We start from the raw sequence: 57671 nt of genomic DNA, 5'->3' as shown, positions 1-57671 counted from the left end.
ATTTCAGAAAGTATTTTAACTGATAAAAGAGCTACTAATAGACTAATGAACGCATTATGTGGAATGGGATTGCTTAGAAAAGTAAAAGGTAAATTTTATAATTCAGAAGTAGCTTCTAAATACTTGGTAGAGAGCAAACCTGAGTTTATGGCTGGGCTATTTCATACTAACCATTTATGGGATAATTGGAGTTATCTAACGGAATCTGTAAAAAAGGGAAATTCGGCAGTGAGTGATCAGAGTAGTAATAATAAAGGCAAAGATTGGACTGAATCTTTTATTGCAGCGATGCACTACAGGGCTGTGAAACAATCTAAACTCTTGGCCATGATGATAAATCTTAAAAATGTTAATAAAGTCTTAGATGTTGGGGGAGGATCCGGTGCGTTTTCAATGGGATTAATAAACAGTAAACCAGAAATACATGCAACCATCTTCGATTTACCAAATGTTATTCGCTTAACAAAAAAATATGTAGAACAAGCTGATTTGTCAGATAAATTTAGTTTTGTAGAAGGCAACTACTTGATTGATGAATTTAACGGTAAATACGACTTAATTTTACTTTCTGCAGTTATACACATAAATAGTTACACTGAAAATAAAAATCTTATTAACAAATGTGCTGAGGCTCTTAATCCAAATGGAATGATAGTTATTAATGATTTTATTATGAATGAAGACAGAACTAAACCATATCACAGTGCGGTGTTTGCGTTAAATATGCTTGTAAGTACAAAACATGGCGATACTTACACCGAAACAGAAATTCGAGAATGGTTTACTGCTGCAAAAATAGAAAAAGTAGAACTGAAGCCAACAAGTTTTGGTACCAGCTTGATGATTGGTTATAAAAAATAATTTTACGATTTAATTTGATTAACTTCAGCATTATTATAGTAATGAAATATAAATCAACTAAAACGAATATAGTAATTATAAGTCTGCTACTTCTTTTTTTTATTGCTTCATGCGCCAAACATACAACAGAGGAAGTAAAAAAAGACTATATAATAAAAATAGTTGCTCGGGATGATCATCCATTGAGTATCGACCTATCACAAAATCCTTACAAAGAATTAATTCTACTTCTTAACAGTGAAGCCCAGCCAAATGAAATAAAAAAATATTTACATCTGAATGATTCTCAGTATGATTTGCTTTTGAATGATCTTTATTCTCAAGGTTTAGTTAAAAGGAACAATGAAGGTAAATTTTTTCCTTCGTTTATGGTAATAAATGATGAAAATGCTGAGAAGCTTTCTAAGATGTCAGAAGAGATTGGCTTTTTTGTGGCAGAAATTATTAAGTCAAAAATTGCTCAAATAAAAAACGAGTATGAAAAAATAGAATCTCTGCGGTATGTTCCTTTTGATTCACTCTCTTTCTTTATTTTAAGTGATGTAGCATTAAACAAATGGCAAATAACAAATATAGAAGTTGAATTTTTCAAATCGCCGCCACCTAAAAGAGGTAATGAATTCTACTATTTGTCAATGCAAAGGTCCAATAATAATTCTGAAATAGAACCTTTTGGAAATTATTATGATTATGCTAAAAGTCTGCCTTTGTTTACTTTGCATGTTTATACAAACAAAAGAAGATTGAGGAACAGTATTTTTTATAATTCAACTAAAGATTTGGAAAATATAACTTATAGTCTGAAATTTTCTGACTATAAGTTAAATGACTTATACATACCTGTTATAAATCAAGATGATTTAACGAAACTCAAGAATATAGCCGATATTGTTTCTAAAGACTTGTTAGCCTTGCTTGAAAATAATAGAAATTTATTACTCGAAAATTATTTAAATTCTACTTATAAAAACTGCTGCTCATTTAGGGAATATATATTGTGGCTTTATCAGTTTATAATTAGAGATGCCACAAATAAGCTTATAGCTGAAAATATAATTCTTTTACCAAAAAATGATTTTCAACAATACATTATAATGAACAAACCAATTGATTAACGAGTGAACTTTTATTTAAAATATTTTTAAATCTTTGTTAAAGCTAATCGAAGAGTTTATTTGAAGAAAACTTTTTTATACATTTAGTCCTAAAATTCGTCCTTATTTTATTTTTGCAACTACTCCGCAGAATAGCGGTTAATATAAATTATTTTTTTTAGGGTATGCTAACAACCAACATTTATAAATAAAATGAGGATGAATTATGCAAACCAATGGAGTTCTTAACCATCGTGAGCTTTATAGGCTGCCTTGGACATTACCCGATAACGCAATTTCTTGGCTTGAGCCGACCGCAATGTGTAACCTTGCATGTGATGGATGCTACCGTAATAATGAAAAAAATTCACACAAGTCCTTAGAGGAAGTAAAACATGAACTGGATGTATTTCAACGGAATAGAAATTCTGATTGTATTTCTATTGCAGGTGGTGACCCATTATTGTATCCCAATATAGTTGAACTGGTAGCAGAAATTAAAAGGCGGGGACTTAAACCAATAATAAATACTAATGGCAAGGCATTAAATAGAGAATTTCTTAAAGAATTAAAAAAAGCCGGTGTTTATGGATTTACATTTCATATAGATAGCAAACAAGGCAGAGGCGGTGAATGGAGAAACAAAAACGAATTGGAACTAAACGACCTGCGTTATTATTATGCGCGGATGCTTGCCGATGAAGGAAATATTGCTTGTTCATTTAATTCTACAGTTTATGAAGATACCTTACAATACGTACCTGGAATGGTAGAATGGGCACAAAACAATATAGATATTGTTCACACAATGGTCTTTATTGCATTTAGACATGTGGTACCTGATATGCCATTTGATTGGTTTGCGGGCGGTAAAAAAATTGATTGGCAATCAATTATGTATCATTCAGATGAAAAACGCAGAATAGATATTCTTTCAACGGATTTGGTAAGTAAAATTAGAGAAAAATTTCCCGATTTCTCACCTGCTGCTTATCTAAATGGGACCGAAAAAGTCGATTCGTTCAAATGGTTGTTAACTGAACGAGTAGGTGTGCCAGGTAAAATATATGGTTATTTGGGTCCAAAGTTTTTGGAACTGGTAATGGCATGGCATCATTTTTTTAAAGGAACTTATTTATCATACGCATCTCCTAAAACTGCTGGTATGGGTCGATCGGCTATGCTGTTTTTATGGCCGTTTGATAAGGGACTGAGAAAAGCTGCAAAGAATATGCTGAAGAACCCATTTAGAATCTTTAAAAGAGCTTACATGCAGTCCATTATGATGATTCAGCCAGTTGATTTTATGCCGGATGGCAGACAGAGCATGTGCGACGGATGCCCCGATATTACTGTCTGGAACGATGAATTGGTTTGGTCATGTCGACTTGAGGAACAAAAGCAATTTGGTACCTTTTTGAGGTCTGTTAAGAAAAACTAATGATTAGTAAAAGTCGGTAATAAAAAACTTAACTTTGATTTCAATTGCACGTTCTGTGAAAATTTAGTATTGGCAGTGCGTGTTGCATTTTTGGTGCTACTAAGCAAATTATAGAAATTACTTTCATTGCGACCCTGCCAACAGCGGGGCCGTAATGACAATAGAAAGAGGTTGTTTCTGCTGACAATGTACGTCAGGATTGGTAATAATTGCTAAAATGATTTTCGCTGTATTAATTATAATAATTCGACCCACGAATGGGTGAATGTCCATAACAAATAAAACGAAGCTTTTTTGATGGTCAGCGATGGCTATTTTAAAGCTGTAAAAAGACTTTTTACTAAAGAAAGATGTTCTTTTTCTTAAGTTTAAGCTAAAATTTATCCACCAATTACAACTGTCCATTCTCTTACTTTCCATTCAGCTATTATGCCATTTAATACATAAGGATCATTTTTAGCAAATTCTTCTGCTACTTGAGGACTGTCAGCTTTAAAAACAAGTACGGCGCTATCAGATGGATTAGCTAATGCACCTGCTAAAAGCAGCTCACCGCGCTTATAATATGAGTTTGCATAAGCTAAATGCTCTTCTCTAAACTGTTTTCGTTTCTCTAAGTAATTTTCAACTGTTTTGTAAAAAAGTATATAGTACATTTTGTTTAAAATGTTTTTTGATTAAAACAAAAATAAAAACTTACGTATACTATTTCTTATTATAGAACAACAATTTCTATTTTTTCTACATTCTTATCTTTATCAACAATGAAACAATTAATTTTATCATCAACAACAGAATAAATTAAGTATTTCATTGAAGTATCGTTTGCTAAACGAATATCTTCATTAGACATTCTAGCAGGTGAGTTGGGATGTGAGTGGTAAACTGCTAAAAGTTTTTCACCCTTTTCACGCGCATACTTTAAAGCTTTAAACTGCTCTTTAGGATCAAATGTAAAATGTTCGTTAGATTTGTCGATATTGGTCATGTAAATAATATCTGTAACTGTATCACCATTTCCTATAAGATATCCGCAAGCCTCTATAGGAAAATCTTTTTTACCGTGTTCGACAATCTTATTTATTATTTTTTTAGGAATTTTGATCGTCATTATTTTTACCCTTTTTCGATAACAACTAAGTGAATATCATCGTGTAAATTTTTTATCTCGATTACTTTATTACCTTGTTCAGTAACAGTCTTAGGAACATTTTCGAGTGGTTCACCTTCCTTTAAAATTACTTCAAGAATATCGCCCTTACTAAGTTTTTCCAGTTCGAGTTTAGTTTTAACAAAAGTCATTGGGCAATGTTCTTTTGTTATATCAAGCTTTACAGTTTTCATATAAATAACACCTCCCCATTTTCTGCAAGATTTAAAAATTTTGCAACGCCAAGTATTTCTTTTACTTGAGGTATAAAATCATCTTTTTTAAGACCAAGTATGTTGATTGACATTTCGCAGGCGTAAAAATTTACATTAAGAAGAATAGATGCGTCAATTAATTCTTTCAAAGTTGCTACGTTTCTTTTCTTCATAAGATTTGTCATAAGTTTTGGACTAGCACCAGCGAAGTTCAAGCGACTTAATGGCAGATTCTTTAAGCCGCCCATCAAGAAATTAAAAACTTTAGCAAGAAATCCTTCACCGATTGCATTTCTAGTTTTGTATTTTTTTATGACGTTTAATCCCCAGAAAGTAAAGAACAAATTAACCTCATAATTAACAGCAGCTGCACCCGAAGCTATAGTAAAGGCTGCTATAGCTTTATCAAAATCACCGCTAAATAAAACTATTGATATCTTCTTTTTATTTTCCATTGCAATTACTCCTTTATTGTATTTAAGTTTTTAGGTCACAAACAGGCTGTTCATGATCTTGTAATTCTTTTATAGATGGATTATTCCCGCACACGGCACAGTTAGGATTCTTTCTCAATTTAATTTCCCTAAATTTTGTTGAGAGTGCATTGAAGGTTAACAGTCTATTTGTTAACAGTTCTCCTTTGTTAAGAATGAATTTTAATGCTTCTACTGCCTGAATTGAGCCTATGACACCAGCAACAGCGCCTAAAATACCAGCTTCGCTGCATGTTGGAACAGCACCTTTCGGTGGGGGCTCCTTAAAAATGCATCTGTAGCACATGTTGCCAGGTGTGTAAGTAAAAGTTTGTCCATCGAATCTTAGGATTCCAGCGTGAGAGTATGGTTTTCTTAGCATTACGCAAGCATCGTTAATTAGAAACTTAGTAGGAAAATTGTCGGTGCCGTCGATTATAAAATCGTATTGATTAATAATCTCTGCAATGTTGTTAGATGTTAATCTTGTATTGTATGCGACAACTTTTACATCCGGGTTTATTTGTTCTATTTTGTTTTTAGCCGACTCAACTTTTGGTAGGTCAAGGTCAGGTGTAAAGTGAATTATTTGTCGTTGTAAATTACTTAAATCTACTACGTCACTATCTACAACGCCTAAAGTTCCAATACCCGCAGCAGCAAGGTAAGCTAAAACAGGAGAGCCTAAACCGCCTGCACCAATAACAAGAATTTTTGATTCTAATAATTTTTTTTGTCCCTCCCCACCGACTTCTTTTAATATAATATGTCTGCTGTACCTATAAATTTGTTCTTCTGAAAAATTCATGTTGTTTCTCCTCATTAAATTTTTTCCAAGGATTGACTAAAATCTTCAATTATATCATTGATGCTTTCAAGTCCAACCGAAACTCTAATCATGTTATCACTAACTCCTGCTGATTTTTTTTCTTCTTGTGTGCAATTAATATAAATAGTTGAGTCCGGATGAATAACAAGTGTACGTGTATCGCCAAGATTTGCTAAATTTTTTACTAATTTTAAGTTGTTAATAAAGTTAAAGCATGCTTGTTTAGACTCGAGAGAAAAAGTTAACAAGCCGCTGAATTTATTATTAAACTGTTCTTTTCCCACAAGATGAAATTTGTTGCCTTTAAGTCCAGGATAATTAACATCCACAACTTTTTTATGATTCTTAAGATATTCTGATAATGCGAGAGCATTGCTGCAATGTTTTTCCATTCTTAAGTGTAATGTTTCAAGTCCAAGTAAATGCAGAAAAACATTAAAAGGCGAAGGCGAAAATCCAATGTTTTGATATATTTTTGACCGAACGACAGATAAGAAAGCAAGATTTCCCGTTTTTTTGCTCTGCTCTTTAATTTTGTTTACGGAAGAATCTTTCCAGTTGTAATTGCCCGTATCTATTAATACTCCGCCAATTGCAGTACCATTACCGGTTATGTATTTGGTTGCTGAATGAACAATAATATCAGCACCGAAATATTTCGAACACCACAGGTATGGTGTTGTTAAGGTATTATCAACAACAACAGGAATGTTGTGTTCTTTTGCAACATTTGAAATCAGTTTCAGGTTGGGGATTTCTAATTTTGGATTGCTAATCGATTCAAGAAAAATTAATCTAGTTTTGTTGTTTATCAACTTTTTAAGTGAATCGATGTTGTTAAGATCAACATAATTAATCTTAACTCCGTATTTACTTACCACCTCGTTAAAGAATAAATAAGTGCCACCAAAGAGAGATTCAGAAGAAATTATTTCGTCTCCTTGTTCTGTTAAAGCGAAAATAACCGACGCAATGGCTGCCATTCCAGAAGCAGTAGCAATTGCACCAATTCCCTCTTCGAGAGAATTTATTCTCAGTTCAAAAGCTGTTATAGTAGGATTCGAAATTCTCGTGTATACATAGCCAAATCGTTTGCCTTCGAACACCTCTTGAAGTTCTTCTGCTGTATTAAAAGAGAATGCAGCAGTTTGATAAAGAGGAACAGATGTGGCAGAGCCAAATTTATTTTCTTGATTTAAGCCGATGTGTATTGCTTTTGTTTCAAAGTCCAATTTTCCCTCCACCCATGAAATACAAAAATTCAATTACATCTGAATCTTTCACTTCAATTTTTTCATAAGAGCTGCTGTCAATTATTTCGCCGTTTAATTCCACCGATACCATTTCCGGCATAGCAACATTTTTTAATTTCAGCAGTTCTGATACCGTTATTTTTTCTTTGTTAATTGTTTCAGTGTTTCCGTTAATTGTTAGTTTCATTTTACCTTTCTCCTTATCTATTTTTCTTTTCTAACGAGTATTTTCCAATTATTGGTGTTAATTTTTTCTTCAAGCAAAATTGAATGCCCGTCTTGTTTAAGTGAACGCGGCACATTTCTAATAGGAGCACCATCATCAAGTATTACTTCTAAAATCTTGCCTGTCTGCATTGTCTCCAATTTAAGTTTTGCTTTAACGTAATTAAACGGGCATGAAACACCTTTCAAATCTAATATCTCATCAGAAATAAGAATGTTTTCAGAACTCATTTTTCTCTCCGTTATTTTTTATACATTCCATTATTTTTAAGCTTGGCTGCAGTCTTAAATATGATTTATCGCAATCGTATACAAATTCTTTTGTGTAATTATACAACTGCAAAATTGTTTCCTGTTCTTCTTTATTGTATTTCCACTTCAAAAAATTTTCTTTGATATTCGACCAATCATTGCACAGCCATCTTTTAGGATTTATTCTTTTTACAAATTCATTAAGTATTTCACTTTCTTCTTGTGGTTCTACGCCTTCAAGGTAAACGAACATTTTAGCACATTTTAATATCGAATCCAGGCATTTTTCTTTCACAAGGTTCCAATTTTCAGATTTCAAGTCATCTTCGGCTTCATAAATATTCCGTATTGAATCGAACAGATTAATTGCCATAAGATCCAATAAACTTCCAGCACACTCGCCTCTGCTTTCGGCTTCCATTTTGAATTCTTCATCTAAGCCCGGTTCTTTATAAAATTGCGGGTCTTCAACTTCTATCTTCGAATATTTAGCAAGTATTCTTCTAAATGGGTCGATTCCGACTCTATCAACAAATTCAAAAAACTGTTCGTTGTCGTTTTTATTTTTCACCCAATATTCTTTTACTTCTCTTATGAATAAATGGGCATTAGCTGCTGGAATTTTTCCGATTACACGACCAATTCTATCCTTTTGATAAAAAACATTTCCGCCTATCAATACAACGTAATGAGGAGATAATTTGCCATCGACTTTAAGTGAAGCGCCGAACAAACCAATATCACCAATATGATGTTGACCGCAAGAATTTGGGCAGCCGGAAATATGCAGTCGAATGCCAGAAAGATCGTCAATATTTTTTCCGATATATTCTGCTAAATTATATGGATGAGTAACTGCCAAACGGCATGAATATGCACCTGGACAGGAAACTATATCCCGTGTAGATTCATTTGATCTGCTATAAAAATCATTTTGTACAAGAAAATTGTAAGCGTCGTAAATAAATTTATTTTCTATCCAAGGAACAAGTATATTTTGAGTTGGAGTTATAATTGCGTAACCAGCCCCATATTTATCTGAAAATTCAGCAACTGCTCTTAATTTTTCCGGTTCTAAATTCCCAAGTATTGGTTTAATCATTATTGCTAGATAGCCCGACTGTTTTTGTTCTATTATGTCTTGCTTGAATAAATTCCAGAGTTCTTTTTTAAGTTCTGATAATGAGTAATAAACTGGTTGTTTTAATTTTTTAGAATTTGCCGGTCCATCTGTTCTTCCATTTTTTGTTGGAGCGGGCAGTGGAAATTCTTGAATGTATTTTTCAAGCTCATCTTTGATTTTTCTGTGCTGTTTCAAAAAATTAAATTCATTGAAGACGAGTTCCTTAAATTTATTAAATCCAATCCTTGCGATTAAAAATTTCATTCTTGCTTTGTTTCTATTTTTTCTTTCTTCTGTTCCATATTTATGAAATATTCGTAGAGCGGCTTCAACAAATAAATAGAATTCTTCAACCGGTATAAAGTCTGTAATTAATTTTGAAGTAATAGGCACTGCGCCTAATCCGCCGCCTGCATAAACTTTAAAGCCACGAATTTCTTTTCCGTTAAAATGAACTTGGGGTATGCAGCCAATATCATGAATTCTCGAATAAGCATTATCAGCTTCACTTTCGGAGAAAGAGATTTTAAATTTTCTCGGTAATGTAGATGAAAGAGGATGCCTTAAAAAATATCTTGTACAAAAAATTGCATAGGGTAAGACGTCAAATTTTTCGTCTTTACTTATACCCGAAAGGTAAGATGCAGTAATATTTCTAACGCTGTTGCCGCATGCTTCTTTTGTAGTAATACCGACATCGGCCAGCATTCTTAAAACAGTAGGAATGTTTTCCAGGTCAATATAATGCAGCTGAATATCTTGTCGAGTAGTAAGATGAGCATGACCCGAAGCGGCGTATAACTCTGTGATAGTTGCAATTTTTCTTAATTGTTCTGAAAGAATAAATCCACCTGGTATTTTAATTCTTTGCATGTGTGTTCCTTCGGTATGATGACGGACGCCGTAAGTACCGAAAGTTAAACGATAGCTTTTGAATCTTTCGGGATGAATTTCGCCAGTTTTCAGTTTATTGATAATTTCCTCATATTCATCAATTTCGCGGTAAACGTTGTAACTTTTGTTAATGTCTATCTGCTGCCATATTTTTAATTGTTCCATCGCTTGTCCCTTTATTTTGTTTCTTAGCTATTTAATTCTTCAAAAATTTTATAATATCGGAAATGAGGAAGTATATTTGAAAAATTAACGACATTGCCAAATACAAGAACTGCAGGTGGTTCTGCATTATTTGACAGCTCAACCAAATTTTTAAGCGAGCCAGTAAGTACTTTTTGATTATTTCTTCCCGCGTTCGAAATAACTGCTGTTGGCAAATACTCATCTACACCATTTTTATTTGCATGATTGATGATATTTTCAGCTTGAGTTAATCCCATTAAAACAATTGTAGTATGATTTTTTCTTTTTAATAAATCAATCCATGAAGAATCAAAAACGCCACCTTTCAAATGAGCAGTAACAATTGAAACCGATGAGGAAATTTCTCGTGCAGTAATAGGAATACCTGCACTTAAAGGTGCGGCAGTAACGGAAGGAACACCGGGAATTATTTCCACTTCAATATTATGATTTATTAAAAAGACAGCCTCTTCTGAGCCACGCCCAAACAAAAAAGGATCGCCGTTTTTAAGTCTGCCCACTCTCATTCCCCTTTGTGCATAATTTAAAAGCAATTTATTTATTTCATCCTGCGTCATTGCATATCTACCTTTGCATTTGCCGACATATATTTTTTCTACATGCTTTGGGATTATGCCCAAAATATCTTCTGTGATAAGATGATCGTACAAAACCAAATCCAAATCATTTTGAAGAAGATTGTAAGCTCTTAGAGTTAACATATCTATCCCGCCTATTCCACAGCCAATTAGATATACTTTACCGAATAATTTTAAAGTCTCTTTTTTTGTTTCATCAGGATTAATAATGCCAGCAGTTCGCTCTAAAAATTTTTTTTCTGCTAATTCACCTAATTGAGTCGGCAGATAATTTTTAATTTTATCGCGAACTATTTGAGTAATTGTTGGGCTGGCGCCATTACTCGATACAGCAACTTTAAGATTTTTATAAATTAGTAAGGAAGAAAAATAAAAATCACATTCTTCGGGAACGTCAACAGTGTTAACTAGAATAAATCTTTCTCTTTTAATTTCTTTAATAATAGCCTTTACTTCATTATTACCTGAAGCGTTAATGATAATGTTATAATTTTCAGCATCTTTTTTCTCAAACTTTTTAATAGAGTAATTGAAGTGATAATTAATAAGCTCAGCACAAATTTTTTCTGTAATTACAAAAAACTCTATATCGTTTTCCAACAACACTTTAATTTTTTGTAGAGCTACTTTACCCCCTCCTATCAATAGTATCTTAGGATTTTTCAGAAGCACTGGTAGTGAATTTATTTTATGCATATTGTTTCTTTCAAATATTGCTTATAAATATTAAGTCATATTCCTCGAATTGGTTTTAATTCCCAATGAGGAAAATGTTTTTTAATTAGATTATATAACTCATTTTCAAAATCAGAAAAGTTAGGCACATACCCTTCTGTTTTTTGCTGCAGGGACTCGGTAATAATTCCACCCCCAGCAATATCATAATCATCCACAATTACAAAACGGCTTGTATCTTTTATTTGATTAATTAAATCAAAACTAATGGGATTCCTAGTTTCGATTATCAACTGAGCTACTTCGTGCTTGTGTACTTCGGTTCTGCCGTTTATTATTTGTAATGATGAGGCATCAAGTACAGTTTCCAATTTCTCTATTCTCATTTCTACTTTATTTGTACCTATTTTTAGTTTGTATATTTTATTAGTGGTCAAATTTTTTTTGCCCATCCAGAACACATTGGCTTTAAATCTGTTTGAGGTATAAGGAAGTGTTTCTTCTGCCTTACAAATTAATTCAGACGGCTTAACATAGATTTGTGTATTTAGAGTTAGACCAATTGCTTGACCAGCTGTAGCTTTGGAGATAGAGTGTTTTCCGAACATCTCAATAGTTTTAACAGTAGATTTTTTTCCACTTGGAAGAAAGATTATTTCATCTCCAATTTCTATAGTTCCCGAGTTAATTGTACCGGCAATAATTCTTCTGTTGTCGTTATTAGCAGTAAATTTATAAACGCCTTGAACAAACATTCTAAAGTTGTTTTCGCTTTCTTCCTTTTCTTTTTCGAAATTATCTATGAGTTCTATTACCGTTGGTCCGTCGTACCAATTTGTTAAATAAGAATGTTCGATTAGATTAATACCTTCTCTTGCTGAGATTGGCACATAAGCCAATGGTGAAATGCAAATACTTTCGAGAAATTCTGAGTATTCGTAAGTAAGCTGGTCAAATTTTGATTTGCTGTAATTGACGAGGTCCATCTTATTAATTGCCACAACGACTTGACGAATTCCAAGAAGAGAAAGCATGAAGGCGTGCCTCTTTGTGTTTTCTGCAATACCTTCGTTTGCATCGATTAAAAGAATTGCTGCCTCAGCACGTGCAGCACCAGAGACCATGTTTTTTAAAAATTCAATATGGCCTGGTGCATCAATAATTATATACTCCCTTTTTTTTGTCTTAAAAAATACTCTGGCTGTATCTATAGTTATACCTTGCGCTTGTTCATCCACTAAAGCGTCAAGTAAAAATGCATATTCGAATGGTTTAGAGTTTAATTCACACTTTCTTTTTGTTTGTTCAAGCTTACCGTTGGGTAAAGAATTGGTATCGGCAAGTAATCTGCCAATTAGAGTACTTTTACCGTGGTCTACGTGACCGACAATAACAATGTTCATCCTTTCTGTCATGAATAACCCCTTTTAATTTTTTACTTGCTTATACTCTTGCTCTTTAAAATTTGAGAGCAAGAGTAAGAGTGTATTACATATATCCTTCTTTTCTTAGTTCTTCAAGAGTTCCTCCGCCGTCTTTATCTTGCTCGCGTCCCGACCTTTCAGCTACATTCGCAAATTTTCCAGTTCTTAGCTCTTCAATAATTTCTTTTACATTTTTGGCATCTGAATCAACTGGTTTAGTACATGGATAGCAGCCTAAGGATCTGTACCTTTTACCAGAACCATTGTTAAAGTAGAGAGAGACGACAGGAATATTTTCTCTATCGATATATTCCCAAATATTTAGTTCTGTCCAATCTAGAAGAGGATGAATTCTAACATGAGTGTTTGGTGCAAATTCAGTTTTAAATTGATTCCAAAATTCTGGCGGCTGGTCGCTTATATCCCAATCGCTGTTTTTATCGCGCGGTGAAAAATATCTTTCTTTAGACCTGCTGCCCTCTTCATCTGCTCTTACACCAACAATTACGCCTGTATAAGCCTCTTTATTATCATCTTCAATAAAAGAAGCAGTATCGTGATTTAACTTCAGTCTTTGCCAGTTTCCAGACAAAGTATTTTTTAATGCTTCCGATTTAAGCAATTTACAGCATGTTAATCTGTCAACTGTTCCATGCGGAAATGTTTTTTTGTTTTTTAATGCTTCAGTGTTTTGACCTACAATTAAATTTAACTTTAGCTGAAGAGCTAATTGGTTTCTGTATTCTATCATTTCAGGGATTTTAAATGAAGTATCAATATGGATTAAAGGAAAAGGAACATGACCAAAAAAAGCTTTACGTGCAAGATGCAGCAAAACAGTGCTATCCTTCCCGATAGACCATAACATTGCCAAGCTTTTGAACTCCCTGTAAGCTTCGCGTAGAATATATATGCTTTGTGCTTCTAATTTTTCTAAGTAATCCATTTATTTTCTCTTTTATTTAGTAAAGTGTAATCCACATTCTTTGGTTTCTGGGTTTTCCCACCACCACCTGCCAGCTCTAACGTCTTCCCCAGGTTTTGTTGGTCTTGTGCATGGTTCACATCCAATACTTGTGTAATTTTTTTTGTAAAGAGTGTTATATGGCACATTGTTTTTCTTGATGTAATCCCATACTTCCTGTTCAGTCCATTTAAATAACGGATTAACTTTAATTATTTGATTCGCTTCGTCATATTCAACTACGTTAATGTTTTGTCTTGTTATCGATTGCTCTCTTCTTAAACCTGTAATCCATACCTCAGAGCCGACGAGAGCTCTTTTTAATGGTTCTAATTTTCTTACATAACAACACCTTTTTCTGTCCTCAATGCTGTTGTAAAAAAGATTTACTCCTTTTTGTTTAACCATCTCTTCTATCAGACAGTGGTTAGGGAAAAAAACTTCTATATCGATGCCGTAATGTTCCATAGTTTTTTCAATAATTTTATAAGTTTCTTCTGGAAGTCTTCCTGTATCGAGTGTAAATATTTTGGGTATTTGTGGAAGTTTAGAAAGCAAATCAGTAATCACTTGATCTTCAATACTAAAGCTTGTTGAGAATACAGTTTTTCCCTTATACTTTTCGACAAAATAATTCAGCACAAACTCTGGTTCTTTATTTTCAAGCAAAAGGTTAAGCTCGTTGATTATATTCGTACTCATATTCTTCCTCGTTTAAGAAAGGCTTTTCTTTAATAACATTTTTTCTTCCTAGGTTAATTTTATTCCATGCTCTTTCGTGAAGGAAATAAAGAAACATTTTAGTAAAGACTTCAACAAAGCCAATTGACAGAGATATCTTAAGACTTCCTGTTACGAAATAGGAAATTATCATTGTATCAAGTGTACCGGTAATTCTCCACGATATTGATTTTAATAAGCTTCTATATGTTTTTTCATACATATATTTCTCACGGTTTTTCAGATTGATTGTTAATTTTTCCCTTTAGGGGATTAACTTAAGTTAGTGTTTATGTTAGAATCTAATAAAAGAAGGTTAACAACAACACATACAGTTGTTGCACATACAGGTATGCATTTGAGAATTGAGCGGTTGAGCGTAAAAGCTAAAGTGGGTCACTTGCACCACATTTCTTTTTTGTAACTTTTTTTTGTGATTTATTTTATTGTAAAACATCTGTATTTCCTTTCTTATTTCCTAAAATAAAAAAGCCCTTCAGTAACGAAGGGCTTTTCAAGTTAATTTATAAAATTTATGTAACTCACCCTTCGCCACTCAAGGCTGTTTTCATCATACACATACAGGTGATATTTGTTTTTTGATTTTTCATTTGTAGTAAAAATTTATGTGCGAATCTAAATTATTTGCGATATCATGTCAAGTTATTTTTTGTGTCTTAATGCTGAAAAAATAAATTTTGTTAAAAAATTTTTCATTTAGGTTGACCTTTTTCATCAAAATTGTATAGATATGCAGTAAATCGATTGTTGTAAAAAAAATACGGTCGTTTTTATACAATGAATGTAAAATGCTTCTGGGGAGCTTAAAGTCTTAACGTCATTTAGAAATTAAGTTTCAGTTTGTTTGTATAAATTTATTCATAGATATTGTTTTTGTCACAATTTGAAAACTCAATTAAAAATTCGGAGATAAGGTTTGTTAAGTCTTCAAGATATTTTTTTCCTTTTTCAGCAGCAGCGTTTTTAGGGTTGCCTACACCCGTATCTTCACTAATTAAACTCCACTTGCGTTCAGTCCAAGCCCAGCCATCACGCATACCTTTTATTTTAAATTTTCTTTCTTTACCATCGCCCCAATATTCGAAAGGCGCAACTAACTCGGGTGCTATTGCTAACATATTGCTTGTTTCCATTTCGTCCGCATGGTCTCCTGGCACTGAGAAATATTTTTTATCATCTAATACTCTAAACCAATTAAGTTCTGTAATTAGCATTTGAGGATATTGCAGCTGAAGTTCACGGATAAATTGCCTGAAGTTGTTTCCACCGTGCCCATTAAGAACTACAAGTTTGAAAATTTCCTGTCTGTTTAGCGAGTCAATAACGTCTCTTAATACAGCATACTGAGTATTTGGGTTCATGTTAATACAAAGCTTTATATCAATTTGTCCAGTGTTAACTCCAAATGGGATACCGGGTAAAACAACAACCTTTGCGCCCTTTTCCCAAGCTTTACGTGCAGATTCAATAGAAATGTATTGTGCTTCAATATTGTCAGTTGAGTAAGGTAAATGATAATTATGTGCCTCTGTTGCACCCCAAGGTAATATAGCTAATGTATAATTTGTTTCTTTTACTGTCTTCCAATTTGTTTCTGCAAGTACATATGGCCTAGTTGACATGTCAAAACCTCTATAATGTGATTTTTTTACCAAACAAATTTAACCCAAATTTATTATTCTAAAAACAACTAATAATAAATTTTGGGAATTGTTGAAGCATGACGGTAAGTACATTAAGCTTATCATTCTTCTCATTTATGTTTTAAAGAGTCTATAGATGGTATATTAAATTGCTCTGAAAGTTTCCCCACAGTTGTAAGGTCAATTTTACCCACTATATTAACAAAAGAAACTTTATTGTTGTCTATTGAAGTTATTACTAAGCCTGAGTACCCTTTGTTTGCATCAGGTTTTACGTAAATATTTACAATGTTTTTTCCGGATTTTGTTTTAACTATCCGCTCCCAATTTTTATTTAACAGTTCTTTATCAATTGTGTTTATTTTGTTTGATAGAGCTTCTTTGCTCAAAGATTTCAGCTCATACTCGCTAACTCTAATTAATTTTATAGAACCGATTAGTTCAGAGAAGTTTGAATCTTTATTATTAACCATATTCGACATCATTTTTAAGAGTGGCTCTTCAATGTTGATTTCAGTTATTGGCTCAATTTTTTCTCCGAATGGCAAATTACCAAATTCAAAATAGCCAGGCTCTTTGGTGTAATCTGTCTTTTGGGCAAAGGTTAACGTTACAAATGATAAGATGATTAAAATAAGTTTACTTTTCATGTTGACCTCTTTTATTTTTTTCTTGTTTGGGTACAATTTCGTAAACTGTTTCCATGCTTTGATGCATAGGCTTGGTAATCTTATTTTTTAAAATGTTTTCATTTATTGTCATTTGTGTTTTCTGGAGAATGTCGCTTATCAAAGAAAATGCATATTTAATTTGCTTATCAGCGAGTTCTATTTGCTGCTTAGAGAAAGATTGGGTTGTAACCGACTTATTAGTAATGATTGTATAAAAAATCGAAGCAATTATTACAACTACAAATAAGAGCGACAATACTGGTTGTTTGAAGATTATGTAAAGGAAATCGTAAGAAAGTATTTTTACTTTTTTTGAGTGGTTAACTTTACTCAAAGTGCTTAGCAGTAGTATCTCCGGAATTTCATCTTGCTTAATGGATTTCACTTTTTTTGCGGTTAGTCTATATTCACAATATATTTTTTTGACATGGTTATTAGTCAACGATAAAAAAAGAACTTTCATTAGAATAAATATTGAAACATCTCGATATGCTGTTCCAATAATTTCGTCAATTAGCTTTTCGTCAAGTATGTTGTTAGTCTTTAGGTTCATAGCACTTCAGTTCCTCTTGTAATTTTCTACGTGCCCTAAGAAGATATACCCTCACACTATTTATTGGGATATCTAAGATTTTTGAAATCTCTTTGTATTTTAATCCATTTATCTCATAAAGAACAAATATACTTTTAAGCTGTTCCGGCAGTCTTATAATTGCCTCCTTAATTTTTTCTTTTGCTAACTTATAATGCGCAGCCGTTAAAGGATTATCTTCAGTTTTATTGCTTGATATTAATTGCTCGCTCAATTGTTCAACGTCCCAGTTTCTTTTAGTTTCGACGTTGCGCTTTCGTAAGTAATCAATACAAAGATTATGAGTTGTTTTCATTATCCACGATGCCGCTGCAGTCATATTAAATTTACCTAAGTTAAGCCACATTTTAATTAATACTTCTTGAGTAACATCTTCAGCGTCCATTTTGTCTTTTAACATGTACAATGAGTAAGAATAAATTCTATTCTTATATTGCTGAAGTAGTAATTGATATCTTATTGACTTAAGTATCATTTTTTATACATTAAAGACGAAACAATAGATTAAAAAGTTACATTAAAAGCTAACTTAAATTTGGCCCTCAAATCCGTTTTAGAGATTTTCATAATATTTAGTAGGAAAAAAATATTTTGTCACTTTTGTACTTTTCAAATGGTTTTGGTTCATCATTATCTATAAAGATTTCGAAATCCCGTATGGATTTAATAACTATATAGAGCAAATTCAAACCCTTTAAAGAGAATAACAATTAGTTTTTTCCTTTGAGAATTTTTTCACCCGATTGGTGAAAATTTGCTCCTCAATAAATAACCTGTTTTAGCACTTTAACTAATGCTTTTTTATTTTTTATGTCGTATTTAAGATTGAACAGTATTTCATTAAATGAAAAGTATAGAGTTATTGTAATGATTGTTATATCGATTTGTACTGATTATATTTGAACGATATTAAAAAGAAATCTTAATGAGACAGTTAGATTTTAATCCGACTAAAACTTCAGAGGAGTTTCATAGAAATTACAGACTGCATGATTTGGCAGAAGAAGTAGGACTTAATTTACTAGTACAATGGGGATTTGAGTTTTCTGAATTTGGTAAGGATAAAAGGTACGAAAAGCTTTGGGAAAAAGGAGAAGATAAGCCGGATATGATAGTTAGTTATAATGGGAAATCAGTTTTGTTAGATTGGAAAGGTAAACAGTCTAGAAAATGGCAAATTAACGAGCGCGCGGTAAAATCCTATGAAAATTGGAAAAAAAAATTAAAAATGGAAATGATTATATGTTTTTTTGTCTTTGACCAAAATAAAGTTTTGATGGACAGGAAGTTTGCTGTATTAGGAGTTAATAATTATACTAAAGTTGCTAAGATGCAATGGGATAAAAATAAAACAGTAGAATTTGAAAACAATCTCTTAGAGTTTAACAGAGAAAATTTTGCAAGAATCTTTGAGTAAATATTTTTGTTTATGCCTAAAGCAGACCTGAATAAACAAATAGAAGAAAAGTTCAGAAGTTTAACATCCTCAGGTGAGTTGTTCGACACGTTCCAAGATGCATTGAAGAATAACATTACCGATCCAGACATTTATAAAATACTGCTTGCCAATCCAAATTTGACCAGTGAAGAAATTATGATGTATACTGAGAAACTTGCCAAAGAATTTAGACATTTTGAGTACGATTATTACATGTGGACAGCACAGGTTTTTGAAAATAATTTGTTTGATTTGAACTCTATAGAAAATTCATTTAATTATTACGTGAAAGCAAATAGCTGCAAGCCTACAGAATCCGAACCTTTGCTTAGAATTTTAGGGCTATACAATTATGACCTGTATTTACCTCTAAATGAAAAGATTGTAAGTACAGTTGAGACTTTGCTTTCTAAGGTAAATCTGAAAAGCCGAGTTTATTTTGCTTTAGCAGAGCATTTTAAAAGACTTGGTAATTTTGAATTGGAGAAGAAATATTTGAGACTTGCAGAGAAATCCCTTAAAAAAGAATAATTTTTTTCTTGATAATTTTTGAAAGAAGTTTTTAACACTATCTTTTCTAGTAAAAGATTTTTCCTTTTGAAACATCGTCTTATCGAAAAGACTGGTCGGTTATCAAAAAATCATTACTAATCTATTAGGCTTAATAATAAAAGCCAATTGTAAAGTAAAAGAAAGTCGGTCCCCACACAATTGTATTTTTAGGCAAAGTATTAACAAAGTAAAAACTTTTTCCTATTGAAAAGTCAGCTGGTCCAATTGGTGTATCTAAGGAAAGGGTGGCACCAATTCCATGTCGAAGGTCTTTTAATCTAATTTGAGAACGCTCATCCCAAATTGAACCCAAATCGTAACGAGCTTTAAGATAGCTGTCGAAAAATATTTTAACAGGAAGTTTTAGCCTATAACCAACAGATGAAACAAAAATTTGTCTTCCTCGATATTCGTTATCTCGTAAGCCAAAAAATAAATTTTGTCCGCCTAATGAAAATTGTTCACTCAGTGGCAGAGTATTATCTGCGAAACCTCCTACAAGTCGAATGTTAAAAACATGGTTCTCGTTAACTCCAAAATAACTTTTATAATTGAAGTATGCTTTTGTGTAGCCTAAGTCACCACCAAGTGCTGTTTGTGCTGTTTCGTAATAAGTGTTCAATAAAGAACCTTTTGTTGGGTAAGGGTATTGGTCTTGCGTATCGATTGTAAGTGTTGCTCTTAAGCTTGCAATATCAACCTTGTAAGTTGGTCCGAGAAAGTTGTACTTGCTTTTTATTTGGTCTCTTTGGTATTTGGCTTCGATTATAAGATTCCCGAGCTTTTTTACTTGTGTTCCTATACCAAAGGATCCGCCGTAGTAAATTTGTCTATATTCTCCTGTTTTAGATCTTGAAAATCTATTTGGTACTCCTGTTGAATCATCTTTATAAACGTTGACATCATTAAATTCGTAAAAGGCTCTTAATTTGTAGGTAAAATAGGAATCAAATATACGAGTTGCTTTATGTTCAAGAATGTAAGAGCGATTTCTCAAACCACCAGATAAAACAGCTCCCAATTCTGTACCTGTGCCGAAAAGGTTTTCATCTCTTACGTCTATAAATAATTGTGTTTGATTTTCGTTATCAATACGCATTCCTAATCTAAGCACGCTCGAAGGTTTTTCATCTATATGAAGTATTAAAGTATTCTTGTTGTTCTTTACGTTTACGAAGAGTTCTATATTGTCAAATAAATTAGTACTTGTTAGATTTACTAATCCCTGTTCAGCCGCAGAGTATTTGAAAAAATCGCCCTCTCGCAATGAAAAATCCCGTGTAATAATTTGTTGCTTAGTCTTTTGTAATCCATCTATTATAATTTTAGAGATTATACCCTCCGTTAAACTTACGTTAAGTGAATTAGATGTGGTATCAAAATTAATTTTAGAAATTCTTGCCAGCGAGTAGCCGGCTTTTTTATAATGTCTTAATATGTTTAGTGCAGCTTCAATTACTTCTTTAGGATTGTATGGTTTGTTAAGTAATGGATGCATATAATTTTCAATAACGTTATAAGGGAAAAGAGAGACGCCGCGTAAGTTTATTTTTTTTATAACAGGATTCTTTTTTTCATTGAGCTTTAAGATTGAATGCCCACTTTTTTCATTTATCTCAATGGAGAGTGATTCGTAAATGCCAGTATTAAATAAATTGTTTAAATCAAATAAGAGTTGATAATTACTAACGGAATCTAATCTAATATATTTTTGAAAAAAAACTATTTCATCTTCTGTTGGGTTTTCTGAAAGTGTAGGGTTGAGAATGAAGAATTCTTTTTCATCTATGTTTTTTTCAAATTTTTCTTTCAGCTTATCTTTAATTAAGTTGATAATTGATTCTGTTTTTAAGTATCCTTCGTTTATTAAATCGTTAATCTTACTAAAGTCGGTGTTTTTTCTATCTGAAAGAGGGGGAGTAATTACAACATCAGCCAATTTAAGTTGTTGTTCGTTAAGTACTTTCATTGGAATGCTGACGAGCTGGTCTGCTATTGTCCAGGGATATTTTAATTCTGAGCGTGAGTAGAGTGGACTTGGAGTGTTAGATGCAATTATAAAATTGCAGCCGTTTTCTTTTAGTGGTTCAACTGGGATGTTAGCTATTAGTCCACCATCAACAAGCAGGAGGGAATCTTTTTTTACAGGCGGCAGTAAAAAAGTTACGCTTGAACTTGCACGCATAGCTAAACTTAACGAGCCGTTGTCAAGTATAACCTCCTTGCCAGAAATTAAATCTGTGCTTATCGCTTTAAAATCGTATACCAAACCATTGAAAGATGAATCTGCAATTAGTGGGGCATTAAGAGCAGCTAATGTTAAAAAATTGGCAACTCGTTGACCGGCAGTTAATGATTTTGGAATTAGAAGATTGAAGCCGTCTAATCTTAATGTGATAAGAGCTTTGTCTTCAGTAACTTTTTGGTCAATAAATAATTGATTACGGTCAGTTTGTTGTGTAGAAAAAAACTCATTCCAGTCAGTTGCATTTACAATAGAGTCAATATCATCTATTGAGTAGCCAGAAGAAAATAATCCGCCAACAATACTGCCCATGCTTGTGCCTGTAATTTCGTCGATAGGGATTTTATTTTCGACAAGTGCTTTTAAAATACCAATCTGCGAAAGAGACCTTGCGCCTCCCCCGCTTAAAGCAATACCTACTTTTGGTTGGAATTGAGATACTTTTTCAGTAAGACCAAAAGGGAGCTGCTTTGTACGCAGTTTTAAAGAGAGTACCTTTGTTTGCGCTGAACACAAAGATTGAATAACAAAAGCAAATAATAAGCAATTGTAAATAATTTTATACATGAGCAAATTCAGCAGGCTTAATTATATTGCCAGCGAAAATTAAAATTATTTTTTTCTATAAGTGGACTTTTTTTGAGCTTGAGCTTGCTTTTCGGCAGCTTCCATCATTCTTGCCATAAAACCCGATTTTTTCTTGTGTGGATCTTTTACTGGGACTAATTCACCATCTTTTTTAGAATGATTAATAAAGTATTGTTGAATAATAGATAATAAGTTAAACATTAAGTAATATATATTTAAGCCCGAGGGGAAACCCATAAATAAAGCGGTGAACATTATAGGCATAACGTAGACTAAAGCTTTTTGCGATGGGTCTTTTGTGCTCATTTTTTGTTGAATGAACATTGTAACGCCCAATAAAAGTGCAGTACCGCTAATTATATCTACTCCAAAAATTGGAATTTTGAACGGCATTCTGTAAATTACATCTGGCGAAGCTAAGTCTTTAATCCATAAAAAGAAGGGTTTCTGACGTATTTCAATTGTTACCTTAAACAAACTCCACAGGGCAATTAAAATTGGCATTTGCAGTAGCATAGGTAAACAGCCGCCCATTGGATTTATTCCATAAGTTGAGTATAATTTCATCGTTTCTTTCTGAATTCGCTGCTGGTCATCTTTGTATTTTTCTTTAATTTCTGCAATCTTAGGCTGAAGAAGCTGCATCTTCTTCATTGACTTGTAGCTTTGTCTTGTAAGAGGATGTAATGCGAGTTTGATTAAAATAGAAAATATGACTATTACTAAACCATAATTTGGAATAAAACTGTGCAAAAACTTAAATAACGGAAGAAAGAGATATTCAGATATCGGTCTAATTAAAAAAGTCAAACCAAGGAAACTTCCAAAATCAAAAATAGACTGAAAGTTTTTGTTGTACGATTTGAGAATATCGTAATCAATTGGTCCAAGGTAAAGCAAGAAAGAATCTTTTTGAAATTGGGTATTTTTAAAAGGGATTTTTAAGCTTGTGCTGTATTGTTCTCTAACACCTTCTCCTAAAGTAAGATGTTTACCCTCAATATATGCACCGCCCTCATCGCTTGGATTTTTAGGTGCTAGAATCATTGCGAAGTATTTACTTTTTATTGCAACCCAGTCAATCTTGCCGTTCAAATCTTTTGTAATCGGTTCGTTAGGGGATTTAGCATCTATAGTAAGTAATTCGCCTCCAGAAAAAACGCTCGCATCAGAATAGGTTGCTTCGTCAACTGAATTTTTTTCTGTAAAATTTACTCCATTTGCCCACACTACGTCATATCTAAAGCTGCTGATTATATCTTGCATGTTCTTCATTTCAATATCAACTTTAGATGCATAATTGTCTGCGTAGAATGTAAAGTGTTTTACTATTGCTCTGTTATTTTGTGAAGTATATGTAAAATTGATACTTAATGAATCGTTATTTGCGATTTTATAGTAGTAATTATTTTTATCTGATTGAAAGTTAAGGTCTGCTGTATTTACAAGTTTACCGTCTTTTGTAACAAAAATAATATTGAAATCGCCACCGTTAATTGGGTTAATCAGTTGTACATGTCTGTTGTAAAAGTCGGTTGTATCAAACTCATTGAAATACCATGTATTATATTTTTTTAAATAGTATTTTCTTATTCGTGCACCTTTTGAAGTAAGCTCCATTTTAACCAAGTCGGTTTCAATTGTTATTATGTTTTCTTTAGCAGTAGCGGGTGCAAATTCTGATGTGTCTTTTGTTTGAGGCAGAGTCTTTTTGATTTGCTCATTTACTTTTGTATTAACGCTATCTTTTATCTTAGAAGTATCAGCGGCAACAAGAGTAGAATCTGTTTTTGACGGTATTTGTTGAGGAGGTTGTGGTGAGTTCAAATACAGCCAAATTATTAAGATAATTCCAATAAGTGTAAAAGCAATTACTGTTTGTTTATCCATTTATGTATCCAGTCTTATTCAAGTGGGTCGTAACCACCTTTGTTAAAAGGGTTGCATCTTAAAATTCTCCACCCGGCTTTTAACCCCCCTTTAATCACACCATACTTTTGAAAAGCTTGAACTGCATATTCAGAACAAGTTGGGTAAAAACGGCATGAGGGGGGAAATAATGGAGATATTAATTTTTGATAAAGCCTTACCAACCAAATAAAAATATATTTCATGTTACAAACTATTTCTTATCTTGTTCATAAGTTCAATCATATTAGGCATAATTTCATCGAGAAAAATTTTTTTATTTTTTTTTTGATTAATATTATTAGTTGAAAACGCTACGAGCAGCAAAAAATTCTTTTGTTCTGCTAACGAAGCTAAAATTGTTTTGTTTAATCTGTAAGCTTCCTTTAGCAGCCTTTTTACTCTATTTCTCCATACAGCTTTACCGGCTTTTTTTGAAACTGTAAAAGCAACTTTAACGCCTATCTCATCAGTATTCTTAACTGCTAAGAAAATTGCTTTTATTTTTAAATTCTCCGAAACTACAGTTTTACCTGCTTTATATAATAATTCAAAATGTTTAGAGCTCTTTATTCTTTCTTTTGGAGAAAGACCTTGCTTTTTCAATTATTTTTCGTCGCTAACAGTTAATTTTTTCCTGCCCTTTGCTCTTCTTCTCGCAAGAACTTTGCGGCCATTTTTAGTGGACATTCTTTCACGGAATCCATGCTTATTTTTTCGTTTTCTATTACTTGGTTGATATGTCCTTTTCATTTTTAAACCGTTTTGTTAGTAAAGGTACCAAATTTAGTAAAATATGCCCAATTAACAAAATAAGTTATTCTCTCCATAGTATGTAACTAATAAACCCATATCTGTCCAATATATTTTTTATTTCGTCCCTAAATGGACTTAATCTATTTCTTTGTTTTTTATCCTAAAAATATTTTGTTCTGAGGGGACAATAAAGCTTTGATTATGCATAAACCAATGTAATCCCTTTAGGAATTATATAGTTATAGAATAATAAATATCAAACTGAAGTTAAAAGTCCCGTAGGGACGAGATAGGGATTGATTTACAAGACAAGTAGAATAGTCCAAAATCATGAAGTTTTCTAAATTTATTTGGTAATTCATCCCTTCGGGATTTGATTTCAAAATTATTTTGGACAGCAGTGATGTAACTAATAAACCCTTAAAAACATTCTTGTTCAAAATAACTTTATTTATGGAAATTTACTTTGCTCGAGTGTAACTAAGATGTAGAACAGAATTCAGTCTGTTATTATAATTGCATTTTTTAATCCAGCTTACTGCAGGCAAGTCCACAGACTAAAGTCTGCACTGCAAGGAAATACTTTACTTTTTTGGCATACCAGACTTAGGAGGTGAGTTCAAATTAGCAAACCACGAAGTTGTGAATTCACCACCCACGAAGTGGTGGATTCCCATTCGTGGGTGGGTGGTGAATTCTTATTTTATTACTCTGAAGAATTATTTTGGTTATTGAAAAAGTTAATGACACCTAATTCACACTGAAAGCAAACCATGGGGCAAATAGAGAGAAATTATTTTGTTCTATTTAACGCTCCAACTAAAATGCTTTGCCATTAAATTAATAGTTGCTTCTCTCTCGTTCACTTTTTTTAACAACGCTCGTTATTTCATTAAGATAATTTTTGAATCAAAAAAATTGACAATATCGAAAATCGATATTAGTTTTCGATAGAATTCTTGGAGTTATTATGGAAGATAAATTATTAAAAGACTTATTGCTTGGCTTTATTAAGGTTCATATACTCCATCACGCTTCTAAGGAAAGAATATATGGACAAGAGTTTAGTGAAGAGTTAAAACGACACGGCTACCAGATTTCCTACGGAACATTATACCCCATATTTCATAAACTTGAAGAACAGGGCTATTTGGTATCCGAAACCGAAAATGTTAATGGAAAAATTCGCCGTTATTATTCCATTACAAAAAACGGCAAAAAAATTTTAGATAAAGCCAAAAGACAGGCAAAAGAACTTGTTGACGAATTATACGAAGAATAAAAATGAGGAATAAATGAACACTTACAAAGCACTCGAAATATGGACAGCTCAAACACTGCTCGATTTAGGAATTCTTTTTTCAATTATCTCGGCTCTGCTTCATATAGGCAGGCCATATTTTGAACGAATCTTATCGAGAATGACTTTGAGAGTTGCAGCTGATCTCTGGTGGCTAATCTACATTGTTCTTAGAGACGGACTGCTGTTTTTTTCCATACTCTTTATTTTCTTAAATGTGAATCTCGATTTGATGGCAGATATTAAAATTGGTTTGCCATTCGTTCCGTTTGGTATGATTGTCTTAATAATTTCTCTCATTATCAAAGTTTTCAGGAACACTGAGGATTATAATAAACTATCGAAAATAAACAACTACATAATTGCCTTCGGAGCTTTTCTAAATTTTTTAGGTTATGTATTGGTGATGGAAGCACCTGGTGACGAATATGCAGCAGCTAAACAGCCTTTCTGGCAAATAATGAAATCCCTGCGGTCAAATCTTAATCCAGAACTTTCTACTGTAGTTTTTTACATAACTTTTGCGATATTAATCATAACATTTATTGCGGCGTTATATTATTTCTCCCTTCAAATTACTAAACTGCCTTCTGACAAAATAAAGGAAAGAGAAAATGTACAGGCTTAAGTTAAATGCAAAAGACTGTATCTCCTGCGGTATATGTATGGATGTTTGTTTAACAAAAGCAATCGATATGAGAATTCACAAGGGGAAATCTATTGAAGGTAATTATTTGTCATATCTTGAATTCAACAATAAAACCAATAAAGAATTATTGCCAGAGAAAATGATGACATTCCCTTTTTTGAAAAATTCAGAATTGTGCAATGGCTGTATGATTTGCGTTGAAGAATGTCCAACTTCTGCTGTTGAAATTATAAACGAAGCAAAACCACAAAACCATTATTACAAGGAGATAATTTATGATACATAAACAAACTTGTCTGACAGCAGTCAGGAATAGAAGGGACTTCATTAAGAAGTCGGGACTTGTATTGGGAGTTACTGCAATTAGTTCTACTGTTTTTGCAAATATAAATTTTAGTGCAAGCAAAATAATTACGTCTATTGGGGGTGAAGAAGAAGTAAGTCCAGCCGAAGATTTAATGCGAGAACACGGCGTGCTTAAACGGGTCCTTTTAGTTTACCAGGAAATAATTGATAGAATAAATTCAAAATTGGATTTTCCCCCAGAAATTGTGCATGATTCAGCGGCAATCATAAGAAATTTCATCGAAGATTATCACGAAAAACTTGAAGAGGATTTTTTGTTTCCCAGATTTAAAAAAGCAAATACACTTATTGAACTTGTTGATGTTCTTACAGTTCAACATAAAATCGGAAGAAAATTGACTGACAAATTATTAAATCTTTTTAAAAATAATTTGAAAACCGAAGAAGATAAAAAGCTGTTGAGTAATTATCTAAACTCATTTATAAAAATGTATAATCCTCACGAAGCAAGAGAAGATACTGTATTGTTTCCTGCTTTTAAAAAACTTGTAACACAAAACGAATATGATTCTCTTGGCGAAGAGTTTGAGGATAAAGAGCACGAGTTGTTCGGAGAGGATGGTTTTGAGAGTATGGTTGATAAAGTAGCAAACATTGAAAAACGACTTGGGATTTATGATTTATCTAAATTCACACCTGATTCAGAAGCTCGGGAGTGACTAAAAAGTAATTTTTCAATTTTAAAATCTGTGAAAATCAGTCAAAGTCAGTGTTTTCTGTGTTCTATTTCTTTAAAAAATATTACTTTTTAGTCAGCCCAAAAATAGAGTGAAATATGAAACTAAAATTATATAAAGATGATGTACCATCATCAGTATTGCTGATAAGAGTAATTGTCGGTGCAGTATTCTTTTCAGAAGGAATCCAAAAATTTCTTTTCCAGGATACGCTCGGCATTGGAAGATTTATAAAAATCGGTATTCCTGCACCGGAATTCTTTGCACCATTTGTTGGAGTTGTTGAGATAATATTCGGCTTTTTATTATTGATAGGTTTATTTACAAGAATAGCTGCTATACCTTTAATAATAAATATAAGCGTTGCTATAATCTCTACAAAAATTCCAATTCTGATTAATGATGGATTCTGGAAAATGGCACACGAAGCACGAACAGATTTTTCAATGCTGTTCGGTTTAATTTTTATTTTATTGAATGGAGCCGGGAAAATTTCTTTAGACTACAAGTTTTTTAAATAAGTAAAAAAGTTAATCTTGATAGAATTAATAAAAGTATTCCTTAAACTTGGATTGATTGCTTTCGGCGGACCTGCTGCACACATTGCAATGTTTGAAGAAGAAATTGTAACCAAACGAAAATGGATGAGTCGAGAACATTTTCTTGATTTGGTTGGCGCCACTAATCTGATTCCGGGACCGAATTCGACCGAGATGGCGATGCATTGCGGTTACCACAAAGCAGGTATTTTAGGAGCTTTGGTATCGGGATTGAGTTTTATGTTTCCAGCTGTAATGATTACTGGCATCATTTCTTATTTCTATCTTCTTTATGGCACCTTACCTCAAGTTGAACCTTTTCTTTATGGAATTAAACCCGCTGTAATTGTTATAATAATGAATGCCGTTGTTAAACTTGGAATGAAAGCTGCTAAAGGCTGGAAATTATTTTCAATTGCTGCCGTAGTAGCATTTTTTAATATAATCGGAGTAAATGAAATTTTTTCTATTCTTTTTGGTGGAATATTTGGCGCTCTGTTTCTTTTGTTTTCGGAACATAAGAACAAACTAAATTCATTCTTTCCACTTACATTAATTTCTTTATTTAATTTTAATTCTGTAATTCAATCAATAGAAAAAGCTGAAGTATCACTTACAAAATTGTTTTTAACGTGTTTAAAAATTGGGATTGTTTGGTTTGGCAGCGGATACATTTTAGTAGCATATTTTAATGGAGAATTTGTTGAAGGACTGCACTGGCTTACAAGACAGGTACTATTAGATGCTATTGCGGTAGGGCAATTTACACCCGGTCCGTTACTTTCATCTGCAACTTTTATTGGATACCAAATTTCTAAAATTACAGGTGCAATTTTAGCCACAGCTGGTATTGTAATTCCATCATTCATTTTTGTTTTAATTTTAAATCCGCTCATACCTCGAATAAGAAAATCAATTTATCTTTCTAAATTTCTGGATTCTGTTAATGCCAGTGCAGTAGCGGTTATGTTTGTTGTTGGAATAAAACTCGGCATAGAAATTTTAGCAGACTCTTTATACGGCATAAACTGGAGAACAACATTAATTGCAGTATTAAGTGCTGTTGCATTGTTAAGAATAAAGAAGGTTAACTCTGCTTACATTGTTTTAAGTGGTGCATTACTGGGATATTTGCTTGAATTATTTTAACGAACCACTATTTCTTAAAGCACGGCTCAGTTTTTTAATTCTTTTATTAGATTTTCCCACTATTTAAGAAGAGCCGTTATTCAGTCTTTTAGTAGCTTTCTTATAAAGTTCCATGTATTTTTCAGCTGATTTTTGCCATGAATAATCTTTTTCCATTCCATTCAATTGAATTTTTCTCCATAAATCTTTGTTATGAAAATCATTGATAGCAGTTTTTAAGGATTGCAAAAGAGCCGAACCACTGAAATTGACAAATGAATAGCCAGTACCAATTTCTTTTCCTTCTGAAAGACATTCATGCCAATCAAGTACAGTGTCGGCAAGTCCACCTGTTTTCCTTACAATCGGCACTGTTCCATATTTTAGCGAGTAAATTTGATTTAATCCGCAAGGCTCGTAAACCGACGGCATCAAAATCATATCTGCTCCTGCTTCAATTAGATGAGCAAATTCATCATTATAGCCAATGTATGCTGAAAATTTTTTTGGATGGTTTTGAGCTAACTGAGCAAACATCTCCTCGTATTTTCTCTTGCCGCTACCTAAAATTACCCAGTGAGCATTAAGAGTTATTATTTCATCTAATACTTCATTTAAAATATCGAATCCCTTTTGTTCTACCAATCGGGATATGATTCCAATCAGAGGAATGTTCTCATCAAAAGTTAGTCCGAGATTTTCTAGTAAGTATTTTTTGTTTTTTAATTTGCCTGAAAGATCGTTTTTAGAATAATTATAAGGAATTAATTTATCTGTTTCGGGATTCCAGATATTATAATCTACACCATTAAGCACACCGTAAAAATCTTCTTTCCGCAAGTTCAAAAAAGGATCCATTCCTGAACCATACTCTGGTGTTAGTAATTCTTTTGCATAGGTTTCACTTACCGTATTAATTATATCTGATACCATGATTCCTGTTTTCAAAAAACTAACTTTGCCATAGTATTCACCGTGACCGCCGTTAAGGAAATATTTTGGATTAATTCCGGCTTTTTCAAAAGTGTGTTTATCGAATATACCCTGGTAAGCGATATTGTGAATTGTAAAAATGGTTGCAGTTCTTTCAAATACTTTCTCATTGCTGTATGAGAATTCACCACTTTGTGGTTGGTCCTTAATTAATAACGGAATAATTCCAGTGTGCCAATCGTTACAATGAATAATATCTGGTGACCAATTTAATCGTTTGATAACTTCTAAGACACTTTTCGAGAAAAGGATAAATCTCTCATCTTCATCTGGGTCATCTGTGTAAACCCGATATCTATAATAGTAATATGGACAATCAATAAAATATATTTCAACTTTCGAATTTTTCTTTCCGTTGCTTTCTGGCAAATAAGCTTTTTGGACGTGCACAGAATGAATTCTATCGGCAATTGGAATTAAGATGCCGCCAATTTTCCATTGGTAATGTAAACCGTAGTCGATCTCACTAAAGAGGTTGTATTTAGGCATGAATACCTTAACATCGTTGCCAAGTTTAGCGAGTTCTTTTGGGAGTGTGCCGGCAACATCGCCCAAGCCGCCGGTTTTTGCATAGGGAAAAACTTCGCTTGCAATATATGCTACTTTCATTTTTCTCACTAATTTAATTTTTGTTCGTAAAGATAAGGAAAGAAAATTGCAGTTATAAACAACACAAGCAGTTTTATTTTGATTTTATTCTAATATCAACAGCATGGAAATTATTATCTAAGTCAATAATTAAAGGGTTAATGTCGAATTCTAATATGTCTTTATTTTCTACAATTAACTCAGCAGAAGATTTTATAATTTTTTTTAATTCATTAATGTTGCAAGTTGGTTCACCCCTTACACCCATTAATATTTTTCCAATTGCTGTTGAATTAATCATATCGTCAAGGTCTTCTCCGGAGAGAAAAGCAGATTTGATGGCAGTATCACATATTATTTCAACATATTTTCCGCCGCTTCCAAACATTATTATTGGTCCAAATGAAGGATCTCTGTAACCTCCTATTAAAACCTCGTACTTAACATTAATCTGTGGTTGAATTAAAAATTCCTCGACTTCAGAGTTGTACTTATTAAAGCTTTCTTCTATTTCTTTTGCTTTTATTAGAAGTTCACTTTTGTCCTTAATATTTAGTTTAACAGCATTGAACTCGGATTTGTGAATAATATTTTTATTGATTCCTTTCAGTACAATTGGGTAATTAACATTTTTTAATTCTGTTATTTCTTTTGGCTTGATAATAAGCTGCTTTACTAAAGGCAAACCATAATAGCCGCATAAATCTTGTATGATATTTAATGGAAGGAATCCTGAAGGCAATGAGAAAATGTTTTTATCTTTTTTACAAAGAATGTTTAAATACTCATTTCTATTTCTTTCAAGTCTAATTTTAGAATTTTGATAAAACAGCATGTTAGCAATAACTTTTGCCGGTTCTTCTGGGTTTTTAAAGATTGGTAAATGTTTAGACGATAGTTTTCTGTATTGCTGCCAAAATTCTGGTAATGGCATATCAACTTGTAAAATTGGTTTGTTAGATTTTATGGAATAGACTGACTCGGTTACCTCGAAAGGTTCTACCATTATTGGTTGGACAAAAATAGAAATTAACGCATCTACATTTTCATCGTTCAATACAATTTCGGCAACGGATTTGTAAACTGAAGCTGTCGCTGCAGGTAACATGTCAACTGGATTTTCAATGCTTCCCTCATTCGGCACGATTTCTCTTAATTTATTCTTAGTTACTTCAGAAAATTGAGATAAAACTAAGCCTTCTTTTTCAAGTGAATCTACTGCGAGAACTGCTGGCCCACCTGCATTAGTTATAATTGCAACCCTGTTTCCTCTTGGAATTGGAAAGTTCTCAAATCCCTTTGCGGTGTTAAAAAGTTCCGATAAATTTTCTACGCGTATAATACCAAATTGATTTAGAACAGCATCAACAACTTGGTCCTTGCTGCTTAACGCACCTGTATGGGAAGATGCTGCTCTCATTCCACTGACTGTTTTACCGGCTTTCAATACAATAGTTGGTTTCGTTATTTCTCCTTTTATGAATGGAACAACAAATTCCATTCCGTTAACAAAACTTTCTAAATAAAAAGTGAGAATCTTAATGTTACTATCGTTTTGCCAAAAATGGAGAATATCATTTTCGTTAACATCGGCTTTATTTCCAACGCTAATAAAATGTGCAAACTTGATATTGGTCTCTCGCAACGAATTTAATACCGCTGCACCAATTGCACCACTTTGTGATAAAAATCCTGTGGTTCCACACTCTGGTTTTTCAGCTACAAAAGTTGCATTTAGCCTTGTCCCTTCAAGCGTGTTGATGACACCCATGCAGTTTGGACCCACGAGTCGAGCGCCAGCATCTTTTACTTTTTGTAAAATTTTACTTTCCAGCGCTTCTCCTTCCTTACCTGTCTCCTTAAAACCAGCGGTAATTAGTAATATTGATTTTACTTTTTTTGTTAAAAGAGAGTCAATAGAATCTTCAACAAATTGCTTCGGGACAACAATAATAGCCAAGTCAATTTTTTCTTCTATATCATTTATTTTCTTGAAGCATTTATATCCCAAGACCTCCTCTGCATTTGGATTTACTGGATAGATTTTGCCCGTGAACCCGTAACTTTTAATTGAATTAAGTAATTCATAACCGATGCTTTTTTCTTTTGTGGAAGCACCCACAATACATATCGATTGAGGATAGAAAAAGTTTATTAGTTCAGTATCCAATCGTATTCTCTCTTGCCAATTTTTATTGAGCAAACAAACATTAACTGCTCAAAAATATAAAATCCGAGCTCTATATTCATTTTATCATTTTACTTTACATAATGTTTAATTATAACCTTGCCAACTAAAAAGAGATATCATATATTTTAATAGAAAAAGGAAGGATATTTTATGGTAGAAGAGAAATTGGAAATGGAAGACAGATTATGTGAAGAGTTTGAAAGAAGAATAGCCTCTGGTGAAATAATTGAGCCTAAAGATTGGATGCCTGAACGTTATAGGAAACAGTTGATAAGAATGATGAGTCAACATGCGCATTCAGAAATTATTGGAATGTTACCGGAAGGTAATTGGATTACACGTGCACCATCTTTGCGCAGAAAAATGACTTTGCTTGCAAAAGTGCAAGATGAAGCTGGGCATGGACTTTATATTTACAGCTCTGCAGAAACATTGGGTGTTAGCCGTTCAGAATTAATTGAACAATTATTAAACGGCACTGCTAAATACTCCAGCATTTTTAATTATCCAACTTTAACGTGGGCAGATATAGGTGTAATTGGCTGGTTTGTAGATGGTGCTGCGATTGTTAATCAAACAATGCTTGCTAAATGCTCTTATGGCCCTTATGCCAGAGCAATGGTTCGAATTTGCAAAGAAGAAAACTTTCACAAAAAACAAGGCTACGAAATAATAGCTACTCTTGCTAATGGAACTGCAGAACAAAAGGCTATGGCACAAGATGCTGTAAATAGATGGTGGTGGCCTACATTGATGATGTTTGGTCCACCAGACGAACAATCACCAAATTCACCTGAACTAATGAGATGGAAAATTAAACTCAAAAGCAACGATGAACTACGCCAACGATTCGTTGATTTGACTGTCCCGCAAGCTATGGCAGTTAATTTAACATTGCCAGATCCAGATTTAAAGTTCAACGAAGAAACACAGCATTGGGAATTCGGAAAAATTAATTGGGACGAATTCTGGCAGGTCGTTAAAGGAAACGGACCTATGAATAAAGAAAGACTTAGGGCAAGACGAGAAGCTTATGAGAATGGAGCATGGGTAAGAAATGCAGCACTTGAATATGCACGTAAACACAACAAATAAATAAAATTAGATAAATGGAAAATCATAATACCATAAGCGAAAGAATGTGGGAAGTTTTTGTTCAAAAAAAACAAGGTGAGCCACACGAACATGTAGGTAATGTTCACGCTGCAGATGGCGAGCTTGCTCTGCAAAATGCACGAGATGTATATTCCCGCCGAGGAGATGTAATTAGTATTTGGGTTGTTCCTTCAAACCAAATTGTTGCTTCATCTCCGTCAGATAAAGGTCCTTTTTTCGACCCCGCGAACGATAAAATTTACAGACATCCGCAATTTTACAACGTGCCAAAAGGAGTAAGAGGTTTTTAGTGATAAATAAATTCGATTCAAAAACAAGAGAAGCTTTGTTCGAATATATATTGCAATTGGCAGATGATAATTTGATTTTTGGTCACAGACTATCAGAGTGGTGTGGGCATGCACCAATCTTAGAAGAAGATGTTGCTCTTGCTAACATTGCCCTTGATTGTATTGGTCAAGCTTCTGCTTTTTATTCATTAGCTGCGGAATTAGATGGACAAGGAAAAAATGAAGACGACTTTGCTTTCTTTAGAAATGAAAACCAATTTAAAAATTTACTGCTTGCTGAACAGCCAAATATAGATTTTGCCTACACAATTGCACGTCAATTTTTTTATGATGCGTTCGCAATTTATTTTTATAACGAATTAAGCAAAAGCCACTTTGAACCTTTGGCTGGAATTGCAACTAAAGCTGTTAAAGAAATAAATTATCATTTGCGTCATTGTAAAACTTGGATGTTACGATTAGGTGATGGAACCGACGAGAGCAATTGTAGATTGCAAAAAGCTGTTGACGACCTTTGGATGTTTACTTCGGAAATGTTTTTGAATAATTATAACGATGAAATTTTGCTGAACCAAAAATTGATACCAGATGCTTCTCCGTTATTTGATGAATGGTTTGAACTGGTTAGCAATACCTTTTCTGAAGCTAAGATTAAAGTGCCTGATAGAAATGCTTATCAAATCAAAGGTGGAAGAAAAGGTTTTCATACAGAACATCTTGGACATTTATTAGCCGAAATGCAAATTGTTGCTAGATCATTTCCTAAAGCTAAGTGGTAATAAAATCTAGGTTGAAATGACTTTTTCTAAAAAGAAAATATTGGAATTGCTCGAACAGGTAAAAGACCCTGAAATTCCCGTGTTAAATGTAGTTGAAATGGGTATCGTACGCGATGTAAAATTTATTGATGATAAAATTGAAATTGATATAACACCCACTTATTCCGGCTGTCCAGCCATGAAAACAATCGAAGATGAAATAAAAAATATTCTAAACGAAAATGGTATTCTTAATTCAATTGTTAATAAAATTTATTCCCCACCATGGACTACCGATTGGATTACTGAAGATGCAAAAAGGAAATTAAAGCAATACGGAATTGCACCACCTGAAGGAACAGCTGAAGATGATTTTACAAAAGAAATAATTACTAAACCCGTTGAATGCCCATTTTGTAATTCGAAACAAACACAACTTACAAGTCAATTCGGCTCAACTGCATGTAAATCACTTTGGGTATGTCAAAGCTGCGGCCAGCCATTCGAACATTTTAAATATATCTGACCATCCGCTATTTAATATATTTCCAATTTCTCGGCTTGCCTTCAGAAAGCCATTCAATTGCAGTTGCTATTCTTTTGTTTCTTGTCTCTTCGGTCCTGGCTTCAGATATCCACTCAACATATTCTTTCTTATGAGAGTAAGAAAAATTTTTGAACGAAGTTAATGCCTTTTTGTTTTTGCTCAATGCTTTTATAAAATAATCTGGAATCTCTAATTCTTTTTTAATTTTCTTCTTTTTAGAAACTTTGATTCCTGCTTCGTTCAGCTTAGCGGCTTTTTTTATAAGTGAAATTAATTTTTTATCGGAGGGCAAGTCCTTCAACGAAGTAATTTTTCCAAGGCTTCCCATCGCTGCCTCTGATTTTGCAGCTTTTGCAAGAACAGCCTCTTTTATTAGAGCAGCTTTCCAAAAACCGAATGAGGCATGCTGCTTAAAAGCAGCCATACTGCACATTATATCACCTTTATAATTGAAATGCGGGAAACTCCATTTCATGGTTTCTTCTACTTCTGGACAAGTCTCATGAACGAGATTACGTAAGTGTTCAAGAATTGGTTTGGCAAAATCTTGTGCTTTGGAAATGTATGCGTCAATGCGCGGGTCCTTTTTTCCCATTTATTGTTAGTCTTATGATTGTATGTTTTTAAGATAAGTATGATTATTTTAACTATCAAATAATTTTGGGAGTTAATGGATAAGAAACGATAGAGTTAATAAAAATTGGGGAGCTGCCCCCCTCTTAATGAATTTTGCAATAGATTTGTTCATTGTGGTATTGAATTTTGCGAAGGGAAACAAGTTAAAAATCATAATATTGGAAGATGCAGTATAAATAAGAATTCACAATAGCAATCTAATGTCACGTTTCAAACTTTACATCGAATACACTGGCACTCGTTACAGCGGCCTGTAAGTTGAAGAGTATAACGAAGGAATTAAGTGTTGAAGTTGAGCAGGCTATTTAGTAATCTTGCTAATAAAAAATTGGATAATGTATTATGAACCAGAATATTGAAATAAACGAAGCATTAAAGATAATGATAAAGGATAGCATTAGAGAAGTTTTAGCGGAAGAAAGAATTTCCCTTATCCAGGCACTCATTCCTTCGGTTTCTAAAAAGGAATTGACAGATATTGAAAGAAGATACGGCAAACCGGAAGATTATAAGAAAAAAGAGATGATAGATATGACCAGATGGTTTTTTGATGAGAATTAGTTTGTCTAAAAATGCCGCCAAGTTTCTTAATGAACTCCCAGACAAAGATAAAAATAAGATTCGGGAAAAGGTTCGAAGTTTAGTTTATTCAATTGAACAATATGGAAATATTCCTTTCAAGGAACTTCACATAAAAACTTTAGAAGGGGTATGGAGGGGTTGTTTAAGAATGAGAATCGGTAAAATTAGAATAATATTTAAGATAGACAGAGTTAATAGAGAATTGATTGTTTATGGAGTTGACTTCCGAGGAAATGTTTACAAGTAAAATGCAATTTATAAGTGTGATCTTTTTGTTTTTGCCCTCTCAAAGTTGCTTGCCAAATTTAATTAGCGGCTTCTAAATGTCACGTTTCAAACTTTACATCGAATACATCGGTACGCGTTACAGCGGTTGGCAAATGCAAAAGAACAGCCGATCCATTCAAGGAAAACTTTATGAAGCAGCAAAAAAGGTTTTTGATGGAGAAAAGTTGGAAATTTATGGCTCTGGAAGGACTGATGCCGGTGTACACGCACTTTGTCAAATTGCACATCTTGATGTGAAAACAATGCTCGCCCCAGAAGTCATTCGTATGAAGTTGAACGACGAGTTACCTGGTGATATTAATATAATTGAAGTAGAAAAAACGAATAAAGATTTTCATGCCAGACACGACGCAGTAAGCAGAAGTTATATTTACCAAATTTCTCGGAGACGTACTGCTTTCGGTAAACAATTTGTATGGTGGATTAAAGATAAACTTGATTTTGAAAAGATGAAAAAAGCATCAAAACTTTTTGTTGGTATGCACGACTTTGCTTCTTTTTCTGATGACGACCCAGAGGAAAAATCCACAAAAGTACTTATTGAAAACGTAGAAATAAAAGAAGAAGGCGATTTGATATTGATTCGAATCACTGGTTCCCATTTTTTGTGGAAAATGGTAAGACGAATAATTGGCGTGTTGGTTGAAGTCGGAAAGGGAAAATTGACAGAGAACGACATAAAAAAGTATTTGTCCGAAAACTCAAATGAACCTTCACGATTTACAGCTCCGCCTTCGGGACTTTTTCTTGAAAATGTTTTTTATGAGCACGGAAAAGTTTCCAAAGAATTGTCAGCATTGATAAATATAAAATCTTTCAAAGGGAAAAAGTAAAATCCAATTGTATCTTTACGTAAAACAATACTATAAACCGCTTTTTTCGATTCTATTTTGGGGTGCATCGTTCATTGCTACTAAATATTCTTTAAATGAACTTACTCCTGTATCTATTGTTTTCATTCGACAGGTACTTGCCGTTTTATTTCTTGGAACTATTGCAATAAAGAGGAAGAGAAGTTTTGCGGTTAGACTAAAAGACCATTTTTGGATTGTAATTATTGCCTTAATTGCAGCTTTTCATTTGTGGATTCAAATTACCGGGTTGAAATACACCTCCGCTACCAACACAGGATGGATAATTGGAATTACACCTGTGTTTATTGTAATCTTATCAATGATATTTTTTAATGAAAAATTGAATTTTAGTAAGGGCTTCGGAATTTTGTTAGCATTTAGTGGATTAATCTTGCTAATTAGCAAAGGTAAAATAACGTCCTTGAATTTCATTACTCACAAAGGAGACTTTTTAGTTTTAGCAAGTACAGTTACATGGAGCATATATTCCATTGTAAGCAAGAAGGCAACAATTAATTACCCGCCTATCATGGCTATTTTTTATCAATTTCTAATGATGGCGTTAATTGTTTTGCCCTTTATCTTTTCTGAAAAAGCATTTATCACTTTTTTTCACCTTTCTGTTAAAGTATGGGCTGCAGTTTTGTTTCTTGGGATTTTATGTTCGGGAGTATCTTACGTATTTTGGGTCGAAGCATTAAAAGAAATGGATGCAGGTGTTGTGGGCGCATTTTTATATTTGGAACCCTTTGTTACTGTAGTTACTGCATGGCTGCTTTTGAATGAAGAAATAACAATTCTTACGCTGACAAGTGGATTAATTATTATTTTTGGCGTTATTCTAGTTAATCGAAAATGAAAGGAAAAATTTTATGAAGATTGCACTTATCCAACAAAAATCTACAAACGATAAAGAGTTTAATATTAAAAAAGGCTTGAGCGCAGTTAAGAAAGCTGCAAATAAAGGAGCTAATGTGATTTGTTTTGCTGAACTTGCTTTCACAAAATTTTATCCACAAAAACCTGCAGGTAAAAATTTTTTGGAATTAGCTGAAACAATTCCAGGACCTACTACAGACTTGTTTTCAGAATTAGCCAAAGAGGTGGGGAGTATTATTATTTTAAATCTTTTTGAAAAATGCGGTGACAAGGCTTATGATACTTCACCTATAATTAATAAGGATGGTAAAATTCTTGGCTTAACAAGAATGATTCATATAACAGATTATGCTTGTTTTCATGAACAAAGTTACTATACACCGGGTGATACAGATACCCCAGTTTATCAAACAGAGTTTGGGAAAATAGGAATTGCAATATGTTACGATAGACATTATCCCGAATATATGAGAGCACTTGCATTAAAAGGAGCTGAAATTGTTTTTATCCCTCAAGCTGGTGCTGTAGGTGAATGGCCGGACGGACTTTTCGAAGCAGAAATGAGAGTAGCTGCGTTCCAGAATGGATATTATACTGCACTTTGTAATAGAGTTGGTAAAGAAGAATGCCTTACCTTTGCAGGTGAATCTTTTGTTTGTAATCCAAAAGGAGAAATAATAGCTCGTGCTAATAATGGAATGGAAGAAATTTTAATTTGTGATGTCGATTTGTCTACAGTTAAGGAATCACATGCAAAAAAATTATTTTTGAAAAATAGACGACCAGAATTATATGGAAAGTGGATTGTATAGTTTTTCTACTAAATAATTTTTCTTAATTTGTTTTGATGTTAATAATACAAAGAGAGAGTAAAAATATGAGCTATAAATTAATAACTGTAGAAATAAAAGAAAACGTTTCTGTAATTAAACTCAATCGTCCTGAAGTGCTTAATAGTATAAACAAACACATGGCAAAGGAAATTCAAGATGCGTTAATAGAAGCCAAAGGCAGTAAAGAAATTCGTGCTGTGCTTTTAACTGGTGAAGGCAGAGCTTTTTGTGCTGGTCAAGATTTAGCAGAGGCTGTTCCACTAGAAGGAAACCCTGCAGATATAGGCGAAATTATACGTGATAGTTACAATCCTATAATTAAATTAATTAGAGAAACTGAAAAACCAATCGTTTGTGCTGTAAATGGAGTTGCTGCTGGTGCGGGAGTAAATATTACGCTTGCTTGCGATATTGTGTTGGCTTCAGATAGTGCCTCGTTCATCCAAGCTTTTTCAAAAATTGGATTAATACCAGACAGTGGCGGTACGTTCTTTTTACCACGTATAGCTGGGGTTCAACGTGCATCAGCAATGACTATGCTGGCTGATAAAATTACTGCCGCAGAAGCATTGAACTTTGGGTTGGTTTATAAAATCTTTCCCGACGATAAATTATTTGACGAAGCTTTTTTAATTGCAAAAAAACTTTCTCAAATGCCTACAAAAGCACTTGGACTAATTAAGCGAGCTTTAAATAAATCGTTAACTAATAATTTGGAAGAACAATTGGCTTTGGAAGAAAAACTTCAGATTGAAGCAAGCAAAACTGATGATTATAAAGAAGGAGTAAAGGCTTTTCTTGAAAAACGAACACCTAAATTTAAGGGAGAATAACAAAAGTTATTCATTGCTTTGTATGCTTTCAATCTATTGGGGACCGACTAATTAGAATTCTTATAGTGATAAATTTTTTCTTGCTTTTTTGATGTAGCAATATTCTAATGTGTCACCTACTGGACATATATAGCACCTCTTTTCTTTATCATAAATAAAATTACTCTTATTTATTCCACTTTTTTATTATGGCGTATTTATGCCGGTATAAATGATTCGATAATTTCTGATTTTAATACATTTAAATTTTTACCCGAACAATAATTCTTATCTGCCAAACTTGCCTGATAGGAGTGCGCGCTGGCGAACACTGGATTGCTGTTTTGGTGTGACAAAGAAATTTAATAATAGTATAAGAAATTACTGTTATTACAAGGAAGTCCTTGAGTTTTTCCTCAAGACAACCGAAGTAGTCCCCGCTAAAACTCATTACTGTCACGCGACCCTGCCAGCAGCGGGAGGAAGTAATCTCAAACAGAAAAGTAAGATGATGAATTCTTTGCTGAATGAGATTGATTTCTCCCATGCTGTTAGCGGGCTACAGTGACAGTTAAAATGGTTTCTTTATATTTAACTATATAAACCAACAGATACCAAGTTTGCCATTCTAGTGATAAATCAAAATAAGTTTTTTGAAAACTCGCAATGGCTATTTTTGAGTTTTGTTACAGACTCGATAGTTAAATTTTCACTGACCTGTTAGCGGCATAAGACAAGTTTCTTTTTGAATTTTATTTCTTAGTCGCTTAGGTGGCAAGCATAGATTTTATTTAAGATGCTTATCATGGATAAAATCTAAAACCAATTGCGCCTTCGAATATAGAACCGAAATTTGGTGCTAAACCTAAGAGTGGCCCAAGTTCCAAATAAAATTCTAATGGTGTATTTTGAGGTATAAAATTAATTCCTACAATACCTCTTACAGCGAGTCCAACTCCTGAAGCTCTATAGTAAAATTTATCTTGCTTGTATTGGTAAATAATTGTATGACCTTCGTTTAGACCAAAATGCACACCGGGACCAGCATAAAGCTTTACTAAATTTGAATTAAACGCATTAAAATGCCAGAGGTAATCAATTCCTAAACGCGGGTTTCCAAAGTATGAGCCACCGATGTATGCTGCAAAAGCATTCTGATTATTAGTCCAAAATTTTACTGTTAATCCAAGTGGTTCACCGATGTTGACACCAAAGCCAAATTTTTTTTCTTTTGGTACTTGGGCGTCAATTACATTTTGAAGAATAAAAAGCAGTAAAAAAAGACAACTTATTTTTTTCATTTTACCCCCCATTTATTTATTGGTAGTTATTTATAAATATGCGAATCGAGAACATAATTTAAGGAAAAATAATTATTTTTTACTGAACTCTAACTTACCTGCTCCAGGGTATCTAACTATTACAGTATCGCCTGGAGAGATATTACCCATCAATATTTCAGTAGATAATGGATTAACTAGATATCTTTGAATCGTGCGTTTCAATGGACGTGCACCATAAGTTATATCGTAACCAAATTGAATTAGAAAATCTTTAGCTTCCTGGTCAATTTCGAGTGAGATGTTTTTTTCTGATAGCATTTTAGCTACCCTAGCAATTTGTAGGTCAACGATTTTTTCAAGTTCACTTTTTAGTAGTGGTTTAAATAAGACTATTTCATCAATTCGATTTAAGAATTCTGGTCGAATGGTTCTGCGTAAAAGTTCAGTTAAATTAGTTCTTAATTCACCTAATACATTTTCTAAATTATCTTCTGTAATTTCATGTAATTTCTCTTGGATTAGATGAGAACCGATATTAGATGTCATAATTATAATAGTATTTTTGAAATCGACTGTTCTGCCTTGATTATCTGTTAATCTTCCATCGTCTAATACCTGCAGCAAGATATTGAACACATCTGGGTGAGCTTTTTCAATTTCATCTAAAAGAACCACCGAGTAAGGTCTTCTCCGCACAGCTTCAGTTAATTGTCCACCTTCATCATAGCCTACATATCCAGGAGGAGCACCTATTAATCTTGATACAGAAAACTTTTCCATATATTCACTCATATCGATTCTTATCATTGCGTGTTCATCGTTAAAAAGAAATTCAGCCAATGCACGTGCTAATTCAGTTTTACCAACACCAGTTGTACCAATAAAAATAAAAGAGCCTATTGGACGATTTGTATCTTGTAGTCCTGCCCGTGACCTTCTAATCGCATTAGCTACTGCTGCAACAGCATCATCTTGCCCAATAACCCTTTTATGAAGCTCTTCTTCCATTCTTATCAGTTTGCTTCTTTCGCTTTCGAGCATTCTGCTTACAGGTATTCCTGTCCATTTAGCAACTACTTCAGCAACATCTTCGGCGTCGACTTCTTCTTTAAGCATTTTGTTATTTTTTTGAAGCTTAGCTAATTCTTCTGTTTCTTTTTTTAGTGCTCGTTCTAATTCATTAATAACACCGTAACGGATTTCAGCTACTTTTCCGTAATTTCCCTCGCGTTCATATTTATCAGCTTCAACTTTCGCTTTTTCTATTTGACTTTTCATCGTACGAATCTTTTGTATTCTTTCTTTTTCAAGCTGCCAATGAGCTCTTAATTGATCTCGTTGTTCCTCAAGTTCGTTTAATTCTTTATTCAGTTCTTCTAACCTAACTTCAGATTCGGCATCATTTTCTCTTTTTAATGCTTCGCGTTCTATTTCAAGTTGTTTAACCTTTCTTTCCAAAGCGTCAAGTTCTTCTGGCATTGAATCAATCTCAATTCTTAATTTTGAGGCGGCTTCATCAATTAAGTCAATTGCTTTGTCAGGAAGGAATCTATCTGAGATATATCTATTAGAAAGTTGGACTGCGGCAACTATTGCGCTATCTGTTATTCTTACGCCATGATGAACCTCGTAGCGTTCTTTGAGTCCTCTTAATATTGAAATTGCATCCTCTTCGTTAGGTTCACTTATTAACACAGGCTGAAACCTTCTTTCTAAGGCAGCATCTTTTTCAATATATTTTCTGTATTCATCAAGAGTTGTAGCGCCAATTGCATGAAGTTCTCCGCGTGCAAGTGCAGGCTTTAAAATATTAGCTGCGTCCATTGAACCTTCTGCTCTACCAGCACCAACTAAAAGGTGCAGTTCGTCAATAAACAAGATTATCTCACCGTTGGAATCTTGAACTTCTTTAACGACAGCTTTAACTCGCTCTTCAAATTGCCCTCTAAATTGAGTTCCTGCAACAAGCGCACCCATATCCAATGCAACAATTCTTTTTGTTTTTAACGTCTCAGGTACATCGCCGGAGACAATTCTATGCGCAATACCTTCAGCGATGGCAGTTTTGCCAACTCCGGGTTCACCAATTAGTACAGGGTTATTTTTTGTTCTTCTAGATAAAACTTGTAAAACTCTTCTGATTTCTTCATCCCGTCCAATTACTGGATCCAACTTCCCGCTTCTTGCAAGTTCATTTAAATCCCTTCCGTATTTTTTTAATGCTTGGTAGGTATCCTCTGGGTTTTGTGAAGTAACCCTTTGAGTTCCTCTTATATCTTTTAATGCGCTGAGAATAATATTTTTATCGATACCGTTTTGATTTAAAAGTCGTCCTACATTTCCTTTATCGTTGGCTAAAGCAATGAATATATGTTCGGTTGAAACATATTCGTCTTTTAAATTTTTTGCTTCGTTTGCAGCCTCATCAAATAACCTCGCTGTATTGTTAGATAACTGTTGACTTCCAACTCCCGCTCCAGAGACTTTCGGCAATTTTTCAAGAAGTTCGTTTACTCTTATTAATAATTGATTAATATTAACACCAACTTTTTGGAGAATTGAAACTGCAACATTTGACGGGTCCTGTATCATCGCAGCCAAAATATGTTCTGGCTCTACAATTTGATTATTGTAGTTTTGCGCAATTTCTACAGCATTCTGAACAGTTTCTTGAGCCTTAACAGTAAATTTGTTAAAGTTAAATGCCATAATATTCCTCTAATTTATTCTTATAATTAAATTTTCACTCATACAAATATCGCCCACAAAAAGTTTCTTACAAAATATATTAAGTTTTATATCTATAACTTATTAAGAATAAATGAGTTAGAAAAATATTGTGATTGAAACTGGTTAATTTTTGTATTAGTTTTACAAACTTTTTTAAGAAAGCTATTATGTATTTAGGTGCAGATGATACAATAACTGCGCTTGCTACTCCGGCAGGTGTTGGTGCTATTTCAGTTATACGAGTAAGTGGGCCCAAAAGCATTGAAACTGTAGAAAAAATTTTTCAAGGCAAAAAAAAGTTGTCAGACTCACAATCCCACACAATTCAGTATGGAAAAATTTATGATAACAACAATGAATTAATAGATGATGTACTTGTTTCAATTTTTAGAAGTCCAAATTCATACACGGGTGAAGACTCGATAGAAATAAGCACGCACGGCAGTCAACTAATAGTACAAAAAATAATAAATACGTTATTAGAAAGAGGGGTAAGGATAGCTGAACCCGGAGAATTTACTAAGAGAGCCTTTCTTAATGGAAAATTAGATTTAGCCCAAGCAGAGGCAGTAGCTGAAGTAATTAATTCTAGAACCGAAGCTTCACTTAGAGGGGCTAGAAATCAATTAGACGGGTTACTTTCAAAAAAAATAAATTATTTACGCGATATGTTAATCAACACCTCCTCTTTAATTGAACTTGAACTTGACTTCGCTGAAGAGGATATAGAATTTATGCCGCTGAAGGAAGTCAAAAAAAATATTGAGCTGATAATATCAGAAATAGAAATTTTGTTAAAAAGCTATTCTTTTGGCAAAGTAATAAGGGAAGGTGTAAATGTCGCTCTTGTTGGCGTTCCAAACGTTGGAAAATCTTCTCTACTCAACTATATTCTTAAAGAATCCAGAGCTATAGTAAGTGAGATACCTGGCACAACAAGGGATATAATAAGAGAAGAAGTATCAATTGATGGGATTCTTTACAAAATTTATGATACCGCTGGAATAAGAGTCACAGAAGATATAATTGAGCGAGAAGGCGTTTTTAGGAGTCGAGATGCAGTAAAAAATGCAGATATTGTAATTTTTATAAACGATGCTACCATTGGTTTTTCTTTAGAATTATATAATGAATTATTAACACTTACAAGTGAAAATAGAATAATTAAAATTATAAATAAAATTGATATCAAGCCTGATGCTAATTTTGCACATGATATTAAACTTTCGGCTAAAACTGGAGAGGGTGTTGATGAGTTATTTAAGAAAATGAAAGTTATGGCCATAGGCTCACAAACTTACACTGAAAAAAGTGCAATTGTAACTAATATTAGGCATTATAATTCACTACTGAAGGCTAAAGAATATTTAACAAATGCTATTGAATCAATAGAATCAAGAATGACAGGTGAATTTATTGCGGTTGACCTTAGAAATGCAGAATCGGCTTTGTCTGAAATAATAGGGAAAGTAACTACTGAAGATATATTAAATAATATATTTGCAAAATTTTGTATTGGCAAATAATCTTGTGTTTCACGTGAAACTTAAATTGAGCGATACGGAATAAATACAAAGATTAATCAATAAAAAACATTATATCCCCAATCGATTATTTCCGGATATTCACAGAAAGTTTCACGTGAAACCAAAAAGGAAGACAGCATGAAATATTTTGATGTAATAGTTTTAGGGGGTGGGCATGCAGGAATTGAAGCGGCTTGCGCCTCAGCAAAAATGGGATGTTCGACGGCAATTGTGACTATGGATAAAAATGCAATAGGCAGAATGTCTTGTAATCCTGCAATTGGCGGCAGTGCTAAAGGGCACTTGGTACATGAGATAGATGTACTCGGCGGTATGATGGGCTTAATTGCAGATCAATCGGGTATTCAATTCAGGACACTAAATAAGTCCAAAGGACCTGCAGTTTGGGCTGGCAGAAGTCAAAATGATAGAAAATTGTATTCAATCGAAGCACTTAAGTTTGTCCAACAGTGTGAAAATTTAACAATTATAGAAGATTCCATTGTAGAAGCAGTTGAAGAGAATAAAAAAATAAAAGGAGTTAAGTTAAAAAGTGGTAATGAGCTTTCTTGTCAAGCTTTAATAATTTGTTCAGGCACTTTCTTAAATGGACTAATGCACACTGGTCTTAAATCGACAAAAGGCGGAAGGTATGGTGAAGCACCAGCAGTGGGCTTAACAGAATCTCTTCTTAAAATGGGATTTGTAGCTGGAAGACTAAAAACGGGTACACCGCCTAGGCTAAAAAAGGATTCAATAAACTGGAGCATTTTAGAGGAACAACCAGGCGATAATCCGCCACTGCCTTTTTCATTACGAACCGATAAAAGTAAGTTCCCTGTTCTTCCACAACTTAGTTGTTATATAACTTACACGGATAAAACAGTACACAAGATTTTGGAAAAAGGCTTTGATCAATCCCCAATGTTTACAGGCTTAATTAAGGGTGTAGGTCCACGTTACTGCCCCTCAATTGAAGATAAAATTGTGAGGTTTGCTGATAAAGAAAGACATCAATTGTTTCTTGAGCCTGAAGGATTAGATTCAGACCAAATTTATATAAATGGATTTTCAACATCCTTGCCGGCGGAAATCCAATTTGAGGCGCTAAGAAAAATTAAAGGTTTAGAAAATGTTGAAATGGTTCGTCCCGGCTATGCTGTAGAATATGATTATTTTCCGCCTTACCAAGTCGATTTAACCTTAGAAACAAAATTAGTAGAAGGCTTATACTTTGCTGGACAAATAAATGGTACCTCTGGCTACGAAGAAGCAGCGGGACAAGGAATTGTAGCCGGCATTAACGCAGCTCTTAAAATTCAGAAAAGAGGTGAGTTTGTTCTAAAAAGACATGAGGCTTATATTGGCGTTCTTATAGATGACCTGGTTGGTAAATCAACAGATGAACCTTACAGAATGTTTACCTCGCGCGCTGAACATAGATTACTAATTAGACAAGATAATGCCGATAGAAGACTAATGAAGTATGGGTATGAATTTGGCTTAATACCAAAAGAACTTTATTCTGAATTAAAAGAACGAGAAATCTTAATCACAAAAACTAAAGATTTCTTAGCTACAGCAAAAATAAATGCTGAAATTGTTAACCCAATTCTAAGAAAAATTGGTGCTCAAGAAATTTCAGCAAGCGAATCCTTAGCTAAATTAGTAAAAAGACCTGAGGTGCCGCTTGCTGCTTTAATTGATAAGATTGATGAAAACGAGCATCCAATTGTAAAATTAATTAAGAATAACCCTAAAGTGTTAGAACAAGTGGAAATAGAAACTAAGTACGAAGGTTATATAAAAAGGCAAGAAGAATTAGTAGCTAAAATGGAAAAATTAGAGAGAATATTAATTCCTATTAATTTTAATTATCTAAATATAAAGACTATTTCTAGTGAAGGTAGAGAAAAATTAAGCAGGGTAAAGCCGCGTTCAGTTGGTCAAGCAGCAAGAATTTCTGGTGTTACGCCTGCAGATATTTCTGTTTTATTAGTATATTTGAAAAGCTAAAATTGAGGATTTTTTGGACCTACAAGAGCAATATCTAAGGGAGCTAAAATTATTTTTTTGGGAAAATGGCTTAAGTCCCGACGAATATCAATTAGAAAGGCTTGCCCATTTTGCCCAGTTAGTCACTCAAAAAAATGCTAAATTGAATTTAATTTCCCGCAAAGATATTTCCAAAATTATAGAAAACCATGTATTTTTTTCTTCTTACCTTGCAGAATTTCTTCCACCTAAAATTAGTACTTTTTTAGACATAGGCACTGGTGGGGGTTTCCCAGGTATACCGCTTAGTATATCAAGACCACTAATGCGTGGTGTTCTTGTAGATTCTACAGCAAAAAAAATAAATGCTGTGCAAGAATTCATCAACGAACTTAAATTAAATAACGTTATTGCAGAAAATTGTAGAGTTGAAAGTGAAGAGTTTCAGAAAAAATACACTGAAGCCTTCGATTTAATTATTAGCCGTGCTACAGTGCCCTTAATAACTTTGTTTAGCTATGCATTACCCCTAATTAAAAGTAAAGCTTACATTGCATCAATTAAAGGTGGTGATATCGATGCTGAATATAAAACAGCCGAAATGAAGTATAAAGCATACATTAAAAAATCCACCGTTTTTGAATTAGCTTACAAACCTACAAATACTAGGAACGAAAAAGATAAAAAGTTAATTTTAGTAGAACTTAATAAATAGCTTTATTTTTCCTTAGATTCGCTCCTTTTACTTTCTTTTGTAATGCCATGAATAATGAAAAAGAAATTTTTTTAAGATACCCATCAGCTCTAGATATTGTTTTTGTACTTGGTGCTGGAGTTTCAAATCCAGATGGTGTGCCGCTTCAAAGAGAATTACTGCCGGCTATACTATCAATTAAAGAAATCCAAAACTCGGAAATTGGAAAGATTGTCACAGAATTTATTAACGACAATTTTAAATACAACATTGAAACGTACCAGTTTCCTCAACTGGAAGCTGTGTTCGGGTTCTTAGATTATTTTATTCAGCAGAACGAGAGCCTAAATGCAAAATACACGAATAAAAGAATTCATGAAATAAAAGAATATTTAATAAAACTTATTCACTTTGTAGTAAATTTTAAGACGAACAAAAGCAGTCCCTATTATCATAAATTTTGGGACATTATTCACAATTCACAAAAGAGCATTTCAATAATAACAGTAAATTACGACACACTTTTGGAACAAGCATTTGAATTTTTATTTAAATCAAGGGCAGGTTTTATAGATTACTGCATCCCGCTTATGAATTACGAAAACCTTCCTCAAATTAGTTCGCATAAATTTTGGATTAATACTCGTGAACCTGTGAAAGTCTTTAACGGTGAAAATCCTACTCCTTATAAAATTATAAAACTCCATGGAAGTCTAAACTGGAAATATTGCAACTGCTGCAATCAAACTCTTTTAACCCCTTGGGATAGAAGTATTGACCTAAACAAAGGAAAGTTCTTAGGTTATACTTATCCCGAAATGTACGAGTACGAATACAAGTGCCCAATAGATGGGACTGATTTCCAGACTTTAATTTTGCCGCCTTCATTTTTGAAGTCGTTAAGTCACCCAGTAATTAGTCATTTAACCAATGAAGCTGCTCATGAAATTAGAGTAACCAGAAAAATTGTTTTTATTGGCTATTCACTATCGAGTTCTGACCTTCACATAAAAGCTTTGTTCAAGAAAAACATTCAAGAAGGAACGAAAATAATTGTTATCAATCCAAAAGAAAAAGAATCACTAATATTAAATTACTCCTCGCTAAGCAGCTCAGCAGAGTTTATTTATTCCAGTTTTGAAAATCTGTTGAACGACAGCTCAATCCTAAAGAAAATTTTTATCGAGCAGTAAGGATTGATTTTTTGTATAAAAATTTAGCTTGAATTTCTTTGTCAAAATAATATTATTTAAAAGATTCCATTAACAACAATTGACAGGAGTATAAAATGGCTGCAACACCTTCAGCTATGATTGAACTTGGGACAACAGCACCGCATTTTAATTTGCCAGATACAATCAGTGGTAAAAGCATGGATTTAGATGAATTAAAATCAAAACACGCTACAGTTGTAATGTTCATTTGCAATCATTGTCCTTATGTAAAGCATATTCTAAGTGAGTTAGTAAAATTAACAAACGAGTATATACAAAAAGGAATTTCATTTATTGCAATAAATTCGAACGATGTAATTAGTTATCCAGAGGATTCTCCAGAGAACATGAAAAAATTAGCTCAAGAGATGGGATTTGCATTTCCATATTTATATGACGAAACGCAGCAAGTAGCTAAAGCTTATCATGCTGAATGTACACCCGATTTTTTTGTATATGACAAAGATTTGAAATTGGTCTATAGAGGTCAATTTGATGACTCGCGACCCAAAAACAATATACCAGTAACGGGCAAAGATTTGAAAAACGCACTTGACTGTATATTGCAAGGCAAAGAAGTGGACAAGAATCAAAAACCGAGCATTGGCTGCAATATAAAGTGGAAAGGTTAATGCCTAATTTGTCATCAGAAAAATTTGAGATTATTTTTTTATCTTGGATTCACTGATTTCCATCCAGCATATAACTCTTGAACCCCTCATAATTCGAGGATAACTTGACTGTATGTTTTTCTTTGTTCAAGCAGAATGCTAATCTTTCCGGAATTTCTACTTCTATTTTTAATTCTTCTTCAATCACATCCTTGAATTTTGCCGGATGTGCTGTTTCAAGAATAACACCAATAAATTCTTGATTGAATTTTATGTAGTCTCTTAATGCTAAATTTCAAATCGAACAATGTTCTTGAAATAAATAAAATAAAAATCGATAACGGCGGCTGGTCAACATAACCAAAAGAGAGATGTTTTGAACATTCAATATAATAATACTCATCGCGAAAAAGACCATAGTTACCCGCAAATAAAAGCAGTAATAATAATTCGAAAGATGAAAAATAAATAAGAATTGCTTTTGAACTGGTAAAGTCAAATTTTCTTTTTGTCATTATCTTTAATATTTTTTTATTCTACTCTATTAGCCAGGCAATTTCTGAGAGAACTACCACTTCAAATGATTTTAATCCCTGTTTTCAAAATTTCAGCAACGAAGGGGTCGTCTTCTGTAAATTCTTCTGTTTTATAAGTATGGATTTCGAAATCAACATATGTCTCATTGATGATAATTCTTGAAATTTTTGAACTGTCAATAAATCTTATTCCTTCAAATGCTTGGGATAAAACTGCAATATCAATATCGCTGTCTTTATGCGGATTTCCTTTTGCATAAGAGCCAAAAAGATATATCCCGTCAATCTTAATTTTATCTGAAATTAACATATATAAATCAAGGATTCTCTTTTCTAAATCTTTTCGCGTAAGCATTGATATATCTCTTTTATTCTTTTTATTTTTTCTTCAGCAAATTCTTAAGTGCAGAGTTGATAAAAAGCAAATTTAATTTCTGGGTATCTGCTTTCTATATTAAATTCACTGACCTCATTAAGGAAAATGATCTCTTCTTTGGTTAAATAACTTAGCTTCGACTCATGATACAATTTAACAAGGTTATGGGTCTTAAGAGAAATATTCCTTTCATTTTCCTTTATCCAAAGAGCTTTAAGAATTTTTTCTAAAGCCAAATGTCCAACAAATAGAGCCCAATCATATTTGCCCGCCTCAGAAAATTCCTTGCATTGCGTCTATATCATGTTCAGCCGTTTTTATCCAATATTTTATATGTTCTTCTATTGTCAATCAGCTTTCTATTTTTTTAATATTAATATACTTTTTTATGTAATTATTCTTTCGTGACAAAATAAAAAAAGAGCTCTCTTAATTTTTGTTTAGCATGTAATTTCTGAACTCCTCATAATTCGAGGATAACTCGACTGTATGTTTTTCTTTGTTCAAGCAGGCTGCCAATCTTTCTGGAATTTGTACTTCTATTTTTAATTCTTCTTCAATTACATCTTTGAATTTTGCCGGGTGAGCTGTCTCAAGAATTACACCATTAAATTGCTGATTGAATTTTATGTAGTCTCTTAATGCTAAATATCCAACTGAACCATGCGGGTCAATTATATATTTATAATTTTCGTAAACTTCTTTTATTCCTTTTCTGGTTTGAATATCATCATAAGATTCGGAATGAATATCATTTTGCATTTCTTTCAGTATGTCTGAATAAATTTCCCTGATTCTAATCAAATTACTTGGATTGCCAACATCCATCGCATTTGACAATGTTTGAATTGAAGGTCGGGGATTAAATATTCCAGTTCTCAAATATTCTGCAAAAACTTTATTGCTGTTAACTGCACCGATGAATTTTGAAATAGGCAAACCCATTTTCTTTGCAATCAATCCAGCAGTAAGATTACCAAGATTTCCAGAAGGGACAGAAAATATTGAATCAAGTTTTTTATTTAGGATTTGTTTATATGCCTCGAAATAATAAAATGCCTGCGGAAGTAATCGAGCAATATTAATTGAATTTGCTGAAGTAAGATTTAATTTTTCGTTCAGCTCTTTATCAACAAAAGCAGTTTTTACTAATCTTTGGCAGTCATCAAACGTCCCATCAATTTCTAGAGCTGTAATATTTTTATCTAAAGTTGTCAATTGTTTTTCTTGAATTAAACTAACTTTACCTCTTGGATAAAGAATATAGACATTAATTCCGGGTGTATCGTAAAATCCATGAGCCACAGCGCTTCCTGTATCGCCAGAGGTTGCAACGAGTATGTTTAACTGAATACTTCTTTTAGCTACAAAATATCCCATTGTTTTAGCCATGAATCTTGCGCCGAAATCTTTAAAGGCAAGTGTTGGTCCATGAAATAGTTCCAGCACATACAAATTTTTCCCAATTGAAACCAATGGTGCAGAAAATGTAATTGAATTGGCAATTATATCAGATAAATCACTTTCTGATATTTCGTTTTCAATAAAAGATTCTGCTATTTTAAGGGAGATTTCTTGGAAAGAAAATTTTTCTATATTCTTAATAAAATCTTTTTCGATTGGAGGAATTTTTTCCGGCATAAATAATCCGCCGTCTTCTGCTAAACCTTTCAGAACAGTCTCTTCGAAGGAAAAGCTTTTTTTGTTATTATTTGTGCTGTAAAATTTCATTTTAGAATCAGTGGTCCTTCGTCATTAATTTTAGATATATATATTTTGCTTTGTAATCCTTTTTTTGTAGCGGCCTTCTTCATAGCATTAGCAATCGATTTTGCTTTTGCTTTTGAATTTGAAAATGCAAACATTGATGGTCCTGAACCTGTGATGTTACAATTAATTGCACCATTTGAAAGAGCTGCTTCTCTTACTTCGTTGTAGCAAGGTATTAGTGCGGCTCTCTTTGGTTCGGCAATTAAATCTATAATTGACCTTGAAATCAATGAAAAATCTTTTGTTAAAAGTCCAGCTATTAATCCAGCAGCATTTCCCGCTTGTGCAACAGCGGTTTTCATATCGACTTTTTTATCTAAAATTTTTCTTGCATCGGAAGTTTTAATTTCAATTTGAGGATAAATAATAGTACAAAAAAGATTTTTAGGATAATCGATTTGTACAATATCGATTGGATTGTATCCTCTAATAAGTACAAAGCCGCCGAATAAACAAGGTGCAACATTATCGGCATGAAGAGCTTGACTTGCAGCCATTTCTCCTTTAACCGCATGTTCGAGCAGCTGATGTTTTGTGAAGTTCAATTCAAGTAATTCATTTGCAGCGACCACGGCAGCAACTGCACTTGCTGCACTTGAGCCAAGTCCAGAACCAATCCCCATTTTTTTAATGATTTTTACATCTAATCCTACTGAAATTTTATGTTTGGTCAATAAAGACTCAATTGCAACAGTTGCTGTATTTTTTTGGGGATCGTAAGGCAGTTTGCCATTTTCACCAACAATTTTAGTAATTCTAATCGAATTTTCTTTTGAAAAGCTAAGTTCAATTTCGTCTCCAATTCCATTTAGTGCAAAGCCCATTAAGTCGAACCCTGGGCCAACGTTTGAAACTGAAGCAGGCGCAAATACTCTTACTTTTTTTTCTTTCATAAATTATCCATGTAACCTTGTGATTTCATTAATTCTGCAATTAAAATTGTACCGCCAGCAGCACCTCTCACTGTATTGTGTGAATGAATTACGAATTTAAAATCGAACAGCGGGTCTTCTCTTAATCTACCTATTGCAACAGCCATTCCCTTTTCAATATTCCTATGAAGTTTTGGCTGTGGATATTTTTCTTCGTAAAAGTAAACAATTGGATGTTCGGGTGCTGTTGGTAAATTCAATTGCTGCGGAATTGATTTGTAATTTTGCCAGGCTTCAATAATTTCTTGAATAGAAGCTTTTGTTTTTAGTTTCACTTGTACACACTCGGTATGTCCATCTATTACTGCAACTCTGTTGCACTGTGCACTGATTTTTATTGCTGCATTATCAATACTATTTTCGTTTAAAGAACCAAGAATTTTCAAGGGTTCAGATTCCAATTTGTCTTCTTCACCTGAAATGTAGGGAATAACATTGTCATAAATATCAAGACTTGCAAGACCTGGATAACCGGCACCAGAAATTGCTTGCAGTGTTACAACATTAACTGCATCTAATCCAAAATTATCGTAAAGAGGTTTAAGAGCCAAGACTAATCCAATTGTTGAGCAGTTTGGATTAGTAATTATTGCTCCTTTATAATTTTGCTGACGAATTAAATTCAAGTGGTTCGGATTAATTTCTGGAACCATAAGAGGGACATCTTTATCGAACCGATGATTTCGTGCGTTAGAAATTACATAATAACCTTTGTTTGCGAATTCTGTTTCTATTTCTCCAGCAACTGATGAATCCAATGCTGAAAAGACAACTTTAGAGTTTAAGATTGGTTCACATTTTTGGACCGTCATATTTTTATATTTTTCTTTTAGTGAAGAACTCATTATCCAATTTGCAGCTTCAGAATATTTTTTCCCGGCTGATTTGTCGGATGCAGCAAGTTCAGCAATTTCAAACCAAGGATGGTCTGACAAAAGCTCAATAAATTTTTGTCCCACACTTCCAGTTGCACCAAGTATTGCCACAGGTATTTTGTTTTTGTTCATTTCAATCTCCTTATTTCTTTAATAAAGCTTTATGCAAGATGTTTAGAGCTTTTGAAAGCTCGTTTTTATTTATCACAAGGGAAATATTTAACTCAGATGACCCTTGAGCAATAGCGACAATATTAATTTTATTTGTGCCTAATGCGTTAAATACAGTGCCAGCTACACCTGGAGTATGTCTCATTTTTTCGCCAACTACTGCGATAATAGAAAGATTTTCTTCTAACTTTACTTCGCCTATTTTTCCATCTAAAATTTCCAGACGAAATTCTTCCTCGATTGATTTTTTTGCGATATTACCTTCCTTTGGTGAAATTGCAAAGCAAATACTATGTTCCGAAGATGCTTGTGTGATTAAAATTATATTAATTCCTAATCGCGCTAATACATTAAAAAGTCGTGCAGCAATTCCAGATACTCCTATCATGCCACCGCCTTGAACGCGGATTAAAGAAATATCATCAATAGAAGAAATTCCCTTCACCATAAAATTTTTTGATGTTTCCTTTTCGAGAATGTATGTTCCCTTAAAAGAAGGATTAAATGTATTTCTTATCACTATCTTAATTTTCTTCTGTAAGGCTGGAAGCATTGTAGGTGGATAAATTACCTTTGCACCAAAATGTGAAAGTTCCATTGCTTCTTCGTAAGTAACCGAATTTAATGTGAAAGCATTTTTAACTTTACGAGGGTCGGCAGTCAATATGCCGTTTACATCTGTCCATATTTCAATTAGCTCTGCATTCAATGCAGCTCCGAAAATTGAAGCTGTGTAATCTGAACCGCCTCTTCCAAGAGTGGTTATCTCATTTTTATCTGCTGAACTGATAAAGCCTGTTATAACTTGAAGGCTTTTATGTTTCTTAAAATAATTAAGGATATTGCGATTGGTTTTTTGGAAATCGACACGAGCATTACCAAAATTATCGTCGGTTTTAATTAATTTACTTGCATCTAAATACTCGCAATCTACATTTCTATTTTTAAGAGCGGCAGTAATTATATTGCACGAAAGTTTTTCACCGAAACTTACAACAAAATCTAAGATTCGGGGTGATAATTCTTTAACTAAAAAAACTCCGTGAAGAATACCAGCAAGTTCATCGAACAATTCGTTTATTTTTTCATCCGTAATTTGTGAATTGGGATTATTTAACTGATGATTAATGTCTTCATGTTTAGTTCTAAGGAAATCAAGTTCATCTTTATAACTTAATTTTCTTTGTACTGCTAAATGTGCTGTTTCAATTAACTTATCTGTTACTCCCTGAAAAGCCGAAAATACAACGGCAAATTTTTCTTTTTTATTGATGTAATCATTTAAGAGGATATTAATTACTTTATTGATGCGTTGAGCATCACCTACACTTGAACCGCCGAATTTTAATATTTTCATTTATACTATACACCTATAATGTTTGTTAAAAAATTGGATTAAAAATTGTTTTAACGAAACTGATATGTAATTAACGCGTGTACGTCGTGAGGGTAAATGAGCTGCGCATAGGTATGGTATGCATTGAAAGAGAATCGATATATAAATTCTTGCTCATTTTATAGAAGTAAAAATTTTGAATGTGAACTTAACATTTGAGTGTGAATTATACAAGTAGTTTTAACTTTTTTTTAACACCAAGACATTTATTCCACTGCTGTCCAAAATAATTTTGAAATCAAATCCCGAAGGGATGAATTACCAAATAAATTTAGAAAACTTCATGATTTTGGACTATTCTACTTGTCTTGTAAATCAAACCCTATCTCGTCCATACGGGACTTTTAACTTTAGTTTGATATTTATTTATTCTATAACTATATAATCCCTAAAGGGGTTACATTGGTTTAAGGATAATCAAAGCTTTATTGTCCCCTCAGAACAAAATATTTATAGGATAAAGAACTTGGGGGATTAGTACTTTTGCTCAAAGCAAAATTTTTTATTGACATTATTTTTAGATTCGGTTAATTTCTAATAGAAAAGTTTGAGTCTAGGGGGAATAGTTAATGACCTTCAAAGAGACTAACAACAAACCTAAGCTACTTGATCAAGTAAGGATAGCACTCAGAACAAACCACTACAGTCGAAAAACTGAAGAAGCATACATCACTTGGATAAAGAGATATATACTTTTCCACAATAAACGCCACCCAAACGAAATGGGCAAAGAAGAGATTCAGT

The 57671-nt window shown here is 33.2% G+C and carries 61 protein-coding genes and 1 pseudogene (1 of these 62 running past the window's edge); 27 read left to right on the top strand and 35 right to left on the bottom strand.

Features of this window, described 5'->3' with window-relative positions:
* The 3 genes from ABRY23_10775 to ABRY23_10765 all read left to right on the top strand — a co-directional run.
* A protein-coding gene (locus tag ABRY23_10775; protein ID MFA3783535.1) for a methyltransferase crosses the window boundary here: on the top strand, nucleotides 1–861 show its 3' portion. Its footprint begins 132 nt before the window's first position; only the last 861 of its 993 coding nucleotides appear in the window; its start codon lies beyond the left edge, outside the window; its stop codon occupies nucleotides 859–861.
* Nucleotides 862–902: 41 nt separating this feature from the next.
* On the top strand, nucleotides 903–1976 hold the full coding sequence (locus ABRY23_10770) for a hypothetical protein (protein ID MFA3783534.1): 1074 nt from the start codon (nucleotides 903–905) through the stop codon (nucleotides 1974–1976).
* Between the two features lie 205 nt (nucleotides 1977–2181).
* Nucleotides 2182–3396: a radical SAM protein gene (locus ABRY23_10765; protein MFA3783533.1), complete on the top strand. Its 1215-nt coding sequence runs from the start codon at nucleotides 2182–2184 to the stop codon at nucleotides 3394–3396.
* 380 nt (nucleotides 3397–3776) lie between these two features.
* On the opposite strand, the gene ABRY23_10760 is transcribed toward ABRY23_10765, so the two are convergent.
* The 18 genes from ABRY23_10760 to ABRY23_10675 form a co-directional block, all read right to left on the bottom strand.
* Nucleotides 3777–4052 (bottom strand): YciI-like protein, encoded by a 276-nt coding sequence (locus ABRY23_10760; GenBank protein MFA3783532.1) that lies wholly within the window; start codon nucleotides 4050–4052, stop codon nucleotides 3777–3779.
* Nucleotides 4053–4111: 59 nt separating this feature from the next.
* A complete protein-coding gene (locus ABRY23_10755) occupies nucleotides 4112–4507 on the bottom strand; it encodes a M67 family metallopeptidase (protein MFA3783531.1) in 396 nt (131 codons plus the stop codon).
* Nucleotides 4508–4512: 5 nt separating this feature from the next.
* Entirely contained in the window at nucleotides 4513–4740 is a 228-nt protein-coding gene (locus tag ABRY23_10750; protein ID MFA3783530.1) for a sulfurtransferase TusA family protein, read from the bottom strand.
* On the bottom strand, nucleotides 4737–5216 hold the full coding sequence (locus ABRY23_10745; GenBank protein MFA3783529.1) for a DsrE/DsrF/DrsH-like family protein: 480 nt from the start codon (nucleotides 5214–5216) through the stop codon (nucleotides 4737–4739). Before ABRY23_10745 ends, ABRY23_10750 begins: the two co-directional genes overlap by 4 nt.
* Nucleotides 5217–5238: 22 nt before the next feature.
* The gene (locus ABRY23_10740) at nucleotides 5239–6042 is read right to left on the bottom strand and encodes a ThiF family adenylyltransferase (GenBank protein MFA3783528.1); all 804 of its coding nucleotides are present in this window, start codon (nucleotides 6040–6042) and stop codon (nucleotides 5239–5241) included.
* Nucleotides 6043–6056: 14 nt separating this feature from the next.
* Nucleotides 6057–7295 (bottom strand): O-acetylhomoserine aminocarboxypropyltransferase/cysteine synthase family protein, encoded by a 1239-nt coding sequence (locus ABRY23_10735; GenBank protein ID MFA3783527.1) that lies wholly within the window; start codon nucleotides 7293–7295, stop codon nucleotides 6057–6059.
* Nucleotides 7285–7503, bottom strand: coding sequence for a sulfur carrier protein ThiS (thiS, locus tag ABRY23_10730; protein MFA3783526.1), 219 nt, complete (start codon nucleotides 7501–7503; stop codon nucleotides 7285–7287). Before thiS ends, ABRY23_10735 begins: the two co-directional genes overlap by 11 nt.
* A 17-nt stretch (nucleotides 7504–7520) precedes the next feature.
* Nucleotides 7521–7772: a sulfurtransferase TusA family protein gene (locus tag ABRY23_10725; GenBank protein ID MFA3783525.1), complete on the bottom strand. Its 252-nt coding sequence runs from the start codon at nucleotides 7770–7772 to the stop codon at nucleotides 7521–7523.
* Nucleotides 7762–9975, bottom strand: coding sequence for a nitrite/sulfite reductase (locus ABRY23_10720; protein MFA3783524.1), 2214 nt, complete (start codon nucleotides 9973–9975; stop codon nucleotides 7762–7764). Before ABRY23_10720 ends, ABRY23_10725 begins: the two co-directional genes overlap by 11 nt.
* A gap of 23 nt (nucleotides 9976–9998) precedes the next feature.
* A complete protein-coding gene (gene cobA, locus ABRY23_10715) occupies nucleotides 9999–11291 on the bottom strand; it encodes a uroporphyrinogen-III C-methyltransferase (protein ID MFA3783523.1) in 1293 nt (430 codons plus the stop codon).
* A gap of 35 nt (nucleotides 11292–11326) precedes the next feature.
* Complete coding sequence (locus ABRY23_10710) at nucleotides 11327–12685, bottom strand: sulfate adenylyltransferase subunit 1 (GenBank protein ID MFA3783522.1); 1359 nt, start codon at nucleotides 12683–12685, stop codon at nucleotides 11327–11329.
* 73 nt (nucleotides 12686–12758) lie between these two features.
* A complete protein-coding gene (gene cysD, locus ABRY23_10705) occupies nucleotides 12759–13640 on the bottom strand; it encodes a sulfate adenylyltransferase subunit CysD (protein ID MFA3783521.1) in 882 nt (293 codons plus the stop codon).
* 12 nt (nucleotides 13641–13652) lie between these two features.
* Nucleotides 13653–14360 carry a phosphoadenylyl-sulfate reductase gene (locus tag ABRY23_10700; GenBank protein ID MFA3783520.1) on the bottom strand — a complete coding sequence of 236 codons (708 nt, stop codon included), beginning with the start codon at nucleotides 14358–14360 and terminating at the stop codon, nucleotides 13653–13655.
* Nucleotides 14332–14601, bottom strand: a complete 270-nt coding sequence (locus ABRY23_10695) for a DUF2061 domain-containing protein (GenBank protein ID MFA3783519.1) — start codon at nucleotides 14599–14601, stop codon at nucleotides 14332–14334. Before ABRY23_10695 ends, ABRY23_10700 begins: the two co-directional genes overlap by 29 nt.
* A gap of 652 nt (nucleotides 14602–15253) precedes the next feature.
* Nucleotides 15254–16021 (bottom strand): creatininase family protein, encoded by a 768-nt coding sequence (locus ABRY23_10690; protein MFA3783518.1) that lies wholly within the window; start codon nucleotides 16019–16021, stop codon nucleotides 15254–15256.
* 131 nt (nucleotides 16022–16152) lie between these two features.
* Nucleotides 16153–16692 carry a DUF4252 domain-containing protein gene (locus ABRY23_10685; GenBank protein MFA3783517.1) on the bottom strand — a complete coding sequence of 180 codons (540 nt, stop codon included), beginning with the start codon at nucleotides 16690–16692 and terminating at the stop codon, nucleotides 16153–16155.
* Nucleotides 16682–17266: a hypothetical protein gene (locus tag ABRY23_10680; GenBank protein ID MFA3783516.1), complete on the bottom strand. Its 585-nt coding sequence runs from the start codon at nucleotides 17264–17266 to the stop codon at nucleotides 16682–16684. The genes ABRY23_10685 and ABRY23_10680 overlap by 11 nt, the downstream gene beginning before the upstream one ends.
* Nucleotides 17250–17780, bottom strand: coding sequence for an RNA polymerase sigma factor (locus ABRY23_10675; GenBank protein ID MFA3783515.1), 531 nt, complete (start codon nucleotides 17778–17780; stop codon nucleotides 17250–17252). The genes ABRY23_10680 and ABRY23_10675 overlap by 17 nt, the downstream gene beginning before the upstream one ends.
* A 450-nt stretch (nucleotides 17781–18230) precedes the next feature.
* Here ABRY23_10675 and ABRY23_10670 point away from each other — a divergent pair, with 450 nt between their 5' ends.
* Both ABRY23_10670 and ABRY23_10665 read left to right on the top strand, forming a co-directional pair.
* The gene (locus tag ABRY23_10670; GenBank protein MFA3783514.1) at nucleotides 18231–18722 is read left to right on the top strand and encodes a hypothetical protein; all 492 of its coding nucleotides are present in this window, start codon (nucleotides 18231–18233) and stop codon (nucleotides 18720–18722) included.
* Between the two features lie 12 nt (nucleotides 18723–18734).
* On the top strand, nucleotides 18735–19274 hold the full coding sequence (locus ABRY23_10665) for a hypothetical protein (GenBank protein MFA3783513.1): 540 nt from the start codon (nucleotides 18735–18737) through the stop codon (nucleotides 19272–19274).
* Nucleotides 19275–19404: 130 nt separating this feature from the next.
* Here ABRY23_10665 and ABRY23_10660 read toward each other — a convergent pair whose 3' ends face one another.
* Genes ABRY23_10660 through rpmH form a run of 5 tightly spaced genes read right to left on the bottom strand, consistent with a single transcriptional unit; the run spans nucleotide 19405 to nucleotide 24789 of the window.
* Complete coding sequence (locus tag ABRY23_10660) at nucleotides 19405–22107, bottom strand: BamA/TamA family outer membrane protein (protein ID MFA3783512.1); 2703 nt, start codon at nucleotides 22105–22107, stop codon at nucleotides 19405–19407.
* Nucleotides 22108–22152: 45 nt separating this feature from the next.
* Nucleotides 22153–24018 carry a membrane protein insertase YidC gene (yidC, locus tag ABRY23_10655; protein MFA3783511.1) on the bottom strand — a complete coding sequence of 622 codons (1866 nt, stop codon included), beginning with the start codon at nucleotides 24016–24018 and terminating at the stop codon, nucleotides 22153–22155.
* Nucleotides 24019–24032: 14 nt separating this feature from the next.
* A complete protein-coding gene (gene yidD / locus ABRY23_10650; GenBank protein MFA3783510.1) occupies nucleotides 24033–24242 on the bottom strand; it encodes a membrane protein insertion efficiency factor YidD in 210 nt (69 codons plus the stop codon).
* Nucleotide 24243: 1 nt separating this feature from the next.
* Nucleotides 24244–24642, bottom strand: coding sequence for a ribonuclease P protein component (rnpA, locus tag ABRY23_10645; GenBank protein MFA3783509.1), 399 nt, complete (start codon nucleotides 24640–24642; stop codon nucleotides 24244–24246).
* A complete protein-coding gene (gene rpmH / locus ABRY23_10640) occupies nucleotides 24643–24789 on the bottom strand; it encodes a 50S ribosomal protein L34 (GenBank protein ID MFA3783508.1) in 147 nt (48 codons plus the stop codon).
* 973 nt (nucleotides 24790–25762) lie between these two features.
* Between rpmH and ABRY23_10635 the strand changes: the two genes are divergently transcribed.
* From ABRY23_10635 to chrA, 6 genes are all read left to right on the top strand, one after another.
* Entirely contained in the window at nucleotides 25763–26074 is a 312-nt protein-coding gene (locus ABRY23_10635) for a PadR family transcriptional regulator (protein MFA3783507.1), read from the top strand.
* A gap of 13 nt (nucleotides 26075–26087) precedes the next feature.
* On the top strand, nucleotides 26088–26720 hold the full coding sequence (locus tag ABRY23_10630) for a hypothetical protein (protein ID MFA3783506.1): 633 nt from the start codon (nucleotides 26088–26090) through the stop codon (nucleotides 26718–26720).
* Entirely contained in the window at nucleotides 26707–27027 is a 321-nt protein-coding gene (locus tag ABRY23_10625) for a 4Fe-4S binding protein (GenBank protein ID MFA3783505.1), read from the top strand. The genes ABRY23_10630 and ABRY23_10625 overlap by 14 nt, the downstream gene beginning before the upstream one ends.
* A complete protein-coding gene (locus ABRY23_10620) occupies nucleotides 27017–27766 on the top strand; it encodes a hemerythrin domain-containing protein (GenBank protein ID MFA3783504.1) in 750 nt (249 codons plus the stop codon). The genes ABRY23_10625 and ABRY23_10620 overlap by 11 nt, the downstream gene beginning before the upstream one ends.
* 116 nt (nucleotides 27767–27882) lie before the next feature.
* Nucleotides 27883–28305 (top strand): DoxX family protein, encoded by a 423-nt coding sequence (locus tag ABRY23_10615; GenBank protein ID MFA3783503.1) that lies wholly within the window; start codon nucleotides 27883–27885, stop codon nucleotides 28303–28305.
* Nucleotides 28306–28320: 15 nt separating this feature from the next.
* A complete protein-coding gene (gene chrA, locus ABRY23_10610) occupies nucleotides 28321–29472 on the top strand; it encodes a chromate efflux transporter (GenBank protein ID MFA3783502.1) in 1152 nt (383 codons plus the stop codon).
* A gap of 63 nt (nucleotides 29473–29535) precedes the next feature.
* Here the strand turns inward: chrA and glgA are convergent, their stop codons facing one another.
* Together glgA and ABRY23_10600 are read right to left on the bottom strand one after the other, a co-directional pair.
* The gene (gene glgA, locus ABRY23_10605) at nucleotides 29536–31053 is read right to left on the bottom strand and encodes a glycogen synthase GlgA (GenBank protein ID MFA3783501.1); all 1518 of its coding nucleotides are present in this window, start codon (nucleotides 31051–31053) and stop codon (nucleotides 29536–29538) included.
* Nucleotides 31054–31126: 73 nt separating this feature from the next.
* The gene (locus ABRY23_10600) at nucleotides 31127–33202 is read right to left on the bottom strand and encodes an acetate--CoA ligase family protein (GenBank protein MFA3783500.1); all 2076 of its coding nucleotides are present in this window, start codon (nucleotides 33200–33202) and stop codon (nucleotides 31127–31129) included.
* Nucleotides 33203–33373: 171 nt separating this feature from the next.
* Between ABRY23_10600 and paaA the strand changes: the two genes are divergently transcribed.
* Genes paaA through paaD form a run of 4 tightly spaced genes read left to right on the top strand, consistent with a single transcriptional unit; the run spans nucleotide 33374 to nucleotide 35913 of the window.
* A complete protein-coding gene (paaA, locus tag ABRY23_10595) occupies nucleotides 33374–34318 on the top strand; it encodes a 1,2-phenylacetyl-CoA epoxidase subunit PaaA (GenBank protein ID MFA3783499.1) in 945 nt (314 codons plus the stop codon).
* A 14-nt stretch (nucleotides 34319–34332) separates the two neighbouring features.
* Complete coding sequence (gene paaB / locus ABRY23_10590) at nucleotides 34333–34629, top strand: 1,2-phenylacetyl-CoA epoxidase subunit PaaB (protein MFA3783498.1); 297 nt, start codon at nucleotides 34333–34335, stop codon at nucleotides 34627–34629.
* Entirely contained in the window at nucleotides 34629–35408 is a 780-nt protein-coding gene (gene paaC / locus ABRY23_10585; GenBank protein ID MFA3783497.1) for a 1,2-phenylacetyl-CoA epoxidase subunit PaaC, read from the top strand. The genes paaB and paaC overlap by 1 nt, the downstream gene beginning before the upstream one ends.
* A gap of 16 nt (nucleotides 35409–35424) precedes the next feature.
* Nucleotides 35425–35913: a 1,2-phenylacetyl-CoA epoxidase subunit PaaD gene (paaD, locus tag ABRY23_10580; GenBank protein MFA3783496.1), complete on the top strand. Its 489-nt coding sequence runs from the start codon at nucleotides 35425–35427 to the stop codon at nucleotides 35911–35913.
* Between the two features lie 7 nt (nucleotides 35914–35920).
* Here the strand turns inward: paaD and ABRY23_10575 are convergent, their stop codons facing one another.
* On the bottom strand, nucleotides 35921–36529 hold the full coding sequence (locus ABRY23_10575) for a YdeI family protein (GenBank protein MFA3783495.1): 609 nt from the start codon (nucleotides 36527–36529) through the stop codon (nucleotides 35921–35923).
* A gap of 383 nt (nucleotides 36530–36912) precedes the next feature.
* Here ABRY23_10575 and ABRY23_10570 point away from each other — a divergent pair, with 383 nt between their 5' ends.
* The 6 genes from ABRY23_10570 (at nucleotide 36913) to ABRY23_10545 (ending at nucleotide 40839) form a co-directional block, all read left to right on the top strand.
* A complete protein-coding gene (locus ABRY23_10570) occupies nucleotides 36913–37131 on the top strand; it encodes a hypothetical protein (protein ID MFA3783494.1) in 219 nt (72 codons plus the stop codon).
* The gene (locus tag ABRY23_10565; protein MFA3783493.1) at nucleotides 37121–37399 is read left to right on the top strand and encodes a type II toxin-antitoxin system RelE/ParE family toxin; all 279 of its coding nucleotides are present in this window, start codon (nucleotides 37121–37123) and stop codon (nucleotides 37397–37399) included. The genes ABRY23_10570 and ABRY23_10565 overlap by 11 nt, the downstream gene beginning before the upstream one ends.
* A 76-nt stretch (nucleotides 37400–37475) precedes the next feature.
* Nucleotides 37476–38273 (top strand): tRNA pseudouridine(38-40) synthase TruA, encoded by a 798-nt coding sequence (gene truA, locus ABRY23_10560; protein MFA3783492.1) that lies wholly within the window; start codon nucleotides 37476–37478, stop codon nucleotides 38271–38273.
* A 7-nt stretch (nucleotides 38274–38280) separates the two neighbouring features.
* Nucleotides 38281–39153, top strand: coding sequence for a DMT family transporter (locus ABRY23_10555; GenBank protein MFA3783491.1), 873 nt, complete (start codon nucleotides 38281–38283; stop codon nucleotides 39151–39153).
* 13 nt (nucleotides 39154–39166) lie between these two features.
* Nucleotides 39167–39985, top strand: a complete 819-nt coding sequence (locus ABRY23_10550; GenBank protein MFA3783490.1) for a nitrilase-related carbon-nitrogen hydrolase — start codon at nucleotides 39167–39169, stop codon at nucleotides 39983–39985.
* Between the two features lie 65 nt (nucleotides 39986–40050).
* Complete coding sequence (locus tag ABRY23_10545) at nucleotides 40051–40839, top strand: enoyl-CoA hydratase-related protein (GenBank protein ID MFA3783489.1); 789 nt, start codon at nucleotides 40051–40053, stop codon at nucleotides 40837–40839.
* Between the two features lie 782 nt (nucleotides 40840–41621).
* Here the strand turns inward: ABRY23_10545 and ABRY23_10540 are convergent.
* Both ABRY23_10540 and clpB read right to left on the bottom strand, forming a co-directional pair.
* Nucleotides 41622–42119, bottom strand: coding sequence for a hypothetical protein (locus ABRY23_10540; protein ID MFA3783488.1), 498 nt, complete (start codon nucleotides 42117–42119; stop codon nucleotides 41622–41624).
* Between the two features lie 72 nt (nucleotides 42120–42191).
* Nucleotides 42192–44810 carry an ATP-dependent chaperone ClpB gene (gene clpB, locus ABRY23_10535; protein ID MFA3783487.1) on the bottom strand — a complete coding sequence of 873 codons (2619 nt, stop codon included), beginning with the start codon at nucleotides 44808–44810 and terminating at the stop codon, nucleotides 42192–42194.
* 188 nt (nucleotides 44811–44998) lie between these two features.
* On the opposite strand from clpB, the gene mnmE reads away from it, so the two are divergent.
* The 5 genes from mnmE (at nucleotide 44999) to ABRY23_10510 (ending at nucleotide 50892) form a co-directional block, all read left to right on the top strand.
* Nucleotides 44999–46357 (top strand): tRNA uridine-5-carboxymethylaminomethyl(34) synthesis GTPase MnmE, encoded by a 1359-nt coding sequence (gene mnmE, locus ABRY23_10530; protein MFA3783486.1) that lies wholly within the window; start codon nucleotides 44999–45001, stop codon nucleotides 46355–46357.
* 138 nt (nucleotides 46358–46495) lie between these two features.
* Nucleotides 46496–48373 (top strand): tRNA uridine-5-carboxymethylaminomethyl(34) synthesis enzyme MnmG, encoded by a 1878-nt coding sequence (mnmG, locus tag ABRY23_10525; protein MFA3783485.1) that lies wholly within the window; start codon nucleotides 46496–46498, stop codon nucleotides 48371–48373.
* Nucleotides 48374–48386: 13 nt separating this feature from the next.
* Nucleotides 48387–49067 carry a 16S rRNA (guanine(527)-N(7))-methyltransferase RsmG gene (gene rsmG / locus ABRY23_10520; protein MFA3783484.1) on the top strand — a complete coding sequence of 227 codons (681 nt, stop codon included), beginning with the start codon at nucleotides 48387–48389 and terminating at the stop codon, nucleotides 49065–49067.
* 47 nt (nucleotides 49068–49114) lie between these two features.
* On the top strand, nucleotides 49115–50239 hold the full coding sequence (locus ABRY23_10515) for an SIR2 family protein (GenBank protein ID MFA3783483.1): 1125 nt from the start codon (nucleotides 49115–49117) through the stop codon (nucleotides 50237–50239).
* 95 nt (nucleotides 50240–50334) lie between these two features.
* A complete protein-coding gene (locus ABRY23_10510) occupies nucleotides 50335–50892 on the top strand; it encodes a thioredoxin family protein (protein MFA3783482.1) in 558 nt (185 codons plus the stop codon).
* Between the two features lie 215 nt (nucleotides 50893–51107).
* Here ABRY23_10510 and ABRY23_10505 read toward each other — a convergent pair whose 3' ends face one another.
* From ABRY23_10505 to ABRY23_10475, 7 genes and pseudogenes are all read right to left on the bottom strand, one after another.
* The gene (locus ABRY23_10505; GenBank protein MFA3783481.1) at nucleotides 51108–51386 is read right to left on the bottom strand and encodes a hypothetical protein; all 279 of its coding nucleotides are present in this window, start codon (nucleotides 51384–51386) and stop codon (nucleotides 51108–51110) included.
* Nucleotides 51387–51447: 61 nt separating this feature from the next.
* A complete protein-coding gene (locus tag ABRY23_10500; protein MFA3783480.1) occupies nucleotides 51448–51762 on the bottom strand; it encodes a nucleotidyltransferase domain-containing protein in 315 nt (104 codons plus the stop codon).
* Nucleotides 51763–51806: 44 nt separating this feature from the next.
* A pseudogene (locus ABRY23_10495) lies at nucleotides 51807–52058 on the bottom strand (HEPN domain-containing protein).
* A gap of 154 nt (nucleotides 52059–52212) precedes the next feature.
* Complete coding sequence (thrC, locus tag ABRY23_10490) at nucleotides 52213–53514, bottom strand: threonine synthase (GenBank protein ID MFA3783479.1); 1302 nt, start codon at nucleotides 53512–53514, stop codon at nucleotides 52213–52215.
* Nucleotides 53511–54446 (bottom strand): homoserine kinase, encoded by a 936-nt coding sequence (locus ABRY23_10485; GenBank protein ID MFA3783478.1) that lies wholly within the window; start codon nucleotides 54444–54446, stop codon nucleotides 53511–53513. The genes thrC and ABRY23_10485 overlap by 4 nt, the downstream gene beginning before the upstream one ends.
* Nucleotides 54443–55492 carry an aspartate-semialdehyde dehydrogenase gene (gene asd / locus ABRY23_10480; protein ID MFA3783477.1) on the bottom strand — a complete coding sequence of 350 codons (1050 nt, stop codon included), beginning with the start codon at nucleotides 55490–55492 and terminating at the stop codon, nucleotides 54443–54445. Before asd ends, ABRY23_10485 begins: the two co-directional genes overlap by 4 nt.
* A 10-nt stretch (nucleotides 55493–55502) precedes the next feature.
* Nucleotides 55503–56888: an aspartate kinase gene (locus ABRY23_10475; protein MFA3783476.1), complete on the bottom strand. Its 1386-nt coding sequence runs from the start codon at nucleotides 56886–56888 to the stop codon at nucleotides 55503–55505.
* Nucleotides 56889–57496: 608 nt separating this feature from the next.
* On the opposite strand from ABRY23_10475, the gene ABRY23_10470 reads away from it, so the two are divergent.
* Nucleotides 57497–57671, top strand: a 175-nt coding sequence (locus ABRY23_10470; GenBank protein ID MFA3783475.1) for a phage integrase N-terminal SAM-like domain-containing protein, incomplete at its 3' end; no start/stop codon positions are given.

It is taken from the genome of Melioribacteraceae bacterium 4301-Me, assembly GCA_041538185.1.
Taxonomy (GTDB): domain Bacteria; phylum Bacteroidota; class Ignavibacteria; order Ignavibacteriales; family Melioribacteraceae; genus Pyranulibacter; species Pyranulibacter aquaticus.
Note: the sequence above shows the minus strand (reverse complement) of the source record. Positions and strands in the feature narration are given on the sequence as shown.

Excerpts from the sequence above, each read along its gene's own strand:
- ABRY23_10770 (MFA3783534.1), top strand. The coding sequence starts at position 903 with ATGAAATATAAATCAACTAAAACGAATATAGTAATTATAAGTCTGCTA.
- ABRY23_10765 (MFA3783533.1), top strand. The coding sequence starts at position 2,182 with ATGCAAACCAATGGAGTTCTTAACCATCGTGAGCTTTATAGGCTGCCT.
- ABRY23_10760 (MFA3783532.1), bottom strand. The coding sequence starts at position 4,052 with ATGTACTATATACTTTTTTACAAAACAGTTGAAAATTACTTAGAGAAA.
- ABRY23_10755 (MFA3783531.1), bottom strand. The coding sequence starts at position 4,507 with ATGACGATCAAAATTCCTAAAAAAATAATAAATAAGATTGTCGAACAC.
- ABRY23_10750 (MFA3783530.1), bottom strand. The coding sequence starts at position 4,740 with ATGAAAACTGTAAAGCTTGATATAACAAAAGAACATTGCCCAATGACT.
- ABRY23_10745 (MFA3783529.1), bottom strand. The coding sequence starts at position 5,216 with ATGGAAAATAAAAAGAAGATATCAATAGTTTTATTTAGCGGTGATTTT.
- ABRY23_10740 (MFA3783528.1), bottom strand. The coding sequence starts at position 6,042 with ATGAATTTTTCAGAAGAACAAATTTATAGGTACAGCAGACATATTATA.
- thiS (MFA3783526.1), bottom strand. The coding sequence starts at position 7,503 with ATGAAACTAACAATTAACGGAAACACTGAAACAATTAACAAAGAAAAA.
- ABRY23_10725 (MFA3783525.1), bottom strand. The coding sequence starts at position 7,772 with ATGAGTTCTGAAAACATTCTTATTTCTGATGAGATATTAGATTTGAAA.
- ABRY23_10720 (MFA3783524.1), bottom strand. The coding sequence starts at position 9,975 with ATGGAACAATTAAAAATATGGCAGCAGATAGACATTAACAAAAGTTAC.
- cobA (MFA3783523.1), bottom strand. The coding sequence starts at position 11,291 with ATGCATAAAATAAATTCACTACCAGTGCTTCTGAAAAATCCTAAGATA.
- ABRY23_10710 (MFA3783522.1), bottom strand. The coding sequence starts at position 12,685 with ATGACAGAAAGGATGAACATTGTTATTGTCGGTCACGTAGACCACGGT.
- cysD (MFA3783521.1), bottom strand. The coding sequence starts at position 13,640 with ATGGATTACTTAGAAAAATTAGAAGCACAAAGCATATATATTCTACGC.
- ABRY23_10700 (MFA3783520.1), bottom strand. The coding sequence starts at position 14,360 with ATGAGTACGAATATAATCAACGAGCTTAACCTTTTGCTTGAAAATAAA.
- ABRY23_10695 (MFA3783519.1), bottom strand. The coding sequence starts at position 14,601 with ATGTATGAAAAAACATATAGAAGCTTATTAAAATCAATATCGTGGAGA.
- ABRY23_10690 (MFA3783518.1), bottom strand. The coding sequence starts at position 16,021 with ATGTCAACTAGGCCATATGTACTTGCAGAAACAAATTGGAAGACAGTA.
- ABRY23_10685 (MFA3783517.1), bottom strand. The coding sequence starts at position 16,692 with ATGAAAAGTAAACTTATTTTAATCATCTTATCATTTGTAACGTTAACC.
- ABRY23_10680 (MFA3783516.1), bottom strand. The coding sequence starts at position 17,266 with ATGAACCTAAAGACTAACAACATACTTGACGAAAAGCTAATTGACGAA.
- ABRY23_10675 (MFA3783515.1), bottom strand. The coding sequence starts at position 17,780 with ATGATACTTAAGTCAATAAGATATCAATTACTACTTCAGCAATATAAG.
- ABRY23_10670 (MFA3783514.1), top strand. The coding sequence starts at position 18,231 with ATGAGACAGTTAGATTTTAATCCGACTAAAACTTCAGAGGAGTTTCAT.
- ABRY23_10665 (MFA3783513.1), top strand. The coding sequence starts at position 18,735 with ATGCCTAAAGCAGACCTGAATAAACAAATAGAAGAAAAGTTCAGAAGT.
- ABRY23_10660 (MFA3783512.1), bottom strand. The coding sequence starts at position 22,107 with ATGTATAAAATTATTTACAATTGCTTATTATTTGCTTTTGTTATTCAA.
- yidC (MFA3783511.1), bottom strand. The coding sequence starts at position 24,018 with ATGGATAAACAAACAGTAATTGCTTTTACACTTATTGGAATTATCTTA.
- yidD (MFA3783510.1), bottom strand. The coding sequence starts at position 24,242 with ATGAAATATATTTTTATTTGGTTGGTAAGGCTTTATCAAAAATTAATA.
- rpmH (MFA3783508.1), bottom strand. The coding sequence starts at position 24,789 with ATGAAAAGGACATATCAACCAAGTAATAGAAAACGAAAAAATAAGCAT.
- ABRY23_10635 (MFA3783507.1), top strand. The coding sequence starts at position 25,763 with ATGGAAGATAAATTATTAAAAGACTTATTGCTTGGCTTTATTAAGGTT.
- ABRY23_10630 (MFA3783506.1), top strand. The coding sequence starts at position 26,088 with ATGAACACTTACAAAGCACTCGAAATATGGACAGCTCAAACACTGCTC.
- ABRY23_10625 (MFA3783505.1), top strand. The coding sequence starts at position 26,707 with ATGTACAGGCTTAAGTTAAATGCAAAAGACTGTATCTCCTGCGGTATA.
- ABRY23_10620 (MFA3783504.1), top strand. The coding sequence starts at position 27,017 with ATGATACATAAACAAACTTGTCTGACAGCAGTCAGGAATAGAAGGGAC.
- ABRY23_10615 (MFA3783503.1), top strand. The coding sequence starts at position 27,883 with ATGAAACTAAAATTATATAAAGATGATGTACCATCATCAGTATTGCTG.
- glgA (MFA3783501.1), bottom strand. The coding sequence starts at position 31,053 with ATGAAAGTAGCATATATTGCAAGCGAAGTTTTTCCCTATGCAAAAACC.
- paaA (MFA3783499.1), top strand. The coding sequence starts at position 33,374 with ATGGTAGAAGAGAAATTGGAAATGGAAGACAGATTATGTGAAGAGTTT.
- paaB (MFA3783498.1), top strand. The coding sequence starts at position 34,333 with ATGGAAAATCATAATACCATAAGCGAAAGAATGTGGGAAGTTTTTGTT.
- paaD (MFA3783496.1), top strand. The coding sequence starts at position 35,425 with ATGACTTTTTCTAAAAAGAAAATATTGGAATTGCTCGAACAGGTAAAA.
- ABRY23_10575 (MFA3783495.1), bottom strand. The coding sequence starts at position 36,529 with ATGGGAAAAAAGGACCCGCGCATTGACGCATACATTTCCAAAGCACAA.
- ABRY23_10570 (MFA3783494.1), top strand. The coding sequence starts at position 36,913 with ATGAACCAGAATATTGAAATAAACGAAGCATTAAAGATAATGATAAAG.
- ABRY23_10565 (MFA3783493.1), top strand. The coding sequence starts at position 37,121 with ATGAGAATTAGTTTGTCTAAAAATGCCGCCAAGTTTCTTAATGAACTC.
- truA (MFA3783492.1), top strand. The coding sequence starts at position 37,476 with ATGTCACGTTTCAAACTTTACATCGAATACATCGGTACGCGTTACAGC.
- ABRY23_10550 (MFA3783490.1), top strand. The coding sequence starts at position 39,167 with ATGAAGATTGCACTTATCCAACAAAAATCTACAAACGATAAAGAGTTT.
- ABRY23_10545 (MFA3783489.1), top strand. The coding sequence starts at position 40,051 with ATGAGCTATAAATTAATAACTGTAGAAATAAAAGAAAACGTTTCTGTA.
- ABRY23_10540 (MFA3783488.1), bottom strand. The coding sequence starts at position 42,119 with ATGAAAAAAATAAGTTGTCTTTTTTTACTGCTTTTTATTCTTCAAAAT.
- clpB (MFA3783487.1), bottom strand. The coding sequence starts at position 44,810 with ATGGCATTTAACTTTAACAAATTTACTGTTAAGGCTCAAGAAACTGTT.
- mnmE (MFA3783486.1), top strand. The coding sequence starts at position 44,999 with ATGTATTTAGGTGCAGATGATACAATAACTGCGCTTGCTACTCCGGCA.
- mnmG (MFA3783485.1), top strand. The coding sequence starts at position 46,496 with ATGAAATATTTTGATGTAATAGTTTTAGGGGGTGGGCATGCAGGAATT.
- ABRY23_10515 (MFA3783483.1), top strand. The coding sequence starts at position 49,115 with ATGAATAATGAAAAAGAAATTTTTTTAAGATACCCATCAGCTCTAGAT.
- ABRY23_10510 (MFA3783482.1), top strand. The coding sequence starts at position 50,335 with ATGGCTGCAACACCTTCAGCTATGATTGAACTTGGGACAACAGCACCG.
- ABRY23_10505 (MFA3783481.1), bottom strand. The coding sequence starts at position 51,386 with ATGACAAAAAGAAAATTTGACTTTACCAGTTCAAAAGCAATTCTTATT.
- ABRY23_10500 (MFA3783480.1), bottom strand. The coding sequence starts at position 51,762 with ATGCTTACGCGAAAAGATTTAGAAAAGAGAATCCTTGATTTATATATG.
- thrC (MFA3783479.1), bottom strand. The coding sequence starts at position 53,514 with ATGAAATTTTACAGCACAAATAATAACAAAAAAAGCTTTTCCTTCGAA.
- ABRY23_10485 (MFA3783478.1), bottom strand. The coding sequence starts at position 54,446 with ATGAAAGAAAAAAAAGTAAGAGTATTTGCGCCTGCTTCAGTTTCAAAC.
- asd (MFA3783477.1), bottom strand. The coding sequence starts at position 55,492 with ATGAACAAAAACAAAATACCTGTGGCAATACTTGGTGCAACTGGAAGT.
- ABRY23_10475 (MFA3783476.1), bottom strand. The coding sequence starts at position 56,888 with ATGAAAATATTAAAATTCGGCGGTTCAAGTGTAGGTGATGCTCAACGC.